Source organism: Gilliamella sp. B3367, from assembly GCF_026536825.1.
Classification (GTDB): Bacteria; Pseudomonadota; Gammaproteobacteria; order Enterobacterales; family Orbaceae; genus Gilliamella; species Gilliamella apicola_E.
In genome coordinates this window covers 226,899-284,569 of record NZ_JAFNNJ010000002.1, presented here as the reverse complement: position 1 = coordinate 284,569, position 57,671 = coordinate 226,899, and the positions used below count along the sequence as shown (strand labels likewise).

The window sequence follows — 57,671 nt, the reverse complement described above, 5'->3', positions numbered from 1 at the left end:
TCATTTAAATTGCCTTCCTGCGCCGATATTTCTGTCAATATATTGCTAAGTACATTTTTGATAGTCACTGTTTTATTCCTATTTTATTGCCATTTTTAACTTTTCTATATTGTTTTCGATGGCATTATTTTTAAAGATGAATCCACCCGATACAATGCTATTTGCCCCAGCGGCAATGCATGGTGATATAGTTTGGTCAGTAATATTGCCATCAACTTGGATGTCGTAATAATAATTACCTTTTTGTTTTTCACGGGTTAATTGTTCAATTTTTTGTAAGGTAAAAGGTAAAAAGCTTTCATTTTTTTGACCAGGATTGACTGTCATAACTAATACCAAATCAATAAAAGGTAAGAGTAGTTTAAGGTTTTCAATGGGTGTGCTTGGATTGATAGCTATTCCAGCTTTGATATTGTTACTTTTTATTTTGTTGATAATGAATGAGTGATGGGCCGTTGCTTCGTAATGAAAGGTGATAATATCAGCTTTAGCATCAATAAAATCTGCTATGGCTAACTCAGGCTTCTCGACCATAAGATGACAATCTAAAATGAAATCAGTATGTGTTTTTAAATTTTTGACAAAGCTTGCATTAAAACCAAGATTTGGTACATAGTGATTATCCATCACGTCAATATGTAATTGACGAATACCCAATGATTTCAATTTTTCCAAGTTTTCTTTAATCTGATAAAGATCAGAATTAAATAGTGATGGAGACAGTATCATAATTATTCCCTCTTATTAACAGCCCATCAACATAAAATTGACATTACGTTTTCGTTCACGAAGCGCATCCCAGTCAACAAAATAGATTTTTCCTAATTGCCCTAATAGTGGCGAACCATCTTTAATGATCAACACCAATGAGAAATGACCAAAAAGTGATGATTTGATATGAGCATCAGTATTTAGCATAACCCATTTTTCTGCTGGATAATTAGGATCACTAAGTCCTAAACCAAATTCAACATGCTTTGGACCTGGGCTGTTGTACTGATTTTCACTGGTCATGCGTGGTACAATTTTTTCTAAGGTATTGTTGATATCGACATGAAGAAACTCATCCCCAAAAAAATTAGTGTCATGCATACACTCTTCAAAAAATAGTGAGCAAGTTGTATGTGTGGTAGCTATGGTTAACTGACCATTTTCGATATTGGATTGCTTAACAAATTGATTTAATTCTTCACTAATATCATGGTAAGAGTGTCTGCCAGCAACAGTATTGATTTCAATGGCATGATGAATAATTTTCATATTGCTTTATTCCTTATTGCAGCCTCATTAACTTTGTTATTTCAGTTAACGAAAGTCAATGAGGCGGTCGTTATAAATACTTAATGATGCTTTTCAATTAAATAGCTAAACGTTTTTTTAACTCTGCAAAAAACTCATTCAATCCTACACCAGTAAGTAATGGTAAACCGTTGATGACTTTAGCCTTAATTGAATCTGGTACGATGGTGGTACTCACCACAACGTCATAAGAGTCGATTTTATTAAGTTCATCAGCAATTTTAGATTGATAAATTTTCACTTGATCTGTTAATTTTTCATCACTAAGCCATTTAGTGACTTTGCTTACTGCAATAGTTGAAGTTGCATGACCTGCACCACACATTATGAGTAAATTTTTCATATGACTATTTCCTTTTAATACATTTCAATTTTTTTGATTTTGTTGATATAGATAAGCAAGCAAAGGATTACGAGAGCTAAACCAATTAGGCCAAGGTATCCGATATGGGTTAATAACAGTACAAATAGTGTTACAGGCCATAATCCACATAAAATTACAGTAACAATACCAGCTGTACCTACATCATAATTAGCTAGATGGAATACATCAGTGATGACTGGTGCAAGCCAAGTTGCCATATATAGGCAGATAACTAGGTAAATGGTGCCACCAAGGATTGAACGAATAATATTACCTTTAAAGAACGGTACCATTAAGCAAATGCCAAATGCATAGAAGGCTAAATCACCAAAAGGTAGTACTTTGTTACCCGGTAAGATCAAAGCAAGTAGTAATGATACTGGCACCATGATTAACGCAGTTGCCATTACCGCAGGATGACCAACAGTTAACGCGGCATCCATTCCGATGTTTACTTGTTTTCCATTAAGTTTTTTGCTAGTAAATTCACGCGCAGCGTCAGCAACAGGAAGTAAGCCTTCCATAAACATTGCAACCATTTTTGGCATAATTTTCATGATTGCAGCAGTTGAAATACCTAGCTGACCAATTTTTGGAACATCATAATTGGCTAAAATCCCAACGACAATACCGATGATTAATCCGATAACAACAGTATCACCAAAGATACCAAAACGTTTGGTTAGCGTTTCTGAATCGGCATTTAATTTATTTAAACCTGGAATTCGGTCAAAGATCCAATTTAATGGGATTGCGACAATTGCACCCGATAATGCCATGAGGTGAGTAATAGCAATGCCAGGATAACCAAAAAATGAGCTTATTGGTTTCTGTAATAGATCGGCTAAAAACCATTGCAACATTACTGCAGTTATACAGCCAATGATACCAACCCAATATTCACCTGTGACTGAATATGCCACTAAACCTAGGAAAATCGCAAACCAGAAATTCCAGATATCGACATTTAAAGTTCGAGTCCAACCGAGTGAGATAAATAAGAAATTGATAATTAATGATGCTGGAATTAGCAATAACCCCAATGTAGTTGAGAATGCCAATGGCCCACCTACTCCACAACCAATATCCATAATACTTAATGATGTTCCATACTGTTCACCCATTTTTTGGATGGCAACACCTAAAGTGTCAGATAGTAAACCGATAACTAATCCAAGACCAACGATACCGATACCGACGGTAATACCCGACATTATCGCTTTGGAAAAACTGACTCTAAAAAATAAGGCTATGATAAAAATGATGATTGGTAAAAAAACCACTCCACCAAGATCTATTAACCATTGAAAAATATTAATGACACTATCCATTTGTAACTCCTTGATAAAATTAATCAACCCTATTTAACGCCTGCGCTATTTAAAATAGAGGTAAAATCGTTAATTGATTGACACTTTTCTAATAATTTTATTTGCTCATCATTTTGAAATAAGCCAATAAGGTTCTGTAAATTTTCAATTTGCTCATGTGGCTGCTTCATTGCTAGCATAAAAATGAATTTGACTGGGATTTGTTCTTTATCATCAGTCATACCAGAAAAAATGATTGGATTTTTTAGGGATGCAAAGCAAATTTGTGACTGATTAACTTTTGAAGAATCAGTGTGTGGTATGGCAAAACCGACGGAATTAATTAATAATCCTGTTGGATATTGTTTTTCTCTTTGCAAAATTCCATCTAAATAGTCTTGTTTAACAATTCCATGTGAAAATAACATTTGTGCCATTGTTGTTAAGATCTCTTCTTTAGTTTTTGCCTCAATATTGAATAGGCATAAATGCTGATCAAAGTACATTCTTGATTCCTCTTTGATTGTCCAAAAATAGTTTAAGTTGTTTAAAGTTTGTGAGATTTTTTAAGGATGAAATTGCCTGTTTATTCGAGACTATTTCATAAATTTCAGTGAAAACGTCATTAATACTATTAATATTGTTCTCCGAAAGACTAACCATGATAATGATGCTGACATCAATCATGCCCCATTTGATCGGTTGTTTTAAGGTCATGATTGATATGCTTGATTTGATAACAAACATTGGTGAACCATGTGGTAAAGCAATTCCATTTTCAATCGAGGTATCACCGATTTCTTCACGATATAACACTGAATCACGATAGTTTTTAGTTACAAATCCTTTCTCTTCAAGCTTATTTATCAGTAAGTTAAGGCATTCATTTTTGTGTTGAATATCAACGTTTAATTCAATTAAATCGGCTTTAACGAATTTAGCTGTTGTTGGATAGTAATTGTCTAAAAAATCGGGTTGTTTATTAAGAACATAGTTGGCGTAAGCTTGGATAATATTTTGGTAATCTTGATTGTTTAATAATGACGATATTTTGACAATTGGTTTATTAATGTTGTTGATATCAAGTGTAGTGATGATTAAATCGACATTACTAAGTTTGGTCGAATTTAATTTTGAAACAGAATAGACTTCGATGTTATCTTTCGACGGTAAAAGTTTTCGTACTTTATTTAAAATTAAGTTTGATGATGAGCACCCATATTGGCAAATAATGACAATATTATTTGCATCCGCGGCTTTATCTAAAGCTATTTGAAAATGAATCAATAAAAATGAGATTTCATGATCATTTAAATGGATGTCAAATTTACGTTCTAAGTCTGAAAGTGCATACCATAACACACTAAATAATTTAGAATATTCTTGTTTTATCTCGTCTAATATTGGATTTATAATACGGATTTTCTTTTGTAAACGAGTAATCATCGATGGAAAATGTGACAATAAAGAGTGAAACAATTTACTATCACCCGTTAAATCTACATTCTCAATATCACCAATTTTTTTTATGATCCTGAAGATAATTTGTTCATAAAAACTGTCATCAACAATGATATTTTCATCAATGATTCGATGAGCAAAAAACAGTTTGCTTAAATATTTAATATCATTGGTTAGAAACGCCACATGAAAAGTTGACTCAAGTGTTTTTGCCAATTCCGAGGCAATTAAGTAGGATTGCATATATCGAATATGATTAAATAAAAAATCATTTTCTTCAGGAATTGAATATCCCAAACACAATCTCTTAAGTTGTATGGTAATTGATATCAGTAGCGAAGATAGATAATGCTCAGTAGATTGTGCAACGACCGATTCAAAACGTTCAAACAGTAATCGATTTATCTGTTCAAACGAATCATCCCCAATAAAGGATTTCATCAATTGATTTAGATAATAGTCATCTTGTTTGTGAATATATAAGGAGAGAAAATGTTTAATCGCTCGTTGTATTTGATTTTCATTACCGTCAACATGAATTCCTTTGTGGGTGACGGTTAATACGATATTTTCTTGTTCAAGCGCACGATTAATAAATTCGATATCTTTGTGTAATGATGTTTTACTGACTAAATAGTCAAAAGATAATTGCTCAAGTGATACGTTTTCACTATTTAATAAACATCGTTTAACAATATCTAAGCGACGGTATTCAGGACTTAATCGCCGTGATTTTTTATTAAAATAACTGTGACTATTTTTTTGTTCTAAATAATTAATTATTGTTTCAATATCCGTTTTTTGACCTAATAAAATTAATCCTTTACGAGGTGACTTTTCGATTCGAATATCCATATTCGGTATCGTTTTTAAACGTTCGTTTAGTTTCTCAATATCGCAATATACGGTTTTAGTTGAAATTAATAATTTTGAACTAAAAAAAGCAGCCGGTTTAAATTCTGACTGGCTAAAAAGTAGTTTAAGTAATTTGATCTGTCTTTCCATTACTCAACTCCTTTTTCTATATGTAATACCTTCATGATGATTTAAAGTATAGTTAGGTAAATAAATAAGACGATTACATTTTTTTCCAGATTAATCTGGAATCAAATGTGATAATAACCAATGTTGAAAAGTCTGATTGCGTGAATAGCAATCTTAAAATGGGGTATTTTTCTTAATCTAGATGATTATAAAGGTCTTAATAATGAGGTAATACATTTAGTCATTTGACATGAAATTACTATTTTATATTTCTTTTTAATGTATAAATTAAGAATGATGATTATTTGGATGATTCATTTCAGATAGTAAAGCATATCTTTAATATTTTCATCCTATTAAATAGCTGAGTTTATTTTTTTTAAAAGGGATAAATGTTTGTAATAACTTATATTATAAGTTAATTCAATAATAATGGTTTGATGCTTTTAATAGTTTGCTTTTACCTCAATAAAAAGTCTATTTTTTGCAATAAACCATTATTAAATAATCTTTTGTGATCAATCATTTATTTTGCTAATACGCGTTCAACCGTATCGACAATAGCTTGAGTTTGTGAATCAATTTCGATATTAACACTATCCCCTACTTTTTTGGTATCCAGAGTAGTAATCGATAAGGTTTCTGGGATCAGGTGAATGTTAAAATGGTTATCTTTAACCTCACCAACGGTTAAACTTGCGCCGTCTATACCAATAAAGCCTTTATATAGCACATATTTCATAAATTTTTCTGGCATAGCTAAGGTCATTTGACAGTTGGTAGCTGTTTTTTGGATATCGATAATGGTTGCAGTACAAGAGACATGTCCAGACATTACATGCCCACCTATTTCATCACCATATTTAGCACTTCGTTCAATATTAACAAAGTCGTTTTGCTTCTTATTGCCGAGAGTAGTTAAAGCAAGGGTTTCTTGCATAATGTCAAAGGTTACGCAGTCATTTTCAATTCCGGTTACAGTTAAGCAACAGCCATCATTTGCTATTGATGCCCCGATTTCAATATTATTTGTTAAGTTGTGTGGAAGTTTGACTTTATAGGTTCTTAATTTGTCCTGATCTGTGATACAAATAATCTGACCAACACCTTGTACGATTCCTGTAAACATTATCATAACCTTTATATTTAATCATTTAGCTAAATATTTTAGCGCAAACCAGTAAAAAATAATAACGATTGAAATCGAATATTTAATATATTTAATAAATGAATGATTTTATCTTCAAAAAGATATCCAATTGGATGCTCTACTGATATGATCAGGTTTAATTTATGATTTAAAGGTTGCCCATTTATGTTGAAACTTATTTTAGCTATTTCAATCGGTTCAGTTTTCGGAGGATTGCTTCGCTGGTTCTTATCGTTAAAATTAAATGTCATTGCTTTTGCTATTCCTCTAGGTACATTATTTTCTAATTTGATCGCTGGTTATATTATTGGTTTTGCAATTGCTTTTTTTAATCATGCAAATCTTTCTGCTGAGTGGCGATTGCTGATAATTACAGGTTTTTGTGGTGGGTTATCTACTTTTTCAACATTTTCAGCTGAAATTGTTAATTTTCTTCAAGAAGGTCGTATTGGTTGGGGATTAGCGACCATTGCTGTTCATGTTACTGGCTCAGTTTTAATGACATTTTTAGGCTTTTTTACCTATCAATTTTTTCGTTCATGAAGGTATATTAACCCAAAACAATATAAAAAATGATCACAAATAGTATTTACAACCTCAAATTACTGTATTAATATACACTGTATATGCAAACAGTATCGAGGTTTTTATGCTTATTGAACATTCTTCACCACAACTTATGGCTATCAATTTTGAAACACCCTTTCAACAGGTGTTACAACAACAGCGACCTTTATTACGTTCATTTAATAAAGAGAAAAAATGGCAATTATGGCTATCAGATCGTCCGATGCTGAAACGTTCATGGGTGAATACTGCTGGACTAGATAAAGAAAAAGTTGTTCATTTAGCTAATTTGAATAATGAAAATTTAGTATCTACTATTGAGAAAGCATTACAAAGTAAAACCTGTAGTTATGTAGTTGCATGTGTTAATGATCTTAATGAGCAAGATAAACTGCGTTTACAACAAGCTGTTTTAACCAGCAATACCTGTTTGTTTTTAGTTCACGATGAACAAAACCAACAACCAATTCAATACCATTAAAAAAATATCTGTTTCTAAAATTTATAGTTATAAAAGAAAGACACTGTCTAATATGGCAGTGTTTTGAATAATTTTTCGTTTTAAAAACTTAGAAAGGAATAGGAAAAAAACACGTTAAGTGTTAGCATCATTTTTCGCTTGATTAATGATAGCGTTAGCTATCCATTGAGAAAGCGATATAATATATGAATCATCTAAATTCCAAACATCTTTTAAAACCGTTATTTGCGAACCACAGATGATTGATATGGTATAAATGACTTTATTATATTGCTCTTCACTAAGCTGTGATTGTAACGGTTGTAATAATTTCGAAATTACCTCTTTACGATTTTCCCGTACTCGTTTTGTTGTATTAGGTGCTGATTTAGAACGCTCATTAGCCCATTGTTGCAAAGATAATCGCATCGTCGCTCTTATAGCACCTTCATGTTTTATCATTTCAGTATAAGCAAACGATATGAATTCATTAACTCTTTGGCTTATATTTTGTTCGTCTGTATGCCATTGTAAAATAGGATCAAGTGAACGATTAACCACTGCCGATATCAGATCATTTTGTGTTGGAAAATAGCGATAAGCAGTCGATCTTGAGATTCCTGATTTATCAGCTAACTCAGTAATCGTAGGTTCAATTCCATTTTCTAATGAGTCCAAAGCAATCTCTAATAGTCGCTCATAATTCTTTTTTTTAAGACTTGTAAAGTTGTTCAAAGAACTAGTTTCAAATTTGCTCATAACAGTGTTTTTTGACTTATATTAATTTTACTCCATTTCTTTCATTTTAAATAATAAATTATTAATTGTGAAATATTTTAAAAAAATGAGACTAAAGTCTCATTTTTGATATATAATGTTACCCAATAAAATTTGAATGTTTAGAAACATAATTTAGGCAAACAAATTTAAATACCAATTCTATTCGACACCAACAATAAGTAAGTAATACCGGTGCGACATTAGTCGCACCGCTATTTTATCGCAATTAATAGTACTAATTCATATTGATAAGAAGAACTTTAATATTTTAATGTTCCTTTACTATTGATTGTTAACTGTGAGACAATCTCACATGCAGTATCCTATGTTTCAAATAAGTAATAGATATATAAGATTTTTATTATTTTGTTAACTTAATATAGGAAACACACAATGAAAGAATATCAAACTGATGTAGCTGCTTTCGTATTACGAATTGCTTTAGGTATGATGTTTTTAGCTCATGGTTTTACAAAGTTACTTGTTCTAACACCAGAAGGTACCGCAGAGTATTTTCACACTCTTGGTTTTCCTGGGTTCTTTTCTTATATTGTAATCGTTTTTGAAATTGGTGGCGGTGCATTGTTGCTATTAGGTATTCTAACTCGCGCTGTTGCATTAATTGCCTTTTTTCAACTAGCCATAATAACTATTGTGCATTGGGCTAATGGTTGGTCATTTACTAATCCAGGTGGTGGTTGGGAATATCCAGCATTTATGTCTTTAACTGCTTTTAGTCTTTCATTGCTTGGAACCGGCAGATTTAGTGTTCTATCTGGTAAAAAATATCCACAAATTATCGAGTCATAATATGTTAAATTTCTAGGAAAGGTAAAAATGATTACCTTTCCTCTAATTTTGATTTATCGCTTAAATAAATAGTTCAATCTAGTTTTAATAATGGCTTAGTTTTCCTATCGATATTGTTTATTACTCTTCCCTATCTTAACATTCAAATAATTATATTTTATTTAAACCAGTTATGTTTATATAATCTATTTTATTAAACATATTACGCTACAATTTTTTGATTGTTTATTTATTGATAATAAGAAAACTATAATCTGTATATTCTGGGTAAATTTATCTAAGCATTGAAAGCTTTATCTGAAATCAATCCATAAAATATAAACTAACATCAATCGGCAAGTAATTTGAAACTATTTAACTAAAGTCTCAATCCACCATATCTTGCTTGTCACTTAGACTCTCAATAAAATCTTCAACTACTAAAGCGGCTTTTTTAGCACCTTCTAAATATTTATCAATGAACTCTTGGTTGTAAATGGGTTCCTCTCCATAATTAGCTTTATTATCATGACTAATAAATTCATAGTGAAGTGATACTTTGAAATCCCCTTTATATTCATAAACATAATGACATCCTAAATCATTATCAATTGAACATTTAATTACTAAAGGTTCAGATTGAATAGGTAACCAATTTGGTTGGGGAACAATTAGAATATTATTATTTTTAAATCTATACAGAACTATATTATTGTCAAATTGATTACTCTCTATAAATTTATTATAACAATAATCGCAGTTTTCTTTACTTTTTGCATACTCTAAGTTTTCTTGAAATATTTTAAATGAACTGTCATCAGAGCTATTCTTATTAGTTCTAAAAAAATCAATATCTAAATTGTTAAATTGTAAATTTTCATTTTTTATATTATTGCAATAAGCAGTTAATGCTTTGGATGTTGGATGAAGGCAAATATCACTCGAGTCAATTCTAATATCACTAATTTTATCAATTTTATGAGCTACATCATTAGAAAACTTCTCGCAAAATTTTCTTTCTGAAACATTAGCACTATTATATCCTTCAATAACCCAAAATGGTGAATATTTAGAATTCGGATAAATACGTAAGATTGCATCTTTGGACAGTTCAACTAAACGTCCATTTTTTTTACACTCGCTACTTGGTCTATTTTCTAAATACTTAGTCACGCCAGGTACTATGATTAAATAAGTCGGCCAAAAGAAAGTACAAAATAATGGTAATAATATATAACTCAATAGAGAAGCCAATTTATGTCTTGAACCAAAATATTTTTTCGTTTCTGATTGGCAAAAACGAATGATAAGCGGAAAAACAATAGCTGAAAGAAAAAATACAAAAAACTCTAAATTAGCATTGATTGAAATATAAATAGCTAAAGCCAAAATTATAGTTGCAAGAATTGCTCTAATAATTCGATTCATTCTTGCAAAGATAACTATGAACGACAAAACATAAAAGAAATAAAAAATTGGCAACAAGAATAATAATATAATAACCTCTCTTGCTACATGATGCCCTCCAACGGATTGAAACATGTAATACACCTCTAACAGAATAATTAATATCAAATTATTTTGATATCAGCTAGTATTATCACAGATAAATATTAATGTCAAAAATAAGAATTTTTACTTCAATTATTAAAGTTCAAGATAGTATTTCAGTTATTCACTTCATTAAATTTTTGTATAAACGATTCACACTTCATTACTGTTGCAAACTTCATTAATGCAGACATAAAACTATCATGAACTACTTGTGATGCAATAATATTGCCACTAAAGTTAAGATCACGAGTAGTACAAGCATCGTGAATCAAAATTGGTTGATAATTTAGTTCAAATGCACAGCGAGTGGTGGAATCAACACACATGTGACTCATCATTCCACAAATCACTAATTGTGATATACCTAATTGCTCTAACTTCTGTTGTAAATGAGTTTGGTAAAAGCTATTTGGATATGCTTTTTGAACAATAAATTCATTATGCTCTTCAAGAGGAAGTAATTTAGAATGTAACTGACTTCCGTCGCTATTTTTTACAAAAAAAGCGGCATTAACATCTTGATTAACGTGCTGTATATAAATAATCGGCAATTGCTTTTGACGGAAATAATTTTGTAACTTTAAAATATATTTCAACGTCTGTTCGGTATTATTTAATGGGTATTTTCCCTCAGGGAAATAATCATTTTGCACATCAATAATTATTAATGCTTGCGTCATTTTGCTCTCCTTTATAATGTTTTATGTTATTATTCTGCAGGTATTAACTTTTAAATAACATAGTAAATTGAAGGAATTAACAGCAGTTCGCTTTCAAAATGAAAATATGGATAAAAAAGATCGCGCTATATTAAATGAGTTAAAAGAGAATAGTCGTCAATCTTGGCGAGAGATTGGAGAGAAGGTATTCTTGTCAAGCCAAGCAGTTGGTCAACGTGTGCAAGAGTTATTAAATAATCATATTATCGAAAAATTCACCATTAAAGAGCAAAAATCTCAATTACAATTTATTACTATTTATATGAATTCAAATCAATTTGAATCGTTTGAAAAGTTAGTAAAATCTTTTGATGAGGTTTCCGAATTTTACAAAATTACTGGTGATGGTTGTTATATGATTGTCTGCCACTTTGAAAATAATAGTCTAGAGAACTTCTTAAATAAAATTGCTGATTATAGTCGTTATAAAGTCAGCCATAAGTTAAAACAAATCTTATAATTAATCGTAAAAATAAATGATTAAATATTTATATTTGATAAGTCATTATGGTTAATAATAATCGCTTGCTTACAATTTATTTCAATAAATTAACAAAAAGATATTGCTCATTAATCGTTTCTGTTATATTTTGTACAACAGTTAAATTTAAAGGTTTTAATTTTTATGAATTGTTTTTGTATGACTAAACACCATCATCACCATCATTCCTGAATAGTCTTCGGGCGATTGGTGCTGGAAGACAAATGGTCTTCCGGTGATTTCGCAAAAGCAAATAGAGAACCCTCGGAAGATCAAACTTCCGAGGGTTTTTTGTTTGTGGTTAATAATTTTATTTAGGGAGAATAACATGTTGGATAATTCACGTTTACGTATAGCAATGCAAAAATCAGGACGTTTAAGTGATGAGTCAAAAAAATTACTAGCTCAGTGTGGTATCAAAATTAATCTACAAGAGCAACGTCTAATTGCTTTCGCTGAAAATATGCCAATTGATATTTTACGCGTTCGTGATGACGATATACCAGGCCTTGTGATTGATGGCGTAGTTGATATTGGTATTGTGGGCGAAAATGTTTTAGAAGAAGAAGTTCTAGATAGGCAAGCTGAAGGTTATAATCCACAATATAAAAAATTACGTAGACTTGATTTTGGAGGATGTCGTTTATCTATTGCCGCCCCTCGTGACTTTAACTATACAGGTCCTGAGTGCTTAAATAATTTGCGTGTAGCAACAACTTATCCTCACCTACTCCGCCGTTATCTCTCTCAATATAATGTAAGTTTTAAAACTTGTTTGCTTAATGGTTCTGTTGAAGTGGCTCCTCGAGCTGGTTTAGCTGATGTAATTTGTGATTTGGTATCAAGTGGTGCAACTCTTGAGGCCAATGGTTTACAAGAAATAGAAGTCATTTATAAATCTAAAGCATGCTTAATTCAACGTGAAGGTGAAATGTCCTGCACTAAACAAGCCCTAATCGATAAAGTGATGACTCGAATTCAAGGTGTAATTCAAGCTCGTGAATCTAAATATATTATGCTTCACGCTCCAACAGCAGTTTTAGATCAAGTTGTTTCGCTATTACCTGGTGCAGAAAATCCAACTATTTTACCATTAACCGGTGAACAAAATCGGGTAGCATTACACATGGTTAGCACTGAGTCATTATTCTGGGAAACCATGGAAAAACTAAAAGCATTAGGTGCTAGTTCAATCCTTGTATTACCAATTGAAAAAATGATGGAGTAATCAAATGAAGCTTTCTTATTGGCAAAATTGTTCTAAAGAACAGCAAGCAGAATTATTAACTCGCCCGGCAATTGCTGCCTCAGATTCTATTAGCCAAGTGGTTAAAGATATTTTGACACAGGTTAAACAAAATGGTGACCAAGCCCTCAAAGCATTGAGTAGTAAATATGATAAAACTCAAACCAATCAAATTAAATTAACTGAAGGTGAGATAAAAACAGCAACTAGTCGTGTCAAATCGGATTTAAAACAGGCAATGCAATTGGCTGTAAGCAATATTGAAAAATTTCATCAGGCACAAGTAAGACAGACCATAACAGTTGAAACTATGCCTGGTATCAAATGCCAGTCAGTCACTAGACCTATTGATTCTGTTGGTCTCTATATACCAGGAGGTTCTGCTCCTTTATTATCAACTGTTTTAATGCTCGCTATTCCAGCTAAAATTGCTGGTTGTCGTAAAGTGATTTTATGCTCACCTCCCCCAATTGCTGATGAAATTTTGTATGCAGCTGAACTTTGCGGTGTAACAGAAATCTATCAACTAGGTGGGGCACAAGCGATTGCTGCAATGGCATTAGGTACCGAGTCAGTTCCAAAAGTCGATAAAATATTTGGCCCGGGTAATGCTTATGTTACTGAAGCCAAACGTCAAGTAAGCCAACGTCTTGATGGTGCAGCTATTGATATGCCAGCAGGCCCTTCTGAAGTATTGGTCATCGCCGATAGTTCTGCTAATCCATCTTTTATAGCTGCTGATTTACTTTCTCAAGCTGAACATGGACCGGATTCACAAGTGGTACTACTTACTCCTGATGAGAAGATTGCACAGGAAGTTTCGATTGAGGTTGATAAACAACTTATGCAACTATCGCGCCAAGATATTGCTGAAAAAGCGTTGAAAGAAAGCCGACTTATTGTAACCAACGATTTAGAAGAATGTGTAGATATCAGCAACCGTTATGGGCCTGAGCATTTAATTATTCAAACTAAAAATGCGGATCAACTGGTTGATAAAATTAATAGTGCCGGTTCAATATTTATCGGTGATTGGTCACCAGAGTCTGCTGGCGATTATGCATCAGGTACAAATCATGTATTGCCTACTTATGGTTATACTTCAACTTATTCAAGCCTCGGGTTACCAGATTTTCAAAAACGGATGACTGTACAAAAATTAACGCCTGATGGATTGAAAGCGATAGGTACAGCAGTTGAGCTAATGGCACAAGCTGAGCAACTGACTGCACACAAAAATGCGGTTACGATTCGCTTAGCTAAACTTAATGCTGATAATAAATAATAGGTGGATAAAATGGATATTAATCAATTAGTCAGAAAAAACGTACAAAAGTTGACACCTTATCAATCAGCCAGACGTATTGGTGGTAAAGGTGACGTGTGGTTAAATGCCAATGAATACCCTGTTGCCCCCAATTATCAGTTAACAGAACAAACATTAAACCGTTATCCAGAAGCACAGCCTGAACATGTTATAAATGGTTATGCGCAGTATGCAGGAGTTCGACCTGATCAAGTGATAGTTAGCCGCGGTGCTGACGAAGCGATAGAGCTATTAATGCGTGCTTTTTGTGAACCTGATACAGATACAATACTTTACTGTCCACCAACTTATGGTATGTATCAAGTCAGTGCTGAAACTTTAGGAATAAAAACTAAAACTGTACCGACCAAATCAGATTGGCAACTTGATCTTGAAGGAATTAAGCAAAATATTGATAGTGTTAAATTAATCTATGTTTGTTCACCAAATAATCCAACTGGTAATTTAATCAATCAAGATGATATTAAAACATTACTTAATATAGCCGAAGATCGAGCGCTAGTTGTGATTGATGAGGCTTATATTGAGTTTTCGCCTAATTCAACGGTAGTCAGTTGGCTTAAAGACTTTCCTCACTTAGTGATTTTACGCACCTTATCAAAAGCATTTGCACTTGCCGGTTTACGTTGTGGATTTACTTTAGCTAATAAGCCAGTAATCGACGCGTTACAAAAAGTGATCGCTCCATATCCATTAGCTACACCTGTAGCTGACATTGCCACTCAGGCATTGAGTAAAGACGGTATTAATACGATGAGATTGCATGTCATCAATCTGAATAATCAAAAAGAAAAGCTGGCTAAGCATCTTTCAGCACTGCCTATAGTCGAAAAAGTTTATCCTAGTGAATCAAATTATTTATGTGTTAAATTTCAGAATAATAAGGATGTATTTCATAAACTTTGGAATGAAGGCATTATATTGCGTGACCAAAGTAAATCAATTGGTCAAGATGGTTTTGTTCGAATTTCGATTGGTACTCAAGCTGAATGTGAAGCAGTAATAACAGCACTTAAAGCCATATTATAGGAGCAAGTATGTTACAAAAATATTTATTTATCGATCGTGATGGAACATTAATTGTTGAACCTCCTATCGATTTTCAAGTTGATAGTTTCGAAAAACTTGAATTTGAACCTAATGTGATACCCGCATTACTTAAATTACAAGCTGCTGGTTATAAATTAGTTATGGTGACCAATCAAGATGGTTTAGGCACCAGCAGCTATCCACAAGCCAAATTTGATGGCCCTCATAACTTAATGATGCAAATATTTGAATCACAAGGCGTCAGATTTGAAGAAGTTTTAATTTGTCCACATTTTCCTGAGGACAATTGTGAGTGCCGTAAACCTAAACTAAAACTGGTGCTTCCTTATTTAATGAATGGCAACTTAGACAAACAAAATAGCTATGTAATTGGTGACAGGGTCACTGATATCCAGCTTGCAGAAAATATGCAAATAAAAGGGTTACGTTATGATCCAGTAAATCTTAATTGGAACGAAATAGCTCAACGTTTAACCACAGCAGATCGTTATGCAAAAGTCGAAAGAAACACCAAAGAGACTAAGATTTTAGTTGAGGTTTGGTTAGATAGACAAGGTGGTAGCCAAATTAATACAGGTATTGGTTTTTTTGACCATATGCTCGATCAAATTGCTACTCATGGTGGCATTAAACTCAATATCCAAGTTGAAGGTGATCTTCATGTTGATGATCATCACACCATTGAAGATACTGGCCTTGCTTTAGGTGAAGCGCTAAAACAAGCTCTTGGAGATAAACGTGGAATCACACGCTATGCATCAGTTATTCCAATGGATGAATGTTTAGCAAAATGTGCAATAGATATTTCTGGTCGGCCTTACCTTGTATTTTCGGCACAATTTAGTGATCCTAAAGTTGGAGATATGAGTACACAAATGGTAGAACATTTCTTCTACTCTTTAACTTATGCTATGGGGATCACCTTACATATTGAAACATCGGGAAATAATGATCATCATAGAATCGAGAGCTTATTTAAAGCGTTTGCTCGAACACTTAAACAAGCAATTAAAATTGAAAGTGATAGATTACCTAGTTCGAAAGGAGTGCTATAGATGAAAATTGTCATTCTCGATACAGGCTGTGCAAATCTTTCATCAGTAAAATACGCAATACAACGACTAGGCTATAATCCAATTATTAGTCTTGAACCTGATATTGTGCTTGAGTCGGATAAACTCTTTTTACCGGGTGTGGGTTCCGCATCTGCAGCAATGAAAAAGTTAAAAGAACGGAATTTAATCGAGCTGATAAAAGTTTGCACCCAACCTGTATTAGGCATCTGCCTTGGTATGCAACTTTTAGCCGATTATAGTAATGAAGGGCATGTCCATACGTTAGGTATCATTCACGAAAAAGTCTCTGAAATTCCTGATTGTGGACTACCACTACCGCATATGGGGTGGAATCAAGTTAACCCTAAAGCTGGCCACCATTTATTCCGAGATATTCCTAATGGTGCTTATTTTTACTTTGTACATGGATACGCCTTACCATTATGCTCATCAACTATCGCAGAAACCAATTACGGCGAAAGCTTTACAGCTGCCGTACAAAAAGACAACTTTTACGGTGTGCAATTTCATCCAGAGCGTTCTGGCTCAGCCGGTGCAAAATTACTAAAGAACTTTTTGGAGATGTAAAAATGGCAGTTTACCCTATTATTATTCCTGCTCTTGATTTAATTGATGGCACTGTGGTTCGATTACATCAGGGTGATTATGAACAAAAACGTGATTACGGTAATGATCCTTTAGCTCGATTACAAGACTATCAGAGGCAAGGAGCTAAATTACTACATTTAGTTGATTTAACAGGTGCTAAAGATCCAAAAGCTCGACAAATCGCCTTAATTAAAACACTGATTAATGGTGTCCAAGTTCCAGTACAAGTTGGAGGAGGAATTCGCAGTGAAGATGATGTTAAAGCGCTTCTCTCTGCTGGTGCAACACGAGTTGTTATCGGTTCAACTGCAATTAAAGATCCCAAATTAGTAAAAAAATGGTTTGAAAATTATGGACCTGAATCTTTGGTATTAGCATTGGATGTTCGTATTGACAAATATGGCAATAAAAATGTCGCTATTCATGGCTGGCAAGAAGATTCTAAGCAAACTTTAGAACAAGTAATTGAGGATTACTTACCTTATGGCTTAAAACATGTCCTTTGTACTGACATTTCAAAAGATGGTACATTAACTGGTTCTAACATAAGCTTGTATCAAGAAATTAGCAAAAAATACCCAACTATTGATTTTCAAGCTTCTGGTGGAATCGGACAGTTGAACGATGTAAAGGACTTAAAAGACAGTGGTGTTGCTGGTGTCATTGTGGGTCGGGCATTACTAGAAGGTAAATTTACAGTTCAGGAGGCAATTTCATGTTGGCAAAAAGGATAATACCTTGCTTGGACGTTCGTAATGGCCAAGTTGTTAAAGGCGTGCAATTCCGTAATCACGAAATCATTGGTGATATTGTACCATTAGCTAAACGCTATGCGGAAGAAGGTGCAGATGAACTGGTTTTCTATGATATCACTGCTTCATCTGATGGGCGTGTGGTTGATAAAAGTTGGGTGGCTAAAGTTGCTCAAGTTATTGACATACCCTTTTGTGTTGCTGGTGGTATAAAAACGGTTGAAGATGCTGGGCAGATTTTAACTTATGGGGCAGATAAAATTTCAATCAACTCCCCTGCTTTAGCTAACCCAAACTTGATTACTCAATTAGCTGATTGCTTTGGTGTGCAATGTATCGTGGTAGGGATTGATACTTGGTATGATAAAGATTCAAATAGTTATCACGTTTATCAATTTACCGGTGATGAAAAGCGAACTGTAGCCACCAAATGGAATACAATTGATTGGGTTCAAGAGGTCCAAAAGCGAGGTGCCGGTGAAATTGTATTGAATATGATGAACCAAGATGGTGTTCGTAATGGTTATGATCTTAAGCAACTTAAAACGATTAGAGAAGTTTGCCAAGTACCACTGATTGCTTCTGGCGGTGCGGGTACTATGGAGAATTTTTTACAAGCTTTTAAAGAAACTAATGTTGATGGTGCTTTAGCGGCTTCAGTCTTTCATAAACAAATTATTAATATTGGCGAACTTAAACAATATTTAGCTCAACATGGAGTAGAAATACGATTATGTTAACTCAACATTCCCAAATACAGATAGATACAAAATCACTTGATTGGCAAAAAATCGATAATTTAATGCCAGTTATTATTCAGCATTATATTTCTGGTGAAGTGCTCATGCTGGGTTATATGAATCAGGAAGCTTTAGCTCAAACTCTAAGTAGCGGAAAAGTAACGTTTTATTCTCGAACTAAACAACGTTTATGGACCAAAGGCGAAACCTCAGGCAACTTTTTAAACGTGGTTAATATCTCAACCGATTGTGATAACGATACGCTGTTAATTTTAGTCAATCCGATTGGACCAACTTGTCATACTGGAACAAACAGCTGCTTTAAGAATTCTAAAACTGAATGGGGCTTTCTATACGATTTAGAACAATTACTTGGCTCTCGTAAGCAAGCTGATCCTAACACCTCTTATACTGCAAAACTCTATCATGATGGTACTAAGCGTATTGCTCAGAAAGTCGGAGAAGAAGGTGTAGAAACAGCCCTTGCTGCAACTGTAAAAGATAAAGAAGAACTGAAAAATGAATCGGCAGATTTGATTTACCATCTATTAGTCTTACTACAGGATCAAAATCTATCACTCCAAGATGTGATTGGCATTTTAAAAGCTAGACATAAATAATATTAAAAAGAAACCAAGCGAGGCACAATCTTTGAGCTTGGTTTCTTAAAATACATTTCAAAATGACCTATCGATTTATCTAACAGGTAATTTAACTCCATTAAACATAGCTTGCACTGCTACATTGTTTTCACAAAGACTAATTTTATCTATTGTTTGTCTATTTAAATGTGGAGAAAATTGACTAATAAAATCATACATATAATTACGCAAGAACAGAGATCGCGCAAAGACGATATAAGTTGTACTGTAAGGGAATATATGGCCGGCATTTAGCACCACAAATTCACAATCTGAACTTTCATCAACCGCCATTTTAGCCACAATGCCAACACCAACACCTAATTTGACATAGGTTTTAATCAAATCAGCATCAGTAGTGCTAAATACAATATTTGGGACTTGATTAGCTTTAATAAATGCCTGATTAAGATCGGAACCATCATTAGAAAAATCATAACTAACTAATGGATATTTAGATAGCTCATCAATTGTAACTAAACTGCTTTTAGCTAAAGGGTGATCTTTCATGACAATGACAGCTTGGTTCCAATGATAACAAGGTAATGCAATCATATCATCACTAAGATCTGATAAATCGGTCACGATAGCAAAATCAGCTTGTCCAGTTTGTACTTGCATCAGGCATTGAGGAGATGACCCTTGTTCCATATGAAGAGTGATACTCGGGTACTGTTGCATAAATTGTTGGATAACAAGAGGTAAAGTATAACGAGCTTGAGTATAAGTGGTTGTTATCGTTAATGAGCCTTGATTTGGTTGACTAAACTCTTTAGCTAAAATTTTAATATCTTGTGCTTTATTCAAAATATCACGGGCTAAAGCTATAATCTGCTCACCAACTGGTGTAACTTCTGAAAGATGTTTACCTACACGGGTAAAGATTTGTACATTTAGCTCATCTTCCAATAATTTAATCTGCTTACTTATTCCAGGTTGAGAGGTATAAAGTTTTTCAGAGGTAAGCGATACATTGAGATCATTATTAACAACCTCAACAATATAACGCAGCTGTTGCAACTTCATGACAAAGGCTCCTTTAACTATATACCTTTCCCTTTTCTCAAAAAAAACTTGAGGAAAGGGGTTTTTTAAGGTAATTCCCTTCACACCTTACCACAAAAACGGCTTTTTATATTAAACAGCTACTGAACCTGAGCTATTCTTTATAAAATGATTAAGTGTTATTACCTATTTTTTACTATTAACCCATTTACCATGAACATATTGCATGACCCAACCAGTAGATTTTCCGTTAACTTCAGAAGTAACATACTGTTCTTTATTCTTTCGGCTATAACGAACAATACTTGGATTACCATTTGGATCATGGCTTGGTGCTTCAGTTAAATAAATAAATTTTTCTGGTAAACGATATTTAAAGCGTTGTAACTCTTCAACTAATGGTGCACGAGTTTCCCGTGATTTTGGGAAATTATGCGCTGCTAAAAATATACCTGATGCACCATCTCTAAGGACAAAATGTGCATCTGATTTAGTACATTGTAATTCAGGCAAATCAACTGGATCTTCTTTAGGAGGAGCCACATCACCATTTTTCAAGATTTTACGTGTATTTTTACAATCTTGATTAGTACAGCCCATATAGAGTCCAAAACGACCTGATTTAAGGTGCATTTCTGATCCACATTTTTCACATTCGATAATGGGCCCATCATAACTTTTTACTTTAAATGTACCCTTTTCAACCAAAGAACCATCACATATAGGATTATTACCACAAATATGTAGCTTACGCTCATTATCAAGCAGATAACTATCCATAGCGGTATGACATTTAGGGCAACGCTTAAGTGCTCTTAAAGCATTGGTTTCAGCTGTTTCAGCTTCTTCCAAAATGTTTAAGGTTTCATGTTCTGGAATTAAGTTAATTGTCTGCTTACAACGCTCTTTTGGCGGTAATGCATAACCAGAACAAGCTAAAAACACGCCGGTTCCTGCAGTTTTAATCCCCATTTCACGACCACAATTAGGACATTTAATTTCTGGTGTTAAAACTAAAGGATTTAATTGCATTCCACCATGATCTGGATCTTGTTCAGCGATTTCAAGATGCTGGCTAAAATCTTCAAAAAATTGATCTAAAACTTCGCGCCATTCTTGTTTTTTATTAGCGATCTCATCAAGTGCATGTTCCATACGAGCGGTAAAATCATAACTCATAAGATCATTAAAATTCTCACTTAATCTATCGGTAACAATTTCACCAATTTTTTCTGCGTAAAAACGACGATTATCTAATCGTACATATCCACGATCTTGAATAGTTGAAATGATCGTTGCATAAGTAGAAGGACGACCAATTTCTCGTTTTTCCAACTCTTTTACTAAAGAAGCTTCATTGTAACGAGCAGGTGGTTTAGTAAAATGTTGATCTGGATTTAAGCTAAGTAACTCTAAAATATCGTTGACAGATACAGCGGGTAACATTTTATCTTCATTGTTTTTACTCAACTGAGATTGTACTTTTGTCCAACCATCAAAACGTAAAGTACGACCTTTTGCTTTTAAAGTAAAATCCCCAGCTTTAACAGTAACAGTAATTGAGTTATATTCAGCTGATGTCATTTGACAAGCAACAAATTGACGCCAAATTAGTTGATACAACTTAACTGCATCAACTTCAACATCACTCAGACTTGTAGCTTGTATATTAACATCAGAAGGACGAATAGCTTCGTGCGCTTCTTGTGAGTTTTTCTTACTGGTATAAACATTCGGTGATTTTGGTAGATATTTATCACCATAATTTTCACCAATATAATCTCGGACCATCGTTAATGCGTCTTGACTCAAATTTGTAGAGTCGGTACGCATATAAGTAATATAACCTGCCTCGTATAAACGCTGTGCTAACATCATTGTCTTTTTCACCCCGAAGCCAAGGCGAGTACTTGCAGCTTGTTGTAAAGTCGACGTAATAAATGGCGCAGTTGGATTACTTTTAGTTGGCTTTTCTTCAATATTGGTTACTTGATATTGTTTATTATTTAGCTCTGCTAAAGCAATATCAATAGCAACCCGATCTTTCGGTTCAAACGCATCATCTTTATAATGCGTAACTTGCATAGTTAGTTTTTCTTGATTAGCTGTTTTTAAGTCAGCATAGAGCTCCCAATATTCTTCAGGAATAAAGGCATGGATTTCACGTTCACGTTCAACAACTAATCGTACCGCAACGGATTGGACTCGACCAGCTGACAACCCTCTTGCTACTTTTTTCCAAAGTAATGGCGACACCATAAAACCAACTACGCGGTCCATAAATCGGCGTGCCTGCTGAGCATTAACACGATCCATATCAAGCATAGCAGGATGCTTAAACGCATTTTGAATCGCAGTTTTAGTGATTTCATTAAATACAACACGTCGATATTTATCATCATCACCACCAATAACATCTTTTAGATGCCACGCGATGGCTTCCCCTTCTCTATCCAAGTCGGTTGCGAGATAAATCATATCAGCATCTTTGGCTAACTTTTTAAGCTCATCAACTACCCGCTCTTTACCTGGTAAAATTTCATAATGAGCCTTCCAACCATTATAAGGATCGACACTCATACGATCGACTAAGATCTGCTTTTCAGATCGTTTTACTTTCTTCTCGGCTTTATCTTTACTGGTTTTTTCATTGCGGTGGCTACTACCACTAACTGGAAGATCTCGAATATGCCCTACGCTTGATTTAACCACGAAATCTTTGCCAAGATATTTATTAATTGTTTTTGCTTTTGCTGGTGATTCCACAATAACAAGGGATTTTCCCATAATTAAACCTATTTATCCTGTAGTTTAAGTTATTTACTGTCTAAATTAACATCAAGTAATGACAGTAAATCATCTTTAATTGTCGACACTTTACTTGCATACTGCTCTTTTTGCTCTGCATCTTCAATTAATTGTGTAATTGTTTGTGACAACGTACATCCCCGGCGTTTAGCTAAATTAGCTAATCTTTGCCAGACTAGAAATTCTAAATCAATAGACTTTTTACGTGTATTTTGCTGCTCGGCATTAAAATGTCGTTTTCGTCGCGCCCGAATGGTTTGCTTCATGCGGTTATCTAAATCGGGATTTAAATGCTGCTTAATCCAATCAACGACGGCTGTCGGTTTGTGTTCCAATAACAATAGTTCATTTACGGCTTGTTGAGCTGCACTCTTTTCAACATAACGAGTGATAGGCTCCCCTTCTAAATGTCTTTTTACTAAATAGTGCCACTTCCAACCGCATTCAAGGTTTTCTAATTGTTGATATTTCATAAGCTCACCTTGTGACGCTGTAACTAAATATGTTAGTTGTAGCATAATCTTGACACACAATAAAGAAAATTATTGCATTTGACAAATTTTTTATAAATCTGCTATCGTTCGCCTATCATTTTGAACTTCTACTTAAGGAATTACAAATAATGGCAAAAGCCGATGTTATTTATATTAATGGTTACATTTACACTGCTGACGAGCATGATACCGTTTGTGAAGCGCTTGCAATTAAAAATGGCTATATTGTTGCAACTGGTACCACACAAGAGATAAATAACTCCCAATATGTTGATAATTGTACAATAATTCATGATCTACTAGGTAAAACAATGATGCCTGGCATAATTGATGCTCATCTACATACTTTTTGGGGCGGTATGCAATTATCATCATGTAATTTAAATTATCAAAGTTTAACTGTTGATACTACCTTAGCCATTATTCAAGAATATTTAGATAATGATTCCGCAGACAATAGTAAAAATTGGTTACAAGTTCGTAGCTGGTTGCGCCAAGAAGTGTTACCAATCGGAACCGACATTACCCGCTTTGATCTTGATAAACTTAATACCACGCGCCCCGTAATTCTGTTTTCAAATGATTGTCATACGCTTGTTGCAAATAGCATTGCTTTAGAAAAATTTGGACTTGACCGTAATACGCCAGAGCCTTCTGATGGAAAAATTGGACGCACTGAAGATGGCGAATTAAACGGTATATTAGAAGATGCCCCTGCTATGCGCGCGTTTGACAGCATCTCTAAAATTACCGATGAACAAGCAGTAAACATAGCTAAATTATCACAAACTGAATTAAATAAGCAAGGTGTAACGTCAGTTATGGATGCACGCATCACTGAAACACAAGCCGATGCATTTCTAAAATTACAACAACAAGATCAGCTCTCAATACGTTTATTTGGTGCACGTGAATTACCACCTGATGATGTCGGTACTATTGAGGATATTCCTGCTGTTATTGATCGCGTTAAACAATTTGCTAAGCGTTATGATGATAAAAACTGGCAACCTAAGCCAGGTATAAAAGTATCGCATACCAAATTATTTGTCGATGGAGTGATGCAAGCACCATTAATGACAGCTCGCTTACTAAAACCTTATCAATTAGAAAATGAAAAAGATCGCCTCGGTGATCTATATTATTCAACAGAGATGTTAGATGCATTAATACTCGAATCATCTAAAGCTGGATTTCATCCTCACATGCATACTGTTGGCGAAGGAGCAATTGAAGTTGTTCTTAACGCGATTGAAAAAATGCGAAAAACACTACCAGATGCGGATATTCGTCCAAGTACTGCACATAATGAACTCAGTGCAATGCATCAATTTGCTCGTTATAAACAATTGAAAACCAGTGTAGTATTTTCATTCCAATGGGCTGGCTGTAGCTCAGCAATGGTAGAACAATACGAAACCTTATTTGGTGCCGAACGCTATAATGGTTTAGAAGCCCACGGTCAGTATATAGATGCTGGAGTCACTTGTGCGTTTGGTAGCGATTGGCCAATTGATCCACTTAATGAATGGTATGATTTCCAAATCGCCATGACCAGACAAATTGATGCACAGCACCCTCGTTTAAATAGTGACCGCAATTTAACAGCGACCGAAGTCCTACGCTGTGCAACAATTGGCGCCGCTTATGTGTTAAAACAAGATGATTATATAGGCTCTATCGAAAAAGGAAAATTTGCAGATTTAATTATTTTAGATCGTAATCCATTTACCATTCCAGCAACGGATATTCAAAATGTCAAAGTATTAACGACGATTGTTGGAGGGAAAACAGTTTATCAACACGCCTAATAATCGTTAAAAAATTTATTACCCCGCCTATTAGTCGGGGTAATTTTTCAATGATTAATCAGCATCAACAATAACATCGCCTTCCACTGCAGGTTTTCGAGAAAAATGTAAAATCGCAGCAATAATAAATGCTCCGATAAACATATCAATGACATACCATAATGCACCTTTGGTTACACCACCTAACGCAACTAAACCACCAAATGCAACTAATGAATCAATACCATTAATCATGCCTAGCATTCCCGCAACTGCTGTACCAACAACGATCGCAATAATAACGCGTTTTGGATCTTTAGCCGCAAATGGAATCGCCCCTTCTGTAATACCAGCTAGGGATAAAAAGAACGCAGTAATACCAAACTCTTTTTCTTCCTTAGTATATTTAGAGCGAGACACAATCAAAGAAGAAATAGCCAATCCTAAAGGAGGAATTGCACAGCACATACGAAATACACCATTAGGACCGTAAACACCTTCTGCCATAGCTGCTAATGTAAAGGCTGTAGCTGCTTTACTACATGGTCCGCCCATATCTAGCGCTGCAAGAACACCAATTCCTATACCTAAAAATGCTGCGTTAACTTCAGACATGCCTTTTAAAGTTTCGACCATCGCTTTTACAAACCAATCAAGCGGATATGACAAGCCATAAATATAAATAGGAGCCATAACTAATAAGGTCACAGTTGGAATAATCATAACAGGCATAACAGAGGCAATAACTGGATGGACTTTAACTGTTTTAAACCATTTTACAAAATAACCAATTAAAACACCGAAAATCATAGCACCAATAAAGCCTGTACTTACATGATTAGCACCAATTGGATTATTTACTACATATCCCATAATAAATGCTGGAGCTAAGGCGGCATTACCACCAATCGAATAAGCCATATATGCCGCAAGCACAGGTACCATCATTGCAAAGCCATAAAACGCAACTTGCTGTAAATCGGCAAAGAATTGATTACTTGGTAAAATAGTGTCACCAGTTACATGACCCGTCATTAACACTATTGAAAAAAGAATACCTGAAGCAATAATAACTGGTAAAAATTTACTGATACCGGTGTTTAATGACCTAAATATTTCTTTTCCAATACTCTCCTTAACTTCTTTTTTTGATGATAGTGCTTCAGCATTGTTAAAAATATTAACCGTGTTTTTAACCGCTTCACCGGTGCTGACCTTAATCACATTTTTGAAAGGTTCTAACCTTTCTGCATTATCAATAGAAATATCTGTTGCTAACAAAATTACATCAGCACTTTTTAAATCTTGTTCTGTTAATACATTATCAATCCCTGCTGCGCCTTGTGTTTCGACCTTACAATCCCATCCTCGTTTTTTAGCTTCATTTTCAATTTTTTGTTTAGCAATATAAGTATGAGCCATACCCGCTGTACAGGCACATATGGCCACAATTTTTTTATTTTTTAGCGATTCTTTACTCATATAAACCTCGAATTAATTTTGCTACAGTTTGAATATCACTATTTAACAGTTCTTCAATAAAATCATCATCAGCCAAATTAGATGCCAATTTAGCAATTATTGTCAAATGCTCTTTATCCGCATTTTCTGGAGCGCCAATCATTACTACTAACTTAACTTTATTTTCATTATTCCAAATTATTCCTGGATTATACTTACCTACCACAATAAATGGTGTTTTCACTGCGCCACTTTTAGCATGAGGCAAAGCAATATCTGTTAGTACATCTGTATCCATTTCTTCTTCATGATTCATAACATCTTGGAAAAATTTTGTGACATTGTTTAAATACTCGTTACTGTTTTCTGCCATTAATTTGATCACTAATGATTTATCTTGAGCAAGATTATCAGTTAGTTCGACGGAAATAACCGGAATTAAAGCCATAAATAAGTCCTCTTGATAATTATTTAGTATAAAATTTTAGTAAAATAAAGATATACAAAACAAATATATAACGTTCATTTTTTATTGACACTTAATTTTTTGATTAAATAATTTGATCTAGATCACAAATATGAAATATATAGAATTTATTAATGATTAAAATAATCATTAAATTCAATAGCAAATTCTTACACTGAATAAAACTAGTTGGTAAAGTTAACTGCTGAGCAGCAACCAATTATTGCGTTATAAAAGAAGTAAAAATTCTAAATATTGAAAATAGCATTCTAAAAATCTCACATGTGCTTAAACAATTATTAAATATCAAGATAACATGCTGGCCTTTAAAATTTGTGCTGCATTGAAAAGTAAAGCTTGCACTCGAATTGCATAAGCAAAGATTTATAAATCAGTGAAATATGGAGTAATGTTATTACAATTTAATGCATCACCAAGGATTTAAGGAATCATTTGTTTTCAGCAGATAACAATACTTGAACGTTTAAAAGAATAACCTTTAGGTTTAGCTTTATATCCAACTCTGATGCAGCAAAATTTTAATAGGGGAAAAGCAATCTAATAAATAACTTGCTTGAAATACTGACAGTTAGAAATTAATACAATAATTTCAAGTTTCTTAAGGAAGGTCTGTTTTTTATTTAGATATAAACTTTAAAATCAACTTATTTTAAAAAACATTAACTTGTTGACTGATTGAATGTTTACCTTATACTATGCGCAATTGTTTACCGGCAGTACAAAAATGTTCAACTCCTCAAATCTTCTTAATTGTGTACTCTTTTCAATCGTTAAGCCTAATTATTCAAAATTAAAATGCCAATTAGAAAATAAAGTGATTGTCATTACCGGCGCTAGCTATGGAATTGGTGAAAGTCTGGTTAATCTTTTAGCCAATATTCAATGTCATCTTATTTTAGTCGCTAGAACACATGATAAATTAATAAATATACAGCAGTCATTAGCTCACAAAAAAGCTAAGATTGATATATTTTCGGTTGATTTGCGCGAATCGGAACAATTGGATAATTTAATTACTAATTTACAGCGATACTCTGTTGATATCTTAATCAATAATGCTGGCAAATCAATTTGTCGGTCAATACTGCAATCATTATCACGTATGCATGATTTTGATAGAACGATGAAGTTAAATTATTATGCACCGGTCAAACTCTGCTTGGCGTTAATTCCCCAATTACAGCGTAATCAAGGGCAAATTATTAATGTTTCTGCCATAAACGTACTTTTAGCCCCAACGGCTAATTGGGCTGCTTATCAAGCCTCAAAAACGGCCTTTGACCAATGGTTAAGCTGTGCAAGGCCTGAATTGGAAAATCAGAAAATCAATGTTTCAACAGCTTATTTACCTCTTGTTAAAACACGAATGATTGAACCTACTAAGATTTATAAGAGATTTCCAGCCTTACAAGCTGATGAAGCTGCAGCCATAATTTGCCGTTTATTACAAACAAAAAAACATCAATATAAACCATGGTGGACTATCATAGTTCAACTTGCCTCATTATTTTTTAATAATATTTGGGTTAAATTGAACCGTTATTTTTTGAAGAAAAAGCTATGATAAAACTTATTAAAGCGCTATATAAAAAGAAATTATTAACTTTATTAGGCATTTGGCACTTATTAAATAGCGTTCATATTGTTGGTATCAATTTAATGGCGTTGCTTTATGTTCGTCAAAAACTTTCTCCTAACCAAATTGCTATCGATGAGAACGGCACTGGCACCGATTATCGTACCCTTTTTAACCAATCTCAGCACCTTGCCAAACAATTAGCAATTAATTTTAAAATTAAGCGTCATCAAAAAGTCGCTATTATAGCGCACAACCACCTACTCTTAGTTCACACTTTATTTGCAATGACAAGATTAGGCGTTGATGTTTATCTTATCAATACTGAACTGTCGACAAATCAACTTAAGTCCATTCACGAAAATGTCGGTTTTGACTGGATAATTCACGATCCAGAAATAGCGTGTTTATCAAATGTAAAAAGCTTACCCATTTATCATGAAAGCCTTATGTCAATTCACTCTCTATTAGTTTCAACCTCGACAATTGATGTAAAAATTAAAACGACCCACTTCTCAAAAATTACAGTTTTAACAAGTGGCACAACAGGCCGTTTTAAATTAGCAGCACGCGATAGTAAGGCACAAAATTTTATTAGCCCATTTTGTCAACTACTGGTGAAACTAAATCTTTTCCGTTATCAAAAAATCTATATTGCAACGCCTATTTATCATGGGTTTGGCATGGCAAGTTTATGTATTGCTGTGTTATTAGGTGCAACAATGTTTTTAACAAAAAAATTTGATAGTCAAAAAGCATGTAGGTTAATTGAGAGTAACCAAATAGAAGTGGTCACACTTGTTCCTTTAATGTTAAATAGGATGTTGAAATGCTCTAAACATCAACTCACTAGTTTAAAATGTATTATTACTGGAGGAGCGCCAATTACAGCAATATTAGTTGATCAAGTCATTGCTACGCTTGGAAAGATATTATTCAATTTGTATGGCACATCAGAAGCAGGTGTTTGCATGATTGCCTCGCCCGATGATCTCTCTATCAAACCTGAAACCATTGGTAAACCGCTGAGAGGATTATCAACTAAATTACAGAAGCAAAACAATGCATCACAAAAACACCATGAGCTGTTTATTAAATGTGCCTGGTCAACTGTAGGCAACCATTGGGTTTCAACAGGAGATTTAGTCTATCAAGATGCTGACGGTTATTACTTTTTAGCTGGTCGAGTTGATGATATGATTGTTTCAGGTGGTGAAAATGTTTATCCATATGAACTTGAACACTGCTTATCAACTCATCCGGAAATTAATGATGTAACAGTGATAAGTGTGCCGGATGAAGAATTCGGGCAAAGATTGGTCGCCTTTATTGTTTTAAATCCTAATACCGAACAATCCGAAACTAAAATACAGGACTGGCTTAAATCAAAAATAGCCCGTTATCAGATGCCCAAAAAAATCATTTTTATCGACGAACTACCGATGACAAGTATTGGAAAAATAAACCGTAAAAAATTACAAAAGCTATTTTTTAATCATTTAAGTAATGCATAACATTTAGTTAGCAATAAATGAACTGTTGTCCATTATTATATTCTAATAAAATTTTTCTTAGAAAGGTATTATGAATTTGTAGGCGGCGCTATTTAACCTCTACTTTGAGTTACTCTTCTTGAAAAATAAGCCTGAAAAGTTGACTGGTTTATTTCTAGTTTTCAGTATTTATTTATGGTTAACGTCCTAAAAAAATATCTTTACTGGATCTAGAACCCTCATCTTTAATTTGTTTCTTCTTTTCTATTAAATAGTTATTTGCTTTGATATATATATCTTTATCGCATTCAATGTTTAAGATTAATTTATTATTACTTTTATTTATGACGAGAAAATGATTATCCTTATTATCAAAAATAATATTTTCTACCGATGTAGCGCCTTTATTAAAATTAGATAAATTATAATAATATCTGAAAGTTACATATTGTTTTGAGATATGAATATAACCATACTCTTTTTCATCAACTTTAGCAAAAATTTTTAATGTTAAAGAATCCTCATCTTCAATTTTATCATATTTATAGGATTTTATATAAAACTTAGGGCTAGTAAATGAGCACGTAAATAACAAAGATATTATTAAAAAAGTTATAACTGAAATTACCTTAAAGATTTTCATTTCATTATACCTGCTGCTTAAGATGCACTATACATAGAACTTGCACATTGTCTTTTGAGCAAATTATATCCTTTTGTTGCATTTACCACATCATAATTATCAACATACATTTTTAAAATTAGACATTTGCATATCATCTACATCAAAACTTGTTCCTTTGAGACTAACGAACGAGAAAAACAAAACTTGAATTAAAAGAAAAATTTTTCCATTATGCCTATCCCTCTATTTTTAAATTTAAATCTTCTGGTGCTATGAAGATAGTTTCTTTGAAACCAACGCTTTTAGATGCTCCAACCAGAACTTTCTTTATTATCTTTTTCAACTCACCAATACCCATCCTAATTAATATATCCATAGCTTTTCTAGATATTAAAAGACCGTCCCCGAAGGGATTAACGAGAGTATTATAATCATGCGTATAAGCATGAACTTTGGTTATCTTCCTTTTAGTTTTATGGGATCTTGGCTTATATTGGTTCCGGTATTACTGTCGTAATATCGGAACCGATTAGATAAGCAGAAGCGTTGAAACTTTAAAAGGATTATGCATTACCATTCTAACACGAGCTGCTTTACTCATTCCGTCAGTTTAAAAATCAGCACTGGCGAGATATCAACACCATATATCTCCTTATATAGAAATAATGTTTATTTCATTCCTTTATGAAGGATATAGCAACTTTCTTTAAATTTTAGCTCACAAGCTTGTTCAAAATACTTTTTAGCTAAATCACTATTTTTTTCAATTCCATCACCTTTATAATACATAACACCTAAATTATGCATTGCTTGAGTGTCACCATTATCTGCTGCTTTTGTGTACCAATATAATGCCCCGATATCAACTTTGACCCTATTACCTTGGGCATACATACGTGCTAAATTATACTGAGCTTCCCTATCTCCCTGATCAGCTTCAGTATTACAAGCAATAAAAGCTTGATCAAATTTGTTTTGTTCATAATAGGTCGCACAATTATTAGCGTAAGCCGTGGTCGATAATAATGCTGTTAATACAACATATACCAATATAGCGCTTTTTCTTTATTTCCTTCATGATCAAGCATCCAGGTTAAACCACTGTGCTCCGCATAAACAAACCCTTGTTTAGTAGCTTTAGTGTACCAATAGAGCACTTTTTTTCTATTTTTATCGAAATCGAACGACCGCCCTAATTCATATTGAGCAACAATAAATCCTTGCTCTGCTGCTTGAGTGAGCCATTTTTCACGTTCAAACCTTCTGGATAAATCATATTGTGCTTGAACAGATCCGGCTTCCGCTGCTTGAGTGAGCCAATAGAGTGCTTTTTCTTTGTTTTCCTCGACTCCCTCACCTTCTTCATACATGCGTGATAAACCATATTGCGCAATAGAAACCCCTTGTTCCGCTGCCTGAGTAAGCCAATATAGTGCTTTTTCAGTATTTTCTTCGACACCGTAACCGTTGTAATACATAAATGCTAAATTAAACTGAGCATCTTTATCTCCCTGCTCAGCCTCAGTGTTACAAGCAATAAAAGCTTTATCAAAAGCTTTTTGTTCAAAATAGGTAACGCAATTATTAGCGTAAGCTGTCGTCGATAATAATGCTGTTAATACAACAAATAGTACTTTTTTCATTAGTTTTCCTTAAATTCCTAAAAATAATAATAATTTTTTTATTTTGCCTGCTGGCAAGAAAAGAACAAAAATACGTTTACTATCTATTACTTGTTAACAATGTACTTTTAAATCGCTTATCGGTATATGCAGTTGATAAAATGACTAACACGCCAACCCAATATCTTGAGCCGTATTAAAATGTCAATGTTAGACTAATTTATATCAAAAAAGTAATTGTGTTAACAGAATAAATGATATTTTGATGCTGTATAAAAAAAGAACTGCCTTAATATGTAAGACAGTTCTTTAAACAGATTTCAAATTTGCCTGACTTATGAATAATGTTTATTTGATTCCTTTGTGAAGGATATCGCAACTTTCTTTAAATTTTAGCTCACAAGCTTGTTCAAAATACTTTTTAGCTAACTCGCTATTTTTTTCAATACCATCACCTTTATAATACATAACGCCCAAATCATGCATTGCTTCAGTGTTACCATTATCTACAGATTTTTTATACCAAAATAGTGCTTTTTCTTTATCGACTTCGATCTCTTCACCTTTGTCATACATATGTGCTAAACGATATTGTGTTTGACTAAGCTCTTTTTTCATTGCGTTACTGAGCCAATATACCGTTTTATCTTTATTAACTTCGAGACCGTCACCTTTGTCATACATTTCTGCTAAATCATATTGCGCTTGAGCAATTCCATATTCTGGTACATCGTTTTTTCTAGGTAACCTCTTACGTAGTTCTGCTATAACATCGTCACTTTCATTATTCAAAACTGCTAAATAATACTGCGCCTCAACAAATCCTTTTTTTACTGCTTTCGTGTACCAATATACTGCTTTCTCTTTATTGACCTCAACACCGTCTCCTTTATCATATCTCTTTGCTAACTCGAATTGCGCCCAACCATCCCCTCGTTCCGCAGCTTTTGTATACCAATACACCGCTTTTTCTTGATTGACTTCGACACCGAGCCCATAGTTATAAATGTTTGCTAATCCAATTTGTGCAGAAATAAGCCCCTGTTGCTCAGCTTTAGTATACCAATATAGCGATTTTTCTTTATTACCATATTGTCCTAAATCATATTGCGCAACAACAAATCCTTGTTCTGCTGCTTTAGTGAGCCATTTTTCACGTTCAAACCTTTCGGATAAATCATATTGTGCTTGAACAGATCCGGCTTCCGCTGCTTGAGTGAGCCAATATAGTGCTTTTTCTCTGTTTTCCTCGACTCCCTCACCTTCTTCATACATGCGTGATAAACCATATTGCGCAATAGAAACCCCTTGTTCCGCTGCCTGAGTAAGCCAATTTAGTGCTTTTTCTGTATTTTCTTCGACGCCGTCGCCGTTGTAATACATAAATGCTAAATTAAACTGAGCATCTTTATCTCCCTGCTCAGCCTCAGTGTTACAAGCAATAAAAGCTTTATCAAAAGCTTTTTGTTCGAAATAGGTAGCGCAATTATTAGCGTAAGCCGTCGTCGATAATAATGCTGTTAATACAACAAATTGTACTTTTTTCATTAGTTTTCCTTAATTTCCTTAAATATAATAATTTTTTTATTTTGCCTACTGACAAGAAAAGAATAGGCTTACTCTCTATTACTCGTTAACAATGTACTTTTAACTGGCTTATGCGTATGTGGAGTTGAAAAAATTGTTAACACGCCAATTATTGGATCACATAAAAATGTCACTATTATTAGAAAAGTATTTAACCATAATATTCCTATAAATATATTTTCTCATTACTTTATATCAAATCCTTAATATTTCCCTTTCTTCAGAAATTAAAAATGCGATTTATTTTTATAGGCAAATAACCTTGGTTTAATCTATTTTTATTCTTATTCATAATAGAGAGCTTAACCTAAATATAAATCACTTTCTTTGAGTCTAAAAAATCTATTTTTATTAAGAATTGTTCAGAAATAATTCATATTAAATGGTTAAATCCAGAATTTACTAAATTAAATGTCAATATAATAAAAATTAGCTTGCATAATTATGATAATGTGGCAGAATTCCCTGCCGCTTCAAGCGGGTAAAAGGCAAAACTATACTTAGTAGTTTTTTATTGTTTTTTGGGACAGAGGAGCAAAAATAAATCATGTCCGCAATAAAAATGAAACGAGTTTTAACCACACCTGCATTAATTGCATTTGGTTTAGCTTATATGGTTCCTTTAGGGATCTTTACCACTTATGGGGAAGTTACCGTTGTCAGTAATGGACACTTACCTATAGCCTACATCATCACCCTTGCCATGATCTTTTTCACAGCATTGAGTTACTGCCGAATGGCAAATAAACTCCCTATTGCTGGTTCGGCGTATACCTATGTACAACGAACTTTTGGTGGAAAAGTTGGTTTCTTAGTTGGTTGGGCACAAATTCTTGATTACCTATTTTTACCAATATTAAATTATTTGGTTTTAGGAATATATCTACATGAGCACTTTGAGAATATTCCAGCCTATGTATTTGTATTAGTATCGATTATGGGTGTCAGTATATTAAATTATCTTGGAATAAAGTTAATCAATTGGGCCAATATCACTTTAAATTTATTTCAAGCGTTATTTATCGTATTGTTTATTATTATAACGTTAATAAATGTTGATTTAACACCCGAAGCAATGCTCAAACCAATATCAGTTACACCAGATGACTTTAGTGGTTTATTTTCCGGAGCTGCCATATTATGCCTTGCATTTTTAGGTTTTGATGCAATAGCGACACTGGCTGAAGAATCAAATGAAGCGAAAAAAACCTTACCAAGAGCTATTATTGGCACCATACTTATTGCTGGTTGTATATTCCTAGTTGTTTCCTATTGTGCGCATTTAGCGTATCCGCAATGGACTGATTTTGTTGATAATAGAGATACAGCGAGTTTGGATGTAATGCACAGAGTTGACAGTATAAGTCATTTAACCAATATTCTTGGCAATTTTGGTAATGATTTTATATATAATTTCTTCCAAACAGCATATTTAACTGGTGTATTTGCCTCAACAATGACAGCACAAACTAGTGTGTCTCGAATTTTTTATGCTATGGGACGTGAAGGTGTATTACCTAAACGAATCTTCTATAGAATTCATCCACGTTTTAGAACACCTTACTTATCAATAATTTTTGTTTCTATTTTTTCATTATTCTCTTTGGTTCTTGATTTAACCTTAGTGATATCGATGATAAGTTTTGGTGCATTAGTCGCTTTTACCTTTGTCAACCTATGCGTTATCAAAAGCTACTTAGGCGGTGAAACCAAGAAAACAGTGTTGATGCTATTAAAATATGGACTAATGCCTGCAATTGGTTTACTACTTTCGTTGTGGCTATGGACTAGCCTTGAATCGACAGCAATGATGGTTGGATTGATATGGTTGGCTTTTGGATTCTGTTATCTACTTTATTTAACTAGATTTTTTACAACAACATTACCATCAATTGATCATTCGGAATTGGATTCAATTATCAAAGATTAGATAATTCTATTAGGTCTACTTAAAAGTATTTAGTTCATGCCCTTTAAAAATAATCCCGTCGACCAAGGTCGACGGGATTTTCATTCTTAAGTAATAAAACTTGATTAAAATCGCTTAAAATTATTCACCAAAACCTGTAGCAAATAATTCACGGATTTCATCCATAGCTGCTTTTTCATCTTCACCATCACAGATGATTTCAACAGTTGAACCGCCTTTAACGCCAGCACCAAGTAAACCCATCATACTTTTTAATTTAATAGCTTTATCGTTATAAACAAGTTCAATTGATGATTTATAACGACCAGCTAATTTAACAAGTGTCGTTACTGGGCGGGCATGTAAACCAGTTGAATTTTTTACTACCATTTGCTCTTTTAGCATATTATATGTCCTTACTTATATCTAACGTTAATACGATACATGTATTTATATCATAAATTCATTTTTTTTGCTCTTTTTTAACGTTAATTTTTGAAATTTATTCATAACATTCTGATTATTAATAGCTGTTTATTAATAATACTAAAATTACTCTACCCAGAAATATCTCACCACATGGAAAAAAATTGGAGCAGCAAAACAGATTGAATCGAAGCGATCAAGTATTCCTCCATGACCACCTATAAGCCTTCCCCAGTCTTTTACACCCCGATCACGTTTGATGGCAGACATCACTAATCCCCCAAAAAAGCCCAAAAGTGTAATCATTAGCGAAATTAAGCCCGATTGCAGAAAAGTAAAAGGCGTGATCCAAAACATACATGTCCCAATAAAACTGGCTGATAAAATACCGCCAACAAACCCTTCTATCGTTTTCGCTGGTGAGACATTTGGGCTAATTTTATGTTTTCCAAATAATTTTCCAAAAACGTATTGCAATACATCTGATAGCTGAACGACAAGTACTAGATAAGCGATTAACAACAGGTTACGACCTTGATAATTTTCGATGTCTAACACTAATAATGCTGGCACACATGAAATACAATAAACCGTAATCATCAATCCCCATTGTACATCCGCTATTCTTTCTAAAAAATTTCGGGTCGATCCTGTAATCGTAGCAAATATTGCCAGGAACAAAAACGCATAAACTGGAATAAAGATACTGAATAGACCATACCAAGCATAAGCGACCAAAATATATTGCACAGGTAAAGCGATACCAAATGCAAAAATTAATGCAAAATAGTCGTAGCGATTAATCGGTGTTAAAATAAGAAATTCACGTAAAGCTAAGCCCGAAACAATAAAAAACAAAAATATCACTGCCAATTGACCTAACCAAAAAGCTCCACCAATAATGGCTACCATCACCCACCATGCATTAATTCGAGCATTTAAATTATCAATACTGGGGGATTTGAAGCGGTATTTTAGAAGCTGACCAAATATCGATGCCACTAACAAAAACAAACCGATGCCCAAAAACAATAAAAATGTATCATATTGATAATGGGACATCTTAATTCTCCTTGTGTGTAATGTTACAAAAAAATCCGTTAATTGTTGATAATACCATTAATGACAGCAAAAACGATTAAACAATTTTGTAATAAAAATAAAATTATTTGGAATCTTAACAGCGATAAAACTCCCTTTTGGCGATCATCCACTGTCCTTAATGTTGGAGCATTAATGAGTTTTAAATTGATTAACGCCTTATCCATCGCCAACAACTCATTTTGCAAATGGTCTGAATGATTGGCTAAATATTCAAATAACTTTTTATCAAAAGCGACTCTTATAGCGTAATATTTACTTACTAAACCAAGGAGAAAAATAATCAAACAAAAAATGGTTAAAGCCCCTTCCCCAAAACTTATCAAAGCAACAAAAGCACCCAATACGGATAAAAGCATAGAATAAATATCAATCTGTCTGCTAATTGATAAATAATGACAAAATATCTCCAAATCGGTTTTGCTAATACTATTTTGCAATGGGTCCGAACTTAACATCTCCCTATCCCTTCTTTAATCGTTGAAAACCAATTGGATAAAATCAATTGTTGTTGGTTAGATATAACAATCGAATTCCGACAGGCTTTTACTTTATTTATTGCTTCTTGTAGATTATTGGCTCTTTTCGTCCATAATAACCACGCAATCACAGCGGTTGCACTTCTAGAATAACCTAAAGCACAACAAACTAATAATTTACCTTGTTGATGATAAAGTTCAATAGTTTTCGCGGCTTGTTGACACTCTTCCTGCGAAAGTGGGGTCATATCTAAAACGGGAATAAGAGTATATGCACCTTTAAAATGCCCAATTGGTAACTCGGCGCACAAATCTACTACCGAATTATAATGATTTTGCTTTAAGCTTTGACTGGATGGAATGCGGCCTAAATAAACTTCATCAACGATCAAATCATCAGTTTGATGTCTGATTGTCCATATCCTTGAATTTAGCCACATAATGATAAAATATGGGAAAAAAAGGAAAATAACGGGAAGCTTAAAATGGCCATTTTGTTGTTTTTGAAAGTCTGATGAGAACAAATAGTTAGCAGCAACCAATAACAAAGCACCTGCCAACCATAATAGAGCCCATACAGAATAATAGACAACAACGGCCAGTGATAACAAGCTCAAGCCAAAATAAATCAAAGCCCAGCAATAGCTTGACGATCGATGTTTTATCTGTTTTTCTCTCTTATCCGGCCATAACCAAATACAAAAACACCCAACCCATAATCCAGTTGGAATATCAAAAAAATGATGCTGCCAAGTGGTTAAAACTGAAAGTCCAATTAACAAGCACCAAATATGTAAAAGATAACGACTCAATCCACGAAAATAGTTAGCGTAAAACTGCCATAAAATTACTAATAACGTAATATGTAATGAAGGAGCTTGATTAAATGGCTTATCAAATCCCATCAAAATATCAAACATCAATCCAAAAAATCCGTCCAAAGCCGGACGATCAAAATAGAATTTCAGTGGAAAAAGCAAAAAACAAATAATACAAATGACTTGCGCCGTTAACAGCCGTAAACCAAGAGTCTTAAGAGATTGCCATGAAGATGTTAGTAAAATGGCAAAACCATACATGAGATCGATAGACCAATAAGGAACAATCGTCCATGGCCAAAGTGGAATATTACGTTCCCAACTAAAAAAAAGACTCGGAACCCCCTCACGTTGAGACGTAAACCAGTTAGCAAAATTGTAACTAGTAAAAAAGAACACCGATAAACCGACTAACCATATACACTTATAAAAGTTAAGTCGGTTATATACTTTTAACATAATTAATTCGAATTTCGTTGTGCAAGCGAAACGGTAAAAATACCCCACTGATCTACCAACATGGTAACTTTAGTAAATCCAGCTTCCTCAACTAACTGATCCATCTCAAGCTGAGTCCGTCGTCGCATAATCCATGCTTTCCCTTCTCGATGAGAGGTTAAAGCTCTAGCAATAAATTCAAGTTGAGGATGCCAAGGTTGATTGGTATAAATTAAATATCCCCCTGCTGGAATCACATCGGACAACCCTAACAAAGATTCACGTAATAACTGATTATCATCAAACAATTCATATAAACCTGAAACCACCGCTAAATTAGGTTTTGGAGATAGTTGTGACAGTTCATTACGACTAAATGCATCACCTTTTTCAAAACGGACAATATCACTTAAACCTTGTTGTTCTATGAGTATACGCCCATCACGAATATTGATATCACTATAATCACGTAATAAAACCGAATTTGGTTTATGGGCAATTTGATTAATCGTTTCAAGAATGTAGCGACCATGTCCTGCAGCTATATCAACAATGTTGACTTCATCAGATTGTAGCTTTTCAATAGTTTGCTTTAACAATTGCTCTAAATGGTTTTTACGTTGTCGAATACCCCGCCAGCCAATAGATTGCAAATAGAGATAATCAAAAAATTGACCGAGTTTAGAGGAACCAGAAGGTTCATTTCGATAAACATAATCTAGTGTACTACCCGAATCAAATCCTGTTTCTAAGCCTAGCTTGATACCATCCGACATTTTACCAGCATGTTTTAAGGTCGCTCGAACACACTTCCAATACCATGACTTAATCCATCCAGAAGGCGGTAATGCTAATTTATCGGTTTCCATGCGAGTATAACCAACTCGATCAGCATTTGTTAATACCGGAACATTGGGTTGATTTGCAAAACAGCCTTGTATAAACCGCCTCGCCCTATCGATAGCCATATAACGATCTTTCTCGCCAAACGTATCGTGGTAAAATTTTGGTAAGATATGGAACTCTTTTTGGTTTGTTCCCAAATTATCATAAAAAATTTTCTGCGGTTTACGACGCACCACAAAATCAGAGCCAGAAACGAGTAATTGAGTGGGAACAGTAATGGCGTTGGCATCTTTAACAATTCGATCTGATACCGCATAAAGATCAAGCAATAATCTAACTGAAATAGGTCGAGTAATTAATGAATCTTTATTAAAAGATTCAGCCCGACTAACATCATGCGTTAATAAATTCGGTTTGACATAACTATTTACGAAAAAATTTCCTTTTAGATTATACAGTAACTTAAGTCCTGGCACAGCTAATGGTACATATAACTTAACGCTAAATGCGGGTGATCCTAAAACCAAGGCGCGAATATTTGGCACATAATCATGCACCCAAGCGCTTGCAATTACCGCCCCTACACTTTGAGCGATAACGGCAATATCTTGCATAGTCAAAGAGTATTCCTCAATGATATGCTTAATAAAACAATCAGCATCTTTAATTAGCGTGGCAAAATTGGGAGCATCACCACGCTCACCTTCTGATTGACCGTTTCCTCTCGCATCCCAAGCAAAAATATGAAAGTCAGGTAAATCAAGTTCATCAGCCAAATGGGCTACTCGTCCAGAGTGTTCATGACCTCGATGAAAAAGTACAATTGCTTTTGAAGTCATTTGATCATTAGTCTCGACAGCTGGCCAATAACGATAGAATAATTGACAACCATCATGACTAATAAATGTTTTTTGCTGCTGTTCACGCATAAGCTAATCCTTGATACTTGTTGATTCTTGCAATCCCTTCCTAACTCTATTAACTACCGTAATTAATAACAAAAAGATAATTAGCCACAATACAGTATTAAGCCAATCAAGTGGTAACAAATAGGTAGAAATGCCTAAACTTATTAGGCTAAAAACAAAAGCCCGATCACTTTTACCCATGGGGCCATCATAACGTCGTGAGCTACCAATCATCACACCGAGTACTCCAACAAACTCAGTTAAAAAAGATAACAAAACGACTAAAATAACTAAACTGTTATTGACCTGATTCAATTGAGTAAAGATTAATAGTAATACAGAATCAGAAACCACATCACAAATCTCGTTTAAATAAGAACCAAGATTAGATTTTTGGTTATATTCTCTTGCTAGCATACCATCAATCGCATTGAGTGCCATCCTAATAAACATCCATAATGGTATTAACAAAAATAACCATAGATGATCTGCAAAATAACCTACAAACATAGCAACTAATATCGACCCAACACAAGCACCTAATGTCACCTGATTGGCAGTTATTTGTGAATCATAGAGCAACTTCACATAAGGACGAAGCAATGCTTGAAAGCGCGATTTTAATTGATAAACAGAAAACATTTTCGTCCCTTTATCCATAATTAAACAATACGTTGTAATTGAGTATACTTTAATGAACTCACCATAAAATGCAAACGGTTAAGCACATTAACTTCACCTGCGCCATCATCAAAATCCAAATAAAGCAAATTAAGTTTTGGATTAAGGTCACGCATACGTTTCTCTACCCCTTTTGAAACAACATGATTAGCAATACAGCCAAACGGTTGTAGACTAATCACATTATTAATACCGTGTTGAGCAAAAGTCATAATACCAGCTGGAATTAACCAACCTTCACCATATTGATTAGCTAAACTAAGAATTTCTTTCGCTTTTGTCGCCATATCACGAATATTGTGGAATGGTTGATAATGTTTAAAGCCCGACAAAATCTGATTAGTTTGATCAATGTAGTTCTGCGCTACCTTTTCAAAAAAGTGAACAAAATAAGCAACAAAACTCTTGTTGATAATATAATTATCAACATTACTATCATAGTTAACAAAAGACTGAGCAAAAAACTCGATCATTGGCGGAATAACCGGTTCTATTCCCTGTTCGACTAGCCAATCTATGCTATTTTGATTTCCGAAACCGTTATATTTAACGTAAATCTCCCCAACAATTCCAATTTGAGGGCAATCTTTATTTAAGGTTTCGATTTGATTGAAATGATCGACAGCTTCTTTTAACAGCAAAAAGATCGCCTTTTTGCCTTTATGTTGATTGATAATTTGTTGTAACTTTCTAATATAAAGTTCTTTCAACTGATTAGCTTGCTGTTTATATTTTGCTCTAGGCGCAATCGAATAAAACATCTTTGAAATCGAATCGGCAAACAGCATAGCAAAAAAAGTTGTTGGTAATGTTTTGAGCCAGTTAAGTTTAAAGCCTGGTTGTTCGATTTCATTAATATTACCTGTACTTAGCGACACAATCGGAATATCTTCATAACCATTACTAATCATTGCTTTCTTAATTAAAGAGAGATAACTACTCGCCCTGCACTGGCCTCCTGTTTGGGTAATACCGATAGCCACTTCATCACGCTGATATTTACCTGAATTTAGCGCTTTAATAATATCTCCAACAATAATCGTTGCTGGATAACAAATCTCATTATTACAATATTTAAGTCCCCACTCGACCGAACTTTTGTCTGGTTTTGGAAGGATTTCAAGCTTATAGCCAGACAAAGCAAAAATTGGAGGTAACAATGGAGAATAAAAATCTGAAATAAATGGCGCCAATATAGTACGGCGCTGTTTGTCTTGCTTAGCAAAAATAGTCGTATTTTTACGCTTAACTATTTTTAATGGTTGTTGATGATTCATGCAGATTGATTCAATAATCGAACGCAAACGCAAACGTACTGAGCCAGTTGCAGTGATCTCATCGACACGAATAATCGTACATGTCTTACCTTTGGATTCTAAAATAGCCTTACACTCATCGGTAACAATTGCATCAGGACCACATCCAAAAGAGTTAAGTTGCACAAACTGAATATTTTTGGGTTGCTCAGCAACAAAACTTGCTGCTGCATACAATCGATTTGGGTAACTCCATTGTGAACAGATTTGTAACTCTGGCGATAATCGACTGATTTCACCCAACACGGAATCCTCGGTTATGACATCACAACCTAACGCATTTAAAATCTCAGGTGTTTTATGATTAATTAAACTATCGCTATGGTAAGGTCTACCCGCTAAAATAAACACATAGCGACCAGTCTCTTTAGCATTATTCAACACCTCAACAGCTTTTTTATTCAATGATTGTTTATATTCAGCTTGAGCAACTAATGCATGTGCAAAAGCCTGACTCGCCACGTTTTTAGGAATACCGAGCGACATTAAATAATTGATACATCCTTTTTTGAGTAACTTCTGATCACTAAAATTAATCACTGGATAATCCAACGGTACATTATATTTCGTCTTTGGATTGATCGCGCTATTTACCACCTCAGCATAACTACTCACAATCGGACAGTTATAACTATTAATTGCATTATCAAAATGGTCAGACTCAAATACCACCATCGGCATAAAAATGCGATCAACCTTCTGCTCTATTAACTCCAAAATATGGCCATGAACAAGTTTGGCAGGAAAACAGATGCTATCTGACATCACGGTACCTGCCCCTTTCTCATAAAGATCATATGTCGAATAGGGTGAAAGCGTCACATTTATTCCACTTCTAGTTAACAACGTATGCCAGAATGGAAAATTTTCATATTGCCCTAAAACACGAGGGATTCCGATATGGAGTTTAGCGTCAACATTATGCGTATTAGCTCTATCGAATAACAATGCATTCTTATAATCAAACATATTAAATGCATTTTTATTTTGATGCTGATTATTGCTTAAAAAACGCTCGCACTTATTACCGGAATAATAACGTTGACCATTAGCAAAGCGATAAATCATAATATCGCAATTATTCTCACACCCCTTACAGCGTGAAGGTTTAGCTTTATTATCTTCAGCTTTCTGTAGATTATCTAAGCCAATAAACTGCGAAGGGGTTTGATTATTTATATAATGATTTTTCGCAACTAGCGCTGCACCATAAGCCCCCATCAATTCAGGAATATTGGACGTAGCGATTTGAGCACCAGTTAACTGCTCTAAAGCACGAAACACAGCAGGATTCTTAAAAGTACCACCTTGAACCACAATATGATCGCCAAGCTTGCGCATATCATGAAGCTTTAGCACTTTATGAATCGCATTTTTAATCACCGAAAAAGCAAGTCCAGCTGAAATATCGCCAACAGTCGCATTTTCACGTAGTGCTTGTTTCACTTTAGAGTTCATAAATACCGTACAACGCGTTCCTAAATCACAAGGATTATTGGATTTACACGCTGCATCAGCAAAATCAATAGTATTGGAATTAAGGGATTTAGCAAAAGTCTCAATAAATGAACCACAACCTGACGAACAAGCTTCGTTAAGCTCAATATGATTCACCACGCCATTGGCTATAAAAATGGCTTTCATATCTTGACCGCCAATATCCATGATGAAACTCACCTTAGGGTCGATATGTTTAGCTGCGGCAAAATGAGCCATTGTCTCAACCAAACCATCATCGATGGCAAAAGCTGCTTTCAACAACTCCTCACCATAACCAGTAACACCAGTACGAACAATTACAATCTCTTTACCAGATGCCTCAATCTCATCCTTAAGTACCGTTAACCCTTTAATTAATGCCTTGATTGAATGACCATTATTGGGTGCATAATAGGTAAAAAGTAGCTCATCATTCTCACTAATCAGCGTAATCTTAGTAGTTGTTGAACCACTATCGATACCTAAATAAGCGTTTTGCTTTTGATAAGAGGTTAAAGCTAGGCGAGGAATTTCGATATATTTGCGTTTTTGTTGCCAATCATTAAATGATAGCGACTGGTTAAATAACGGTTTTAAGCGAAAAGATTGATTGACTTGAATCTTATTTGACGCACTTAGTCTATCAATGAAATCATTGATAGTAAGTTCACTACGTTCAATAGCATGGATTGCCGCTCCCCAAGCCGACAATAACGTAGGATGCTCTGTGGTAACAATTTGTTCCTCATTTAACTTTAATGTTTCTAATGCGGCTTTGCCTAAAGTTGGAATAAATGAAAACGGCCCGCCAATCAGCATAACTTTTGGCACAATATCATAACCACGCGCTAGCGTATTCACTAACTGAATACAAACTGCATGTAGAACAGAGTAAGCAATATTTTCTTTGGAAACATTACGGCTAATTAAATTTTGCACATCGGTTTTCGCAAACACACCGCAACGAGAAGCGATTGGGTAGACTTTATCGTGTTTGGTTGCAAGCAGGTCAAATTCCTGCACAGGGGTATTAAGTAAAGTTGCCATCTGATCGATAAAGGCACCGGTTCCTCCAGCACAGCTCCCATTCATACGAATATCGGGCGGACGATCAGGAAAAAAGAAGATCATCTTACTATCTTCCCCACCGATATCAATTAGAGTTCGCACCTCAGGATATTTGCGTTGTACCACTTCCGATGCGGCTACAACTTCCTGAATAAAAGCGATACCGGCCTTCTCAGAAATCCCCATCCCAGCAGAGCCTGTCACCTTAACCGACACAATAGCATCATCACCAATCTGCTGTTTAATTTCATCTAAAAGGGATAAAGCGGTATTAACAATATGGGTGTTATGACGAACATAATTGGTATAAATAAAATTATCCTGTTCATCGAGTACAACACACTTAGCTGTTGTAGAACCCACATCCAATCCAAGCCTATATATTTTTGGCATAAACAAACTCACATTTTGCAAAATTAGACTTAACCAATAATAGGATTACAAATAATTATTATTCTTCTTTTATAAAATTATTATAGCGAAATCTTTCAGATTTTTAATCAATTTGTTAGGGAAATGACATTTTGGATGTTTTGAAGAGGATCAATATCGAGTTATACTTTCTCCAGCCCTTGCTTAGCGATAGCAATTACATTCTTCAGATCGACACCTTGTGCTTTTGCAGCAAAAATACAGCCGCAATAACATTGACGATAAACATCGTACTCCTTACAAAGTTCGATAGAACGCTTATAACCATTATTCTTTTTGAAATCGGAAGGTAAATAATTAACTGAAAAAATTTCCTGAATTTCGAAACCAAGTTGGTTGATTTTTTGACTATTCTTTTTAGGACTCAGCGTTAACGCACTAGCAAAATAATCAAAGCCCAACTCTTGCGCCTTAATCGCCGCCAAATCTAACCGCATCTTATAACAAAGATGGCACCGCTCACCACCTTCTGGCGCATCACGCAAATGCTCTACCTGTTTAATAAACTCAGCCGGTTGATAAGGTGCTTCTAAAAACTGCACCTGGTTGCCAGTCTTTTGATTAAAGTCAGCAATAAACTTCTGTTGAACGACACTGCGATACTCATATTCCACGCGGGGATGAATATTTGAATTGGCAAAATAGATCGTGATATCAGCATACTGTGCTAAATATTCCAGTACATAAGTACTACATGGTGCACAGCAACTATGGATTAACAACTTAGGTCGAGCCGCTGCCAACTGCCAATCAGCAATCACTTCTTTTAAAATTGAATCATAATTCACTTTATTATGAGGATTTAATTTTTCGAGAATATCTTTGGCGTTGATTAACATTCGTACTCTTTAACGTTTGCTTAAGTAAATAATGGAAAATAAGGCAGCTATAATATAGCGAACTGAAAAAGCGTTCAAGTTTAAGGCGAAAAGATCGCTTTTTGAAGAAAATTAAAGCTTCAAAAACCCCGCTCCTCAACTTTTTTTGATGATTATCTCTTCTTATCTCAACATTACTTTTTAAACACTTAAAAAAGATTTATGCCCTTTACTTAATTATGTATTGAAATTTTACTATAGCTAAATCATATTTTAATGGATCAAGTTTGATCTTCACGCACTGAAATCATATAAAGATAAGCTATCTTTTTACATAAACACTATAAGTATGTAGTGAAAATTTTATCCTTTTATAATATGGTGAGTAAGATTTAGTTACTTAGAAAAAAGCATCTTCTTCAAACACCACTTATAACAAGTTCTCTAGAGAAACGGCAATAAGCAGCACTAAAATTACCTAATCATTTAATTTTTAATCTTAAATATCATAGATTAAAGAGACAATGCACTGACAATGTTGAGTATTATATCAATTAAAATTGATAGCCATTTTTTTAAAACATAATTTCATTTTTATCACATAAAGGCGTTATAATAGCCACAAATTATCGAATAAAACTTTAGGCCTTAAATTGGATGTTCTAAGTCGATTGAAGAATCTTCAACTTTATAAAAAACGACGTTCAAACAATGTGCTATTCTGGCGCGAAATATATCCTTTAGCAATGCCAATTCTTATTGAGAATTTGTCTGTCATTTTAATGGGTATATTCAGTACATTTTTAGTAAGTTGGATTGGTAAGGCCGAGATGGCTGCCGTCGGTTTGGCCGAAAGCTTTAATATGATTGTGATGTCCTTTTTTATGGCGGTTGCACTCGGAACTTCCGTCGTAGTAGCGTTTAGTTTAGGACGACATAATCGTAAAAAAGCAGTAGTAGCAGCAAGACAATCTATTACGCTATTAGTAATAATCTCAATTTTACTATTTCTGTTCGTTGAGTTTTCAGGCTATTGGATTGTTGAGATTATTGCCGGTAAGGCTGATCCTGAAGTTAAGGAATTAACACTAACCTTTCTAAGATTAACCGTTTTAGGTTACCCTGCCCTTGCCTTTATTTTAGTTGGTTGTGGCGCTTTGCGTGGTGCTGGCAATACTAAAATTCCAATGTATCTAAATATCCTTATGAACATTCTGAATCTATCGATTAGTTATGTACTAATTTATGGTGCTTTCGGTTGGCAAGGACTTGGGTTTATCGGTGCAGGTATTGGTTTAACTACATCTCGTTATTGTGGGATGTTTTTTATTTTGTTGGTGTTGACCATCAAACCAAGCCGGGCATTATTTATCCCACTTCGCAGTTATTTTCATTCGTTTAATGGCAAGATACTGATTGATATTTTAGGGATTGGCATTCCGGCTAGCGTTGAGTCGGTAATGTTTAATATAGGAAAATTACTCACGCAGACCTTTGTTGCTGGCATGGGCACATCGACTATTGCGGCAAACTTTATCGCGTTTTCAATTGCTGGATTGCTTAATTTGCCAGGTGGAACACTTGGCGCAACCTCAACCATAATCGTTGGTAAGCGCATTGGTATGGGGCAAATCTATCAACCAACCCGGCAACTTAAGTATATCTTTCATTTAACCAGTTTATTACTCTGCTTTTTAGCATTTTTATCCATTCCGTTTGCTGGATTATTAAGTTCGCTCTATACCGATGATCAGGAAGTTATCGAAATTTCCAAACATTTACTTTGGTTTAATGCCTTATTTACCCCATTCTGGGCGTCATCCTTTGTTTTGCCATATGGTTTTAAAGGGGCGAAAGATGCTAGCTATACCATGTGGGTCGCTATCGGCAGTATGTGGATGTGCCGTATTGTAGTGGGCTATATTTTTGGTGTTTATTTCGGCTTTGGTGTGATTGGTGTTTGGTTTGGTATGTTCTTAGATTGGATTATACGAAGCATCTTCTTTTATCATCGACTTATCAGTGGCAAGTGGCTTTGGCGTCATCAAAAGCGAATTTAAATCAAATTGACCTATTGAATCTGAATCAATTGAACAAAAAGCACTATTAATTAATTCATCTAAAAAATCTACCATATCATTACTCATGTTATGGTGCTAAGATATTCATCAATACCTTTAGGTAATTGTTAATCCTTTTAAGCTTTATATTAAAGAACGGTCTGTTAATGAAGCATATATCACGCTCAGTTAGCAGTTTATATAAATATAATAAGGAGATAAAAATGAGAGTATCGTCAATTGCTATGCTAGTTACTTTCGGATTAGCAAGCTCAGCCGCTCTGGCGCATAGTGCCGACCAAATTATCATCCGTGGTGGTCCTGTCTATGTTCATCCTCAAGATAAAAGTGATCATGTTAAAGTAGGTGGTGCAAAGAGTGATCTTAAGGCTAAAGCCGATAATGACACGCAACTAGGCCTGAATTTTCAATATATGATTACTGATAATTTTGCTATTGAATTATTAGGTGCCACACCTTTTAGTCATCAAGTGAAACTTGGCGGTGGTAATTCTACTGGTTTATCCGGTGCTCATTTAGGAAAAATTAAACATTTACCACCAACATTAAGCGCACTGTGGTATCCGCTTGATAGTAGCTATGAGTTCCAACCTTATGTTGGCCTTGGTGTTAACTATACTTTCTTTTTTGATGAAAAACTTAGTGGTGAAGCTAAGAAAGCAGGCTTTCATGGCTTAGACTTAGATAATTCCTGGGGCTGGGCTGCACAAGTGGGTGCTGATTATTCTTTAGATGAGAATTGGCTAATTAACGCGCAAGTCCGTTATATCGATATTGAAACTAAAGCTAAAACTCATTTAGGTAATACTAAAGTCACGGCAAAATACGAACTCGATCCTTGGGTTGTAATGCTCGGTGTCGGTTACAAGTTTTAATCATAAAAAAACCTCTCATATGAGAGGTTTTTTATTGATGTCCTTAAAGACTTTTTATTGCTTCATACTGCTCTTGTAATTTAGCTTTGTCAGCAACATAGCCTTGTTGTTTCTCTTTCTCTTTAGCCACTACAGCTGCTGGTGCTTTATCAACAAAGCTGGCATTGGAAAGCTTGTTATCAATACGTGCAATTTCGCCTTCAATGCGAGCTATTTCTTTTTGAAGTCGAGCTAGCTCATCATCTTTATTGATCAAACCAGCCATTGGAATAAGTAGCTCTGCACCATCAACCAATTTGGTTACCGATAATGGCCCTGCTTCACTTTCATCTAACAAGACAATTTCTGATAATCTTGCTAAAGACTCTATAAAGGTGACATTGTCACTAATAATACGATGCACCGTCGGTGATGCTTTTCTGATCAATAATTGTAACGGTTTGCTTGGCGCAATATTCATTTCAGCACGAATATTACGAACAGCGATAACGGCATCTTTAATCCAATTGATATCAGCAACTGCTTCATTATCAACTAATTTGCTATCAAAGGCAGGCATTGGTTGTAACATAATAGTATCTGCTTTGATGGCCATTAATGGTTTTACACTTTGCCAAATAGCTTCAGTTATAAATGGAATGATTGGATGAGCCAAACGCAAGAGTGCTTCAAGGACTGTTACTAACGTATGACGAGCTGCTCGTTGTTGATTTTGCTCGCCATTAGCTAATACTGATTTGGTTAACTCCAAATACCAGTCACAGAACTGATTCCAAGTAAATTCATATAAGATATTAGCCGCTAAATCGAAACGATAAGTATCAAATGCTTCGCGGTATGTTTTCACCGTTTGATTAAACTCCGCTAAGATCCATTTATCCGCTAATGAATACTCTAAATCACCACCTTTAAATCCACAATCGTGATCTTGAGTGTTCATTAATACATAACGGCTAGCATTCCATAGTTTATTACAGAAATTACGATAACCTTCTAAACGTTTTAGATCCCAATTAATATCACGACCAGTGGACGCCAGTGCCGCTAAAGTAAAACGTAATGCATCGGTACCGTGGGCTTCAATGCCATTAGGGAACTGTTTTTCAGTACGTTTGGCAATTTTTTCAGCAAGCTGTGGTTGCATCATGTTACCAGTACGTTTTTCTAATAAATCGGCAAGTGATATCCCATCAATCATATCTAAAGGATCGATAACATTCCCTTTAGATTTTGACATTTTTTGCCCTTCTTCATCACGAATCAAGCCAGTTACATAAACTGTTTTGAAAGGTACTTGAGGTTTGCCATGTTCATCTTTGATGAAATGCATCGTCATCATAATCATTCTTGCGACCCAGAAGAAGATGATATCAAAACCAGTTACAAGAACATTCGTTGGATGGAAAGTCGCTAAATCATCGGTCTTTTCTGGCCAACCTAAGGTTGAGAATGTCCACAGCGCTGATGAGAACCAAGTATCAAGTACATCATCATCTTGTGATAACTCGATATCAGCAGATAGACCGTTTTCACGGCGAACTTCAGCTTCGTCACGACCAACATAGACATTACCTTGATTATCATACCAAGCCGGAATTCGGTGTCCCCACCATAATTGGCGCGAAATACACCAATCTTGGATGTCATTCATCCATGAAAAATACATGTTTTCGTACTGTTTAGGTACAAATTGAATATCGCCATTTTTTACAGCAGCTATTGCTGGTTCAGCTAAGACTTTAGCGCGAACATACCACTGATCGGTTAACATTGGTTCAATGACCACGCCACCACGATCACCATAAGGAATGGTGAGATCATGTGGTTCAATTTTTTCTAAAATACCTTGAGCTTCACACTCTGCAACAACTAATTTACGTGCAGCAAAACGTTCTAAATTTTGGAATTGTGTCGGAATCTCAGTTGAGTAAGCGGTGCTTGACTCACCATTAGTATCAAATACTTCTGCTTGCGTACGAATCTCACCATCAAAGGTAAAGATATTAATCATCGGTAATTGATGACGACGCCCTACTTCATAGTCATTAAAGTCATGAGCAGGTGTGATTTTTACACAACCGGTACCTTTTGTCATATCCGCATGTTCATCGCCAACAATAGGAATACGACGATTGACAAAAGGTAATATAACAAATTTACCAATGAGATCTTTATAACGAGGATCTTCAGGATTAACCGCCACACCAGTATCACCAAATAGTGTTTCAGGACGAGTCGTTGCGACAACAAGATAATCTTTACCATCTGCCGTTTTCGCACCATCCGCTAATGGGTAACGCAAATGCCACATTGATCCTTTAACTTCACGATTTTCAACTTCAAGATCTGAAATTGCTGTGCGTAATTTTGGGTCCCAATTCACTAAGCGTTTACCGCGATAAATCAAATCTTCTTGATAAAGTCTTACAAAAACCTCTTTAACAGCATTAGAAAGGCCTTCATCCATCGTAAAACGTTCACGATCCCAATCAACAGAATCACCTAAACGTCTCATCTGCTTAGTAATACTTCCACCTGATTCAGCTTTCCATTGCCAAATTTTTTCAATAAAGGCATCTCGACCATAATCATGGCGAGTTTTATTTTCTTCAGCGGCAATTTTACGTTCTACCACCATTTGGGTAGCAATACCTGCATGGTCAGTACCTGATTGCCAAAGCGTGTTATTACCTTGCATACGGTGATAGCGAATTAATGCATCCATAATAGTTTGTTGAAATGCATGTCCCATATGCAAACTACCCGTTACGTTTGGTGGTGGAATAGCAATGCAATAACTAGGCTGAGATTTGTCACCATTAGGCTTAAAGTAACCACTTTCTTCCCAATGTTGATAGATAGGTTGTTCGATTTCTTGTGGATTATAAGTCGTATTTTTCATAATAAAGGCATCAATCCTAATTCAAGGCATAAAAATGGCTATTATTCTACAGTAAAAAGACATAACAATAAATTGCTAGACGAATAAAGTCGTTGATTAAATCGATTTTCCTAGACGGTAGGAATATGGTAAACAAAAGATCGCTTGTCGATAAGCGATCTTTTATCTCAATAAATGGATTGTTAATGATGATAAATAAAATTATCGATCAATCTAGTTTTACCAATATAAACCGCTAAAGCGCATAGACTATCTTGCTTTAATACATCAACATTGGTTAACGTTGCAAAATCAACAAATTCAATATAGTCAATTTTAGCTAATGGTTCATTATTTATCACGTTTTGCATGGTCTTCAAGATGGTCGCAACTGATTTTTCACCCGCTTTGATCATTTGCTTAGCCTGTTCAATTGAACGATATAAGCAAATAGCGGCTAGGCGTTCTTGTTCAGACAAATAGCTATTGCGCGAACTTTTAGCCAGTCCATCACTTTCACGCACAATCGGGCAACCAATAATTTCGATGGGAATATTGAGATCTTGTACCATTCGTTGAATGACGGCTAATTGTTGCGCATCTTTTTGTCCAAAATAGGCACGATCAGGTTGAGTAATATTAAATAGTTTGGTGACAACTGTACAAACACCTTTAAAATGTCCTGGTCGCTTTTTTCCACAAAGCGCATCAGTTAAACCATTAACATTGACATAGCTATTGAAATTCGCATCATACATTTCATCGGCGGACGGACAAAAAATCAAATCAACGCCCATTTGCTGACAGGCTTTTTTATCTCTTTCTAAATCACGCGGATAGCTAGCTAAGTCTTCTTTAGGTCCAAACTGCATTGGATTAACAAATATGGTAACAATGACTCTTTGATTATCTTTTTTAGCACTAGCCATTAAGCTTTGATGACCTTCATGCAGATAACCCATGGTCGGCACTAAACCAATACTTTCGCCATTGTTACGCCATGATTTAACCTGATCGCGGACTTCATCGATAGTGGTTATAACTTTCATGTTTATTATCCTTCCAAGCTAGTTTGAAAATTCAGATTTGAGTTTGGTCATGATCTCATCATCAATAGCAAACTCATGAATAGGTGCAGGGAATTGTTGCTGTTTAACTTCTTGGCAATAATCCGCAAATGCCTGTTTCATTTGATCACCCATTGGGGCAAAAGATTTAACAAATTTGGACGATACACCATCATACATAGATAACATATCTTGATAGACTAAAACTTGCCCATCACAACCATGACCTGCGCCAATCCCAATAGTAGGAACGCTAACAAGTTCAGTTATAAATTTAGCTAAATCAGCAGGTACACATTCGAGTAAAATTGCCGCAGCGCCTGCCTGTTCAACAGCTAAAGCATCTAAAATAATCGCTTTTGCTGCTTGATAATTTTTACCTTGTACTTTGTAACCACCCAATGCTAATACTGATTGCGGCATTAAGCCAATATGGGCAATGACAGGAATTGAGGCTTGAGCGATCATCTTAATATGCTCACAAAATGCTTGTCCACCTTCAAGCTTCACCGCCTGAGCATTCCCTTCTTGTATCAATCGTCCAGCATTATGTACGGCATCATAAACAGATGCATGGTAAGACATAAACGGTAAATCGGTTACAACCAATGCTTTTTTAGCGCCTCTAGCCACGGCTTTAGAGTGATGGATCATATCGTCCATAGTGACTGATACTGTGCTTTCATAACCCAGCATAACCATACCTAATGAATCACCCACTAATAAACAGTCGACACCGCTATCATCCATCAATTTTGCTGTCGTATAGTCATACGCGGTTAGCATGGTGATCTTTTCTTGATTTTGTTTGCGTTGTTGTAAAGTCAAAATTGTATTTTTCAAGGTAACAGCTCCATTTCTAATTGATGATAATCCCTATCCGGATGTTTTTGACGACTGATATTAACTAATATTGTCGATAGTTGTTGATATAACGGTTTAATATCATTCGGTAAGTTGGCAAGATGTTGTTTTATCGTTTTGATATCATTTCGTTCAACAGGACCTGTTAATGCTTCGATTGGTCCTACATTACAAATATTTTTAGCATTATCTAAAAACAGTGTATGCCATGCTTGTTGGCAAAAACTGCTATCTAATCCACATTTTTCTAGCATATCACTGCCCACTTGAGCTAATGCGACTACATGATTACTCAACATCACACAAGCTGCATGATAAAGCGCTTTATGTTCTGCTGATAATATCGCTATCGAATTACTCAAAGGCGACAATAATTTTTGTAATGCCGGTAATAGCGTTGGATCAGCTTCTAAAGTAAAAGATATTTTTTCCATGCTTTTATAGCTGGTAAAACGATCGTAGATAGCCGATAAAGGATGGAAAGAAAACGAATGTGGATGAACAGTTTGTTGAATGGTGAATATTTGTGAAGTTAGCAAACCACTGCAATGACCAATCCATTTATCATTGATAGGTAACTGACTAAGTGACTGCCAAACCAGACTAATTTGACTATCTGGTACCGTTAAAAAGAGACAATCACAATCATCAACTAAACTTGGTAACGTTAAATAGGTTTTGCTCTCTGTAAAATCACTTGCGATTTGCGCTTGGTCCACATTACGACTATAAAAACCAGCAATTTGTAAACCATTATGTTTAAAATATTTAGCCAGCGTACAACCTACTTTACCCGCACCGATAAAACCAATATTCATCATAAATAACAAAATTTAAACAAAGCGGCATTATAGCCTAATTTGATTGAGATTCAATTTTTAACCCAAAAACAAGATAAAATTCAAGAACTACTCACTAATTAAACCTCAAAAACCCCGCTCCTCAACTTTTTTTTAATAATTTTAAAAAGCCATGCACGCGATTGATAAAGATTAATAATAATCTTGAAAAGTTAAACATCGTCATCCCTGAATTATCATAATGCAATCCTATAAATAATAGATAACATATAATTTATTATTCTTTCCCAAATTATTTGCACATCTTTTTGATGAATTTGCATCTTCTTTTTTCTTAATCTTTTTTATCTTTCCTGTTTTCTGAATTAAGTTGTTTTTTACGTTTATCTTCTTCCAATTTTTTCTTTTGTTTTGATTCTTGTAGGTTTTTGAAAATATGATAAAAAATGACACCAACAGCCATGACGAATAGAAAAAAGATAAATATAGAAGGATCATCTCCATCGCCACCCCTTGAAGGGTGTCTAGAGGAATAATGCGTATGAATTCGTGGGGTATAATAACTTCTGTAAGCCCTAATCCCATACGCATTTTGTATCAGAGTAATAAAAAAAACTAAAGCTACTATTATTTTCGTTTTCATTATTTGTACATCCTTGTAAAGACCAAATTATCCTTAATCCAATCAATCTTAATCTTTTGATTATTTGATACTAAAAATCCTTTTAATTCTAAATACAATGCATCTTTCTACAACAAAAAAACGCAAAAGGAAGTTAAATTCAAGGTACACGTTTACAAGTAGCTTCAATATTAAATTCCATAAAGGTTCTTCTTGGATCACAATGTTCGTATTTTGTAAATGAACTCTCTTTTAATTCATCTTTTGAAATAAACTTATACTCAATTTCAGTTATAATATTATTGATTTGATCTATCGATTCACATTCAATTGCACCATTGAGTTTTGCGTAGTTATCATCAGGAGAAATAGGCGCAATAAACGCATAATATTTTGTTTCTACTGCGAATCCTTCTTCCTGTTTCTCAATAAACGCTACATAACCTGTATTATTGAGTGTATAAGATTGTATTCCTTTCAATTTTGAGTCGTAATAATGATAGCTTGTACCGCGACTATCGTCGACTTTACAATCCCAAGTTCCTTCTAGCATTTCAGCAGTAACTTTTTGTCGCTCTTGACAACCAACTAGAGTCAATAATGATATTGAGAGCGCCAATAAATTTTTAAACATTTTACTTCCTGTATAGAATTGACTATTGTCTATTATAACAAACAATTTAATAAATTCTTCATTAATTTAATAGGTTACACATAGCGACAATATTATTCATAGGTGAAATTTCCTTTCAATAAAGCTTTGCCAACCTTCGACTAAGGTCTTTTTATAATTTGTGATGCTGATAGGATTTTGAAATTTTATTGAGCAGATTTTCCAGCTCCTGATGCCGTCTTTATATAGTATTACTGATGCTAGAACTATCTTGCCACATCAGATATAGCCATTCCTTGTAATAATAAATTTATTGATAACAACCTTATTTTTATAAATTTAAGAACATAAAATTAGGATGGTTTTTAGGTTAAATCTAGCTTCTTTGTAGGTTTTATATCTTTATCGTGCTTGCGATTTTTATTGTTCTTCAATGGGGACAACGTCAATAATATCGCGATATACGCCAGCAAATTCAGGGTTTTGCTCTTGTGTTTAATATTCCACTGTTATTTTACAAAATTAAAAATACAACTTTGCGCCTTAATAAAGTTTGCCTAATTAGTTAGTCAATCATGCTAAAAGCGATGGTGAGATACGCGTTGGTATATAGACTTTTTACAAAAAGCAAAGCGGAAGAATTACCAATTCAATAAGGCTGAGTTTGTGAGTGGATTAATGGTTATACAAAGAAAATAGACTGTTAAATTATCTTTAAAAAAACCTTATAACAAAAATTGCTATAAGGTTTTTTCTCAACAACGATAATTACCAAGCCACACAACTGCTTAAGAAATTATTATAGCTGTCGGTTCTGAAACCAACAACGCCAGTTCCTGATTCAACTACGTAATGATTTTTGG

General features: G+C 34.5%; 54 protein-coding genes and 1 other annotated feature (2 of these 55 cut by a window edge). Of the genes, 18 read left to right on the top strand and 36 right to left on the bottom strand.

Annotated elements, in window-relative coordinates; translation table 11 throughout:
- The 8 genes from hxlB to J3U23_RS04285 form a co-directional block, all read right to left on the bottom strand.
- Positions 1-68: the 5' portion of a 6-phospho-3-hexuloisomerase gene (hxlB, locus tag J3U23_RS04320; protein ID WP_267338593.1), read on the bottom strand. The gene continues 469 nt to the left of window position 1, outside the view; 68 of the gene's 537 nt are visible here — the first part of the coding sequence; it begins with the start codon at positions 66-68; its stop codon lies beyond the left edge, outside the window.
- A gap of 10 nt (positions 69-78) precedes the next feature.
- Entirely contained in the window at positions 79-729 is a 651-nt protein-coding gene (gene rpe / locus J3U23_RS04315) for a ribulose-phosphate 3-epimerase (RefSeq protein ID WP_267338592.1), read from the bottom strand.
- Between the two features lie 15 nt (positions 730-744).
- On the bottom strand, positions 745-1,260 hold the full coding sequence (locus J3U23_RS04310) for a YjbQ family protein (protein WP_267338591.1): 516 nt from the start codon (positions 1,258-1,260) through the stop codon (positions 745-747).
- Between the two features lie 97 nt (positions 1,261-1,357).
- Positions 1,358-1,642 (bottom strand): PTS sugar transporter subunit IIB, encoded by a 285-nt coding sequence (locus J3U23_RS04305; RefSeq protein ID WP_065563458.1) that lies wholly within the window; start codon positions 1,640-1,642, stop codon positions 1,358-1,360.
- 14 nt (positions 1,643-1,656) lie between these two features.
- Positions 1,657-2,994 (bottom strand): PTS galactitol transporter subunit IIC, encoded by a 1,338-nt coding sequence (locus tag J3U23_RS04300; RefSeq protein WP_065563459.1) that lies wholly within the window; start codon positions 2,992-2,994, stop codon positions 1,657-1,659.
- 29 nt (positions 2,995-3,023) lie between these two features.
- Entirely contained in the window at positions 3,024-3,479 is a 456-nt protein-coding gene (locus J3U23_RS04295) for a PTS sugar transporter subunit IIA (RefSeq protein ID WP_267338590.1), read from the bottom strand.
- Positions 3,469-5,439: a BglG family transcription antiterminator gene (locus J3U23_RS04290; RefSeq protein WP_267338589.1), complete on the bottom strand. Its 1,971-nt coding sequence runs from the start codon at positions 5,437-5,439 to the stop codon at positions 3,469-3,471. The genes J3U23_RS04295 and J3U23_RS04290 overlap by 11 nt, the downstream gene beginning before the upstream one ends.
- 505 nt (positions 5,440-5,944) lie before the next feature.
- Complete coding sequence (locus tag J3U23_RS04285; RefSeq protein ID WP_065734866.1) at positions 5,945-6,547, bottom strand: riboflavin synthase; 603 nt, start codon at positions 6,545-6,547, stop codon at positions 5,945-5,947.
- A 186-nt stretch (positions 6,548-6,733) separates the two neighbouring features.
- Between J3U23_RS04285 and crcB the strand changes: the two genes are divergently transcribed.
- Positions 6,734-7,111 (top strand): fluoride efflux transporter CrcB, encoded by a 378-nt coding sequence (crcB, locus tag J3U23_RS04280; protein ID WP_065563463.1) that lies wholly within the window; start codon positions 6,734-6,736, stop codon positions 7,109-7,111.
- 106 nt (positions 7,112-7,217) lie between these two features.
- A complete protein-coding gene (locus J3U23_RS04275) occupies positions 7,218-7,616 on the top strand; it encodes a cell division inhibitor SulA (RefSeq protein WP_065734868.1) in 399 nt (132 codons plus the stop codon).
- 114 nt (positions 7,617-7,730) lie between these two features.
- On the opposite strand, the gene J3U23_RS04270 is transcribed toward J3U23_RS04275, so the two are convergent.
- Positions 7,731-8,354, bottom strand: coding sequence for a TetR/AcrR family transcriptional regulator (locus J3U23_RS04270; protein ID WP_267338588.1), 624 nt, complete (start codon positions 8,352-8,354; stop codon positions 7,731-7,733).
- A gap of 414 nt (positions 8,355-8,768) precedes the next feature.
- Here J3U23_RS04270 and J3U23_RS04265 point away from each other — a divergent pair, with 414 nt between their 5' ends.
- A complete protein-coding gene (locus J3U23_RS04265) occupies positions 8,769-9,185 on the top strand; it encodes a DoxX family protein (RefSeq protein WP_065734870.1) in 417 nt (138 codons plus the stop codon).
- A gap of 366 nt (positions 9,186-9,551) precedes the next feature.
- On the opposite strand, the gene J3U23_RS04260 is transcribed toward J3U23_RS04265, so the two are convergent.
- A complete protein-coding gene (locus J3U23_RS04260; protein WP_267338587.1) occupies positions 9,552-10,706 on the bottom strand; it encodes a hypothetical protein in 1,155 nt (384 codons plus the stop codon).
- 125 nt (positions 10,707-10,831) lie between these two features.
- The gene (locus J3U23_RS04255; protein WP_267338586.1) at positions 10,832-11,398 is read right to left on the bottom strand and encodes a cysteine hydrolase family protein; all 567 of its coding nucleotides are present in this window, start codon (positions 11,396-11,398) and stop codon (positions 10,832-10,834) included.
- 106 nt (positions 11,399-11,504) lie between these two features.
- Here J3U23_RS04255 and J3U23_RS04250 point away from each other — a divergent pair, with 106 nt between their 5' ends.
- The 9 genes from J3U23_RS04250 to hisIE all read left to right on the top strand — a co-directional run bounded on the left by J3U23_RS04250 (position 11,505) and on the right by hisIE (position 19,317).
- Positions 11,505-11,897: an Lrp/AsnC family transcriptional regulator gene (locus tag J3U23_RS04250; RefSeq protein ID WP_065563469.1), complete on the top strand. Its 393-nt coding sequence runs from the start codon at positions 11,505-11,507 to the stop codon at positions 11,895-11,897.
- Positions 11,898-12,088: 191 nt separating this feature from the next.
- Positions 12,089-12,214: a sequence feature (His leader region), on the top strand.
- Positions 12,215-12,246: 32 nt separating this feature from the next.
- Positions 12,247-13,146, top strand: coding sequence for an ATP phosphoribosyltransferase (hisG, locus tag J3U23_RS04245; protein ID WP_065563470.1), 900 nt, complete (start codon positions 12,247-12,249; stop codon positions 13,144-13,146).
- Positions 13,147-13,150: 4 nt separating this feature from the next.
- A complete protein-coding gene (gene hisD, locus J3U23_RS04240) occupies positions 13,151-14,449 on the top strand; it encodes a histidinol dehydrogenase (protein ID WP_267338585.1) in 1,299 nt (432 codons plus the stop codon).
- Positions 14,450-14,461: 12 nt separating this feature from the next.
- Positions 14,462-15,520, top strand: coding sequence for a histidinol-phosphate transaminase (hisC, locus tag J3U23_RS04235; RefSeq protein WP_267338584.1), 1,059 nt, complete (start codon positions 14,462-14,464; stop codon positions 15,518-15,520).
- A gap of 8 nt (positions 15,521-15,528) precedes the next feature.
- On the top strand, positions 15,529-16,596 hold the full coding sequence (gene hisB / locus J3U23_RS04230) for a bifunctional histidinol-phosphatase/imidazoleglycerol-phosphate dehydratase HisB (RefSeq protein ID WP_267330305.1): 1,068 nt from the start codon (positions 15,529-15,531) through the stop codon (positions 16,594-16,596).
- Positions 16,597-17,184, top strand: coding sequence for an imidazole glycerol phosphate synthase subunit HisH (gene hisH, locus J3U23_RS04225; protein ID WP_065563474.1), 588 nt, complete (start codon positions 16,597-16,599; stop codon positions 17,182-17,184).
- A 17-nt stretch (positions 17,185-17,201) separates the two neighbouring features.
- On the top strand, positions 17,202-17,939 hold the full coding sequence (gene hisA, locus J3U23_RS04220; protein WP_370632616.1) for a 1-(5-phosphoribosyl)-5-[(5-phosphoribosylamino)methylideneamino]imidazole-4-carboxamide isomerase: 738 nt from the start codon (positions 17,202-17,204) through the stop codon (positions 17,937-17,939).
- On the top strand, positions 17,921-18,697 hold the full coding sequence (gene hisF / locus J3U23_RS04215) for an imidazole glycerol phosphate synthase subunit HisF (protein WP_267338583.1): 777 nt from the start codon (positions 17,921-17,923) through the stop codon (positions 18,695-18,697). The genes hisA and hisF overlap by 19 nt, the downstream gene beginning before the upstream one ends.
- A complete protein-coding gene (hisIE, locus tag J3U23_RS04210) occupies positions 18,691-19,317 on the top strand; it encodes a bifunctional phosphoribosyl-AMP cyclohydrolase/phosphoribosyl-ATP diphosphatase HisIE (protein WP_267338582.1) in 627 nt (208 codons plus the stop codon). The genes hisF and hisIE overlap by 7 nt, the downstream gene beginning before the upstream one ends.
- 75 nt (positions 19,318-19,392) lie before the next feature.
- Here the strand turns inward: hisIE and cysB are convergent, their stop codons facing one another.
- The 3 genes from cysB to matP all read right to left on the bottom strand — a co-directional run bounded on the left by cysB (position 19,393) and on the right by matP (position 23,624).
- Positions 19,393-20,364, bottom strand: coding sequence for an HTH-type transcriptional regulator CysB (cysB, locus tag J3U23_RS04205; protein WP_267336883.1), 972 nt, complete (start codon positions 20,362-20,364; stop codon positions 19,393-19,395).
- Between the two features lie 165 nt (positions 20,365-20,529).
- Complete coding sequence (topA, locus tag J3U23_RS04200) at positions 20,530-23,130, bottom strand: type I DNA topoisomerase (protein WP_267330302.1); 2,601 nt, start codon at positions 23,128-23,130, stop codon at positions 20,530-20,532.
- A gap of 29 nt (positions 23,131-23,159) precedes the next feature.
- On the bottom strand, positions 23,160-23,624 hold the full coding sequence (gene matP / locus J3U23_RS04195) for a macrodomain Ter protein MatP (RefSeq protein WP_065563479.1): 465 nt from the start codon (positions 23,622-23,624) through the stop codon (positions 23,160-23,162).
- Between the two features lie 149 nt (positions 23,625-23,773).
- On the opposite strand from matP, the gene J3U23_RS04190 reads away from it, so the two are divergent.
- Positions 23,774-25,456 carry an amidohydrolase gene (locus J3U23_RS04190; RefSeq protein WP_267338581.1) on the top strand — a complete coding sequence of 561 codons (1,683 nt, stop codon included), beginning with the start codon at positions 23,774-23,776 and terminating at the stop codon, positions 25,454-25,456.
- 54 nt (positions 25,457-25,510) lie between these two features.
- On the opposite strand, the gene J3U23_RS04185 is transcribed toward J3U23_RS04190, so the two are convergent.
- Positions 25,511-26,917 carry a PTS fructose transporter subunit IIC gene (locus J3U23_RS04185; RefSeq protein ID WP_065563481.1) on the bottom strand — a complete coding sequence of 469 codons (1,407 nt, stop codon included), beginning with the start codon at positions 26,915-26,917 and terminating at the stop codon, positions 25,511-25,513.
- Entirely contained in the window at positions 26,910-27,344 is a 435-nt protein-coding gene (locus tag J3U23_RS04180; protein WP_267338579.1) for a PTS sugar transporter subunit IIA, read from the bottom strand. Before J3U23_RS04180 ends, J3U23_RS04185 begins: the two co-directional genes overlap by 8 nt.
- Before the next feature lie 763 nt (positions 27,345-28,107).
- Here J3U23_RS04180 and J3U23_RS04175 point away from each other — a divergent pair.
- Together J3U23_RS04175 and J3U23_RS04170 are read left to right on the top strand one after the other, a co-directional pair.
- Positions 28,108-28,947: an SDR family NAD(P)-dependent oxidoreductase gene (locus J3U23_RS04175; protein ID WP_267338578.1), complete on the top strand. Its 840-nt coding sequence runs from the start codon at positions 28,108-28,110 to the stop codon at positions 28,945-28,947.
- Positions 28,944-30,473: an AMP-binding protein gene (locus J3U23_RS04170; RefSeq protein WP_267338576.1), complete on the top strand. Its 1,530-nt coding sequence runs from the start codon at positions 28,944-28,946 to the stop codon at positions 30,471-30,473. Before J3U23_RS04175 ends, J3U23_RS04170 begins: the two co-directional genes overlap by 4 nt.
- A 178-nt stretch (positions 30,474-30,651) precedes the next feature.
- Here the strand turns inward: J3U23_RS04170 and J3U23_RS04165 are convergent, their stop codons facing one another.
- The 5 genes from J3U23_RS04165 to J3U23_RS04145 form a co-directional block, all read right to left on the bottom strand.
- The gene (locus J3U23_RS04165) at positions 30,652-31,095 is read right to left on the bottom strand and encodes a hypothetical protein (protein WP_267338574.1); all 444 of its coding nucleotides are present in this window, start codon (positions 31,093-31,095) and stop codon (positions 30,652-30,654) included.
- Positions 31,096-31,312: 217 nt separating this feature from the next.
- Positions 31,313-31,453 carry a hypothetical protein gene (locus tag J3U23_RS04160; protein ID WP_220226119.1) on the bottom strand — a complete coding sequence of 47 codons (141 nt, stop codon included), beginning with the start codon at positions 31,451-31,453 and terminating at the stop codon, positions 31,313-31,315.
- Between the two features lie 293 nt (positions 31,454-31,746).
- Positions 31,747-32,127: a tetratricopeptide repeat protein gene (locus J3U23_RS04155; RefSeq protein WP_267338573.1), complete on the bottom strand. Its 381-nt coding sequence runs from the start codon at positions 32,125-32,127 to the stop codon at positions 31,747-31,749.
- Complete coding sequence (locus tag J3U23_RS04150; protein ID WP_267338572.1) at positions 32,109-32,720, bottom strand: tetratricopeptide repeat protein; 612 nt, start codon at positions 32,718-32,720, stop codon at positions 32,109-32,111. Before J3U23_RS04150 ends, J3U23_RS04155 begins: the two co-directional genes overlap by 19 nt.
- Before the next feature lie 327 nt (positions 32,721-33,047).
- Positions 33,048-34,247: a tetratricopeptide repeat protein gene (locus J3U23_RS04145; RefSeq protein WP_267338571.1), complete on the bottom strand. Its 1,200-nt coding sequence runs from the start codon at positions 34,245-34,247 to the stop codon at positions 33,048-33,050.
- A 586-nt stretch (positions 34,248-34,833) separates the two neighbouring features.
- On the opposite strand from J3U23_RS04145, the gene J3U23_RS04140 reads away from it, so the two are divergent.
- The gene (locus tag J3U23_RS04140; RefSeq protein ID WP_267336893.1) at positions 34,834-36,216 is read left to right on the top strand and encodes an APC family permease; all 1,383 of its coding nucleotides are present in this window, start codon (positions 34,834-34,836) and stop codon (positions 36,214-36,216) included.
- 120 nt (positions 36,217-36,336) lie between these two features.
- Here the strand turns inward: J3U23_RS04140 and J3U23_RS04135 are convergent, their stop codons facing one another.
- The 8 genes from J3U23_RS04135 to J3U23_RS04100 form a co-directional block, all read right to left on the bottom strand.
- Positions 36,337-36,600 (bottom strand): HPr family phosphocarrier protein, encoded by a 264-nt coding sequence (locus J3U23_RS04135; RefSeq protein WP_065734887.1) that lies wholly within the window; start codon positions 36,598-36,600, stop codon positions 36,337-36,339.
- A 147-nt stretch (positions 36,601-36,747) separates the two neighbouring features.
- The gene (locus tag J3U23_RS04130; RefSeq protein ID WP_267338569.1) at positions 36,748-37,683 is read right to left on the bottom strand and encodes a phosphatidate cytidylyltransferase; all 936 of its coding nucleotides are present in this window, start codon (positions 37,681-37,683) and stop codon (positions 36,748-36,750) included.
- A gap of 38 nt (positions 37,684-37,721) precedes the next feature.
- A complete protein-coding gene (locus J3U23_RS04125) occupies positions 37,722-38,180 on the bottom strand; it encodes a hypothetical protein (RefSeq protein WP_267338567.1) in 459 nt (152 codons plus the stop codon).
- A complete protein-coding gene (locus tag J3U23_RS04120) occupies positions 38,174-39,418 on the bottom strand; it encodes a phosphatase PAP2/dual specificity phosphatase family protein (protein WP_267338565.1) in 1,245 nt (414 codons plus the stop codon). Before J3U23_RS04120 ends, J3U23_RS04125 begins: the two co-directional genes overlap by 7 nt.
- A gap of 62 nt (positions 39,419-39,480) precedes the next feature.
- Positions 39,481-41,232: a bifunctional alpha/beta hydrolase/class I SAM-dependent methyltransferase gene (locus tag J3U23_RS04115; RefSeq protein WP_267338563.1), complete on the bottom strand. Its 1,752-nt coding sequence runs from the start codon at positions 41,230-41,232 to the stop codon at positions 39,481-39,483.
- Between the two features lie 3 nt (positions 41,233-41,235).
- Positions 41,236-41,853 (bottom strand): CDP-alcohol phosphatidyltransferase family protein, encoded by a 618-nt coding sequence (locus J3U23_RS04110; protein ID WP_267338562.1) that lies wholly within the window; start codon positions 41,851-41,853, stop codon positions 41,236-41,238.
- A 20-nt stretch (positions 41,854-41,873) separates the two neighbouring features.
- Complete coding sequence (locus tag J3U23_RS04105; RefSeq protein ID WP_267338561.1) at positions 41,874-46,148, bottom strand: acyl-CoA dehydratase activase-related protein; 4,275 nt, start codon at positions 46,146-46,148, stop codon at positions 41,874-41,876.
- Positions 46,149-46,309: 161 nt separating this feature from the next.
- Complete coding sequence (locus J3U23_RS04100; RefSeq protein WP_065563497.1) at positions 46,310-47,026, bottom strand: epoxyqueuosine reductase QueH; 717 nt, start codon at positions 47,024-47,026, stop codon at positions 46,310-46,312.
- Positions 47,027-47,676: 650 nt separating this feature from the next.
- Here J3U23_RS04100 and J3U23_RS04095 point away from each other — a divergent pair.
- Entirely contained in the window at positions 47,677-49,065 is a 1,389-nt protein-coding gene (locus J3U23_RS04095) for an EmmdR/YeeO family multidrug/toxin efflux MATE transporter (RefSeq protein WP_305082835.1), read from the top strand.
- 224 nt (positions 49,066-49,289) lie between these two features.
- A complete protein-coding gene (locus tag J3U23_RS04090) occupies positions 49,290-49,961 on the top strand; it encodes an OmpW/AlkL family protein (protein ID WP_267330290.1) in 672 nt (223 codons plus the stop codon).
- A 43-nt stretch (positions 49,962-50,004) separates the two neighbouring features.
- On the opposite strand, the gene J3U23_RS04085 is transcribed toward J3U23_RS04090, so the two are convergent.
- From J3U23_RS04085 to J3U23_RS04055, 7 genes are all read right to left on the bottom strand, one after another.
- Positions 50,005-52,863, bottom strand: a complete 2,859-nt coding sequence (locus J3U23_RS04085; protein ID WP_267338560.1) for a valine--tRNA ligase — start codon at positions 52,861-52,863, stop codon at positions 50,005-50,007.
- Between the two features lie 182 nt (positions 52,864-53,045).
- A complete protein-coding gene (panC, locus tag J3U23_RS04080; RefSeq protein WP_267338559.1) occupies positions 53,046-53,891 on the bottom strand; it encodes a pantoate--beta-alanine ligase in 846 nt (281 codons plus the stop codon).
- Positions 53,892-53,909: 18 nt separating this feature from the next.
- A complete protein-coding gene (gene panB, locus J3U23_RS04075; RefSeq protein ID WP_065563502.1) occupies positions 53,910-54,752 on the bottom strand; it encodes a 3-methyl-2-oxobutanoate hydroxymethyltransferase in 843 nt (280 codons plus the stop codon).
- A complete protein-coding gene (locus J3U23_RS04070) occupies positions 54,749-55,594 on the bottom strand; it encodes a Rossmann-like and DUF2520 domain-containing protein (RefSeq protein ID WP_267338558.1) in 846 nt (281 codons plus the stop codon). The genes panB and J3U23_RS04070 overlap by 4 nt, the downstream gene beginning before the upstream one ends.
- A 313-nt stretch (positions 55,595-55,907) precedes the next feature.
- Complete coding sequence (locus J3U23_RS04065) at positions 55,908-56,216, bottom strand: hypothetical protein (RefSeq protein WP_267336902.1); 309 nt, start codon at positions 56,214-56,216, stop codon at positions 55,908-55,910.
- Between the two features lie 139 nt (positions 56,217-56,355).
- The gene (locus tag J3U23_RS04060) at positions 56,356-56,829 is read right to left on the bottom strand and encodes a hypothetical protein (RefSeq protein WP_267338557.1); all 474 of its coding nucleotides are present in this window, start codon (positions 56,827-56,829) and stop codon (positions 56,356-56,358) included.
- A gap of 747 nt (positions 56,830-57,576) precedes the next feature.
- Positions 57,577-57,671: the final stretch of a hypothetical protein gene (locus J3U23_RS04055; RefSeq protein WP_267338556.1), read on the bottom strand. The gene runs 1,357 nt beyond the window's last position; the window shows 95 of its 1,452 coding nt (coding positions 1,358-1,452); its start codon lies beyond the right edge, outside the window; its stop codon occupies positions 57,577-57,579.

Coding starts and splice junctions, on each gene's coding strand:
- rpe (WP_267338592.1), bottom strand. CDS start 729: ATGATACTGTCTCCATCACTATTTAATTCTGATCTTTATCAGATTAAA.
- J3U23_RS04310 (WP_267338591.1), bottom strand. CDS start 1,260: ATGAAAATTATTCATCATGCCATTGAAATCAATACTGTTGCTGGCAGA.
- J3U23_RS04305 (WP_065563458.1), bottom strand. CDS start 1,642: ATGAAAAATTTACTCATAATGTGTGGTGCAGGTCATGCAACTTCAACT.
- J3U23_RS04300 (WP_065563459.1), bottom strand. CDS start 2,994: ATGGATAGTGTCATTAATATTTTTCAATGGTTAATAGATCTTGGTGGA.
- J3U23_RS04295 (WP_267338590.1), bottom strand. CDS start 3,479: ATGTACTTTGATCAGCATTTATGCCTATTCAATATTGAGGCAAAAACT.
- J3U23_RS04290 (WP_267338589.1), bottom strand. CDS start 5,439: ATGGAAAGACAGATCAAATTACTTAAACTACTTTTTAGCCAGTCAGAA.
- J3U23_RS04285 (WP_065734866.1), bottom strand. CDS start 6,547: ATGTTTACAGGAATCGTACAAGGTGTTGGTCAGATTATTTGTATCACA.
- crcB (WP_065563463.1), top strand. CDS start 6,734: ATGTTGAAACTTATTTTAGCTATTTCAATCGGTTCAGTTTTCGGAGGA.
- J3U23_RS04275 (WP_065734868.1), top strand. CDS start 7,218: ATGCTTATTGAACATTCTTCACCACAACTTATGGCTATCAATTTTGAA.
- J3U23_RS04270 (WP_267338588.1), bottom strand. CDS start 8,354: ATGAGCAAATTTGAAACTAGTTCTTTGAACAACTTTACAAGTCTTAAA.
- J3U23_RS04265 (WP_065734870.1), top strand. CDS start 8,769: ATGAAAGAATATCAAACTGATGTAGCTGCTTTCGTATTACGAATTGCT.
- J3U23_RS04260 (WP_267338587.1), bottom strand. CDS start 10,706: ATGTTTCAATCCGTTGGAGGGCATCATGTAGCAAGAGAGGTTATTATA.
- J3U23_RS04255 (WP_267338586.1), bottom strand. CDS start 11,398: ATGACGCAAGCATTAATAATTATTGATGTGCAAAATGATTATTTCCCT.
- J3U23_RS04250 (WP_065563469.1), top strand. CDS start 11,505: ATGGATAAAAAAGATCGCGCTATATTAAATGAGTTAAAAGAGAATAGT.
- hisG (WP_065563470.1), top strand. CDS start 12,247: ATGTTGGATAATTCACGTTTACGTATAGCAATGCAAAAATCAGGACGT.
- hisD (WP_267338585.1), top strand. CDS start 13,151: ATGAAGCTTTCTTATTGGCAAAATTGTTCTAAAGAACAGCAAGCAGAA.
- hisC (WP_267338584.1), top strand. CDS start 14,462: ATGGATATTAATCAATTAGTCAGAAAAAACGTACAAAAGTTGACACCT.
- hisB (WP_267330305.1), top strand. CDS start 15,529: ATGTTACAAAAATATTTATTTATCGATCGTGATGGAACATTAATTGTT.
- hisH (WP_065563474.1), top strand. CDS start 16,597: ATGAAAATTGTCATTCTCGATACAGGCTGTGCAAATCTTTCATCAGTA.
- hisF (WP_267338583.1), top strand. CDS start 17,921: ATGTTGGCAAAAAGGATAATACCTTGCTTGGACGTTCGTAATGGCCAA.
- hisIE (WP_267338582.1), top strand. CDS start 18,691: ATGTTAACTCAACATTCCCAAATACAGATAGATACAAAATCACTTGAT.
- cysB (WP_267336883.1), bottom strand. CDS start 20,364: ATGAAGTTGCAACAGCTGCGTTATATTGTTGAGGTTGTTAATAATGAT.
- topA (WP_267330302.1), bottom strand. CDS start 23,130: ATGGGAAAATCCCTTGTTATTGTGGAATCACCAGCAAAAGCAAAAACA.
- matP (WP_065563479.1), bottom strand. CDS start 23,624: ATGAAATATCAACAATTAGAAAACCTTGAATGCGGTTGGAAGTGGCAC.
- J3U23_RS04190 (WP_267338581.1), top strand. CDS start 23,774: ATGGCAAAAGCCGATGTTATTTATATTAATGGTTACATTTACACTGCT.
- J3U23_RS04185 (WP_065563481.1), bottom strand. CDS start 26,917: ATGAGTAAAGAATCGCTAAAAAATAAAAAAATTGTGGCCATATGTGCC.
- J3U23_RS04180 (WP_267338579.1), bottom strand. CDS start 27,344: ATGGCTTTAATTCCGGTTATTTCCGTCGAACTAACTGATAATCTTGCT.
- J3U23_RS04175 (WP_267338578.1), top strand. CDS start 28,108: ATGTTCAACTCCTCAAATCTTCTTAATTGTGTACTCTTTTCAATCGTT.
- J3U23_RS04170 (WP_267338576.1), top strand. CDS start 28,944: ATGATAAAACTTATTAAAGCGCTATATAAAAAGAAATTATTAACTTTA.
- J3U23_RS04165 (WP_267338574.1), bottom strand. CDS start 31,095: ATGAAAATCTTTAAGGTAATTTCAGTTATAACTTTTTTAATAATATCT.
- J3U23_RS04160 (WP_220226119.1), bottom strand. CDS start 31,453: ATGGATATATTAATTAGGATGGGTATTGGTGAGTTGAAAAAGATAATA.
- J3U23_RS04150 (WP_267338572.1), bottom strand. CDS start 32,720: ATGAAAAAAGTACTATTTGTTGTATTAACAGCATTATTATCGACGACA.
- J3U23_RS04145 (WP_267338571.1), bottom strand. CDS start 34,247: ATGAAAAAAGTACAATTTGTTGTATTAACAGCATTATTATCGACGACG.
- J3U23_RS04140 (WP_267336893.1), top strand. CDS start 34,834: ATGTCCGCAATAAAAATGAAACGAGTTTTAACCACACCTGCATTAATT.
- J3U23_RS04135 (WP_065734887.1), bottom strand. CDS start 36,600: ATGCTAAAAGAGCAAATGGTAGTAAAAAATTCAACTGGTTTACATGCC.
- J3U23_RS04130 (WP_267338569.1), bottom strand. CDS start 37,683: ATGTCCCATTATCAATATGATACATTTTTATTGTTTTTGGGCATCGGT.
- J3U23_RS04125 (WP_267338567.1), bottom strand. CDS start 38,180: ATGTTAAGTTCGGACCCATTGCAAAATAGTATTAGCAAAACCGATTTG.
- J3U23_RS04115 (WP_267338563.1), bottom strand. CDS start 41,232: ATGCGTGAACAGCAGCAAAAAACATTTATTAGTCATGATGGTTGTCAA.
- J3U23_RS04110 (WP_267338562.1), bottom strand. CDS start 41,853: ATGTTTTCTGTTTATCAATTAAAATCGCGCTTTCAAGCATTGCTTCGT.
- J3U23_RS04105 (WP_267338561.1), bottom strand. CDS start 46,148: ATGCCAAAAATATATAGGCTTGGATTGGATGTGGGTTCTACAACAGCT.
- J3U23_RS04100 (WP_065563497.1), bottom strand. CDS start 47,026: ATGTTAATCAACGCCAAAGATATTCTCGAAAAATTAAATCCTCATAAT.
- J3U23_RS04090 (WP_267330290.1), top strand. CDS start 49,290: ATGAGAGTATCGTCAATTGCTATGCTAGTTACTTTCGGATTAGCAAGC.
- J3U23_RS04085 (WP_267338560.1), bottom strand. CDS start 52,863: ATGAAAAATACGACTTATAATCCACAAGAAATCGAACAACCTATCTAT.
- panC (WP_267338559.1), bottom strand. CDS start 53,891: ATGAAAGTTATAACCACTATCGATGAAGTCCGCGATCAGGTTAAATCA.
- J3U23_RS04070 (WP_267338558.1), bottom strand. CDS start 55,594: ATGATGAATATTGGTTTTATCGGTGCGGGTAAAGTAGGTTGTACGCTG.
- J3U23_RS04065 (WP_267336902.1), bottom strand. CDS start 56,216: ATGAAAACGAAAATAATAGTAGCTTTAGTTTTTTTTATTACTCTGATA.
- J3U23_RS04060 (WP_267338557.1), bottom strand. CDS start 56,829: ATGTTTAAAAATTTATTGGCGCTCTCAATATCATTATTGACTCTAGTT.